The following is a 57,671-nucleotide window of genomic DNA, read 5'->3' on the forward strand; positions in this document are numbered from 1 at the left end:
TCGGCGCGATCAATGACTGCCAGCGCTGAAAAGGCTGATTAACGGCTTCGATTTCACCGTGCGGGACCACGGCAAGAATGCGTTTATTCAGCTCACGCTCGAAGCCGTTCATGGCGCTCAGGCCAATGATCAGCACCGCAACGCCGAGTGCAATGCCCACGGTGGAAATCACCGAGATCAGCGACACCATGCCGCCGCGACGACGGCCACGGCTAAAACGCAGCCCCAGTAACAGTGATAGCGACGATCCCATCAGACCGCTCCCGCCAGGATAATCTGATCGCTGAGCTGGCCGTCGCGCATTTCCATCTGACGCGTCATGCGTTTTGCCAGATGCAGATCGTGGGTGACCACCAGAAACGCCGTGCCCTGACGCACATTCAGCTCCCCCAGCAGTTCAAAAATGGCATCCGCATTGCGGGCATCCAGGTTACCGGTGGGCTCATCAGCCATGACCAGGCGGGGACGATTCACCAGCGCACGGGCAATCGCCACGCGCTGACGTTCACCACCAGACAGTTCAGACGGACGATGGGCGGCGCGGTGTTCCAGCCCGACGGCGGCCAGCATTTCCCGCGCGCGTGCCTGGGCTTCGCCTTTAGCGGTTTTGCCAATCAGCAGTGGCATCGCGACGTTTTCCAGCGCGCTAAAGTCGGGCAGCAGGTGGTGAAACTGGTAGATAAAGCCCAGTTCGCGGTTACGCAGTTCGGCCTTATCAGAAGAAGACATGCTGTTCAGCGAACGTCCGTCAAACACCACATCGCCCGCAGTGGGCGTATCCAGCCCGCCCAGCAGGTGCAGCAGGGTACTTTTTCCTGATCCTGAACTGCCGACAATCGCCATCAGTTCACCAGGTTGCACATCAAAATTCACGTTGCGCAGTACGTCGGTCTGTACGCTGCCTTCCTGATAGCGTTTGCACAGGTCGCGGCACTGCAACAAAGGAGAGTTACTCATAGCGTAAAGCCTCAGCGGGTTGTACGGCGGCAGCGCGCCATGAAGGGTAAAGCGTAGAAAGCAGCGCAATCACCATTGCGCTGAAGGCGATAGTCACCACCTGCCACAGATTAATATCCACAGGCAGCGCGGCACCGTCCAAAAACAGGCCAATGACCGGCATCAGGTTATTAAGCTGGCTGGCTAACAGGAGGCCAAGCAGCGCCCCGAGCAACGTGCCAATAATCCCGGCACTGGCACCCTGCACCATAAAAACGGCGACAATCTGACGGCGGGTTAATCCCTGGGTTTGCAGAATGGCCACTTCACCTTGCTTCTCCATGATCAGCAGGCCCAGCGAGGTGATGATATTGAAGGCCGCAACGGCAATGATCAGGCTCAGCAGCAGCCCCATCATGTTTTTCTCCATACGCACGGCCTGGAATAAATCCCCTTTGCGTTCGCGCCAGTCTTTCCAGACCATGCCCGCGGGCAGAGCCTGTTGGCTCACGCTGTCAACCTCAAGCGGCTTATCCAGCCACAGACGCCAGCCGGTAATATTGCCCGCGGGATAGCGCATAATGCGCGACGCATCCTGCTGGTTAACCAGAATCTGATAGCCATCAACTTCGCTGTTAGCCGCATACGTGCCCGCCACGGTAAACAGGCGCTGGCTCGGCACGCGCCCCATGGGCGTGAACTGGCTGACGGACGGCACCATCAGGCGGATCTGATCACCCCGTTTCACGCCCAGCTGCGAGGCCAGTTGTTCGCCCAGGATGACGTTATACTGACCGGGCTGTAACACGCTTTGCGGCGTGTTAACGAGAAAAGGCGTCAGGGGATCCTTTTCGTCCGGCTGGATCCCCAGCATCACCCCGACTGAGACGTTGTGTGCACTTTGCAGCACCACATTACCGGTGGTCAGCGGCGCGATGCGGTCAACGCCGTTGAGCTTGAGTGCAGAGGCAGGGAATTGCTGCGGATTGATGCTGCCCGTGTTGCTGGTGATCAGCGCCTGTGGCATCAGGCCCAGGATGTTGCCCTCAAGCTCGCGCTCGAAACCGTTCATCACAGACAGCACAGTAATCATGGCCAGCACGCCAAGCGTGATACCAATGGTGGAGAGCCAGGAGACAAAGCGACCGAAACGATCCGCTGCTCTTCCGCGCATGTAGCGCAGACCGATAAATAGCGCGACAGGTTGATACATGGTATCCAATGTGCAGTTGCTGGAAAATAAGTAGAGAGAATGATAAAGGAGCTGTGCACTTTATGAAACCTCTAACCCTCTGAGTCTGCTGCAAAGTTGTATCAGAATAGGTTAGCAGACGGTTTGATGCACAGGATTACGCCACAAAGATGATGTTTATCGTACGATCATTCACGCCCCACATCGGTATACTTATTCGGGTAAAGCGGTGACGGCTATGACCGTGACTCTGATGTACCCGATTCACTTTCCTGCGAGCCCTGTTCGCAAAAAAGATTTACACACAGCAACCCTTCTGCATCGCCTGCATCAGGCGAAGCGGCAGAAAAAATCTGCCGCAGAGGTGATCCCCATGGCGTATTATGGAATGATGACGCCCTGGTAAAAATGGAGCAACCTCGAGATCACATGTCCGAACCGACTCGCTATACCCTGCCCGTGAAATCAGGCGACCAACGCCTGCTCGGTCAGCTGACTGGCGCTGCGCACGCGGTTGAGTGTGCCAGCATCACTGAGCGCCATGCAGGTCCGGTGTTAATGATTACACCCGATACGCAAACCGCCCTGCGTCTGCTGGACGAGATTCGTCAGTTTACCGATTTACCTGTTACCCACCTTGCGGACTGGGAAACGCTGCCTTATGACAGCTTCTCACCCCACCAAGATATTATCTCGGCACGTCTGTCCACCCTGTATCAGTTGCCCACGCTGCAACGCGGCATGCTGATTATGCCGGTCAACACGCTGATGCAGCGTGTTTGTCCTCACAGCTACCTGCACGGTCATGCGCTGGTGATGCAGCAGGGCCAGAAACTGTCACGCGACCGCCTGCGCGACCAGCTTGAACAGGCCGGCTATCGCCATGTCGATCAGGTGATGGAGCACGGCGAGTACGCCACACGCGGCGCCCTGCTCGATCTGTTCCCGATGGGCAGTGATCAGCCCTACCGTATTGATTTTTTTGATGACGAGATCGACAGCCTGCGCCTGTTTGATGTCGACAGCCAGCGAACGCTGGAAGCCGTTCCCGCCATTAATTTGCTGCCGGCCCATGAATTTCCCAGCGATAAAACAGCCATTGAACTGTTCCGTAGCCGCTGGCGTGAAAACTTTGATGTGCGCCGTGAGGCAGAGCATATTTATCAGCAGGTGAGCAAAGGCACCCTGCCGGCCGGTATTGAATACTGGCAACCGCTGTTCTTCGACCAGCCGTTACCGTCGCTGTTTAGCTATCTGCCTGACAATACGTTGATCGTGAACTGTGGCGATCTGGAAGGCAGTGCCGAGCGCTTCTGGCAGGATGCGAATGCGCGTTACGAAAACCGCCGTGTCGATCCCATGCGCCCGCTGCTGGAGCCGACCACGCTGTGGCTGCGCCCGGATGCCTTAATGGGGGAACTCAAAGCCTGGCCGCGTATCCGTATGACCCATGAGGTGCTGCCGGCCAGGGCCGCCAATACCAACCTGGGCTATGAATCCCTGCCCGATCTGTCCGTTCAGGCGCAGGCGAAAGCGCCGCTGGATCATTTACGTCAGTTCCTGGAACAGTTTACCGGCGACGTGGTGTTTTCTGTGGAAAGCGAAGGCCGCCGTGAAAGCCTGCAGGAGTTGCTGGCGCGCATTAAAGTACGGCCGAAACCCATTCGTCATCTGCGCGAGGCCCGTGAGGCACAGTATGGTCTGATGATCGGTGCCAGCGAGCGTGGCTTTGTGGATACACAGGGGAAGCTGGCTTTCATCTGTGAAAGCGATTTGCTGGGCGAACGCATCAGCCGCCGCCGCCAGGATACGCGCCGCACCATTAATCCAGACATCCTGATTCGCAACCTGGCGGAACTGCATCCGGGCCAGCCTGTGGTGCACCTTGAACACGGCGTCGGGCGCTACATCGGCCTGACCACGCTGGAAGCCGGCGGCATTCAGGCAGAGTATTTGATGCTCTCCTATGCCAATGACGCCAAGTTGTACGTCCCGGTTTCCTCCCTGCATCTTATCAGTCGTTATGCCGGCGGTGCCGACGAAAATGCACCGCTGCATAAACTGGGCAGCGATGCCTGGTCGCGCGCGCGGCAGAAAGCGGCGGAGAAAGTGCGCGACGTGGCCGCTGAACTGCTGGATATCTATGCTCAGCGTGCCGCCAAGGCCGGGTTTGCCTTCAAACATGACCGTGAGCAGTATCAACTGTTCTGCGAAAGTTTTCCGTTTGAAACTACACCCGATCAAACCCAGGCCATCAATGCCGTGTTAAGTGACATGTGCCAGCCGCTGGCCATGGATCGTCTGGTGTGCGGTGATGTGGGCTTTGGTAAAACCGAAGTCGCCATGCGCGCGGCCTTCCTGGCGGTGGAGAACAACAAGCAGGTGGCGGTGCTGGTTCCCACCACCCTGCTGGCTCAGCAGCATTACGATAATTTCCGTGACCGCTTCGCTAACTGGCCGGTGCGCATCGAAATGCTGTCACGCTTCCGCAGCGCCAAAGAGCAGAATCAGATTTTGCAGGAGGCCAGCGAAGGCAAAATTGATGTGCTGATTGGCACTCACAAGCTGTTGATGAGCGACATTAAGTGGCACGATCTGGGCTTACTGATCGTCGATGAAGAACACCGCTTTGGCGTGCGTCACAAAGAGCGCATCAAGGCGATGCGCGCCGATGTGGATATCCTTACGCTGACCGCCACGCCGATTCCCCGTACGCTGAATATGGCCATGAGCGGGATGCGCGACCTGTCCATCATTGCCACGCCACCCGCGCGTCGTCTGGCGGTAAAAACCTTTGTACGGGAATACGACGACTTAGTGATTCGCGAAGCCATTTTGCGCGAAATTTTGCGCGGTGGTCAGGTCTATTACCTGTATAACGATGTCGAAAATATCGAGAAAGCCTCGCAGCGGCTGGCGGAACTGGTGCCGGAAGCGCGCATTGCCATTGGTCACGGACAGATGCGCGAACGCGATCTGGAACGGGTGATGAATGACTTCCATCATCAGCGTTTCAATGTTCTGGTATGTACCACCATCATCGAAACCGGCATTGATATTCCGACGGCGAATACCATCATTATCGAACGGGCCGATCACTTCGGGCTGGCACAGCTACATCAGTTGCGTGGTCGCGTGGGCCGGTCGCACCATCAGGCTTATGCCTGGCTGCTGACCCCACATCCCAAAGCCATGACGACCGACGCGCAAAAACGTCTGGAAGCCATCGCCTCCCTGGAAGATCTGGGGGCAGGCTTTGCGCTGGCTACGCACGATCTCGAAATTCGGGGTGCCGGTGAACTGCTGGGTGAAGAGCAAAGTGGTCAGATGGAAACCCTGGGCTTCTCGCTGTACATGGAACTGCTGGAAAATGCGGTCGATGCATTGAAAGCCGGTCGCGAGCCTTCGCTGGAAGATCTCACCAGTAATCAGACCGAAGTAGAACTGCGCATGCCTGCCCTGCTGCCGGAAGACTTTATTCCGGACGTGAATACCCGTTTATCGCTGTATAAACGCGTAGCCAGTGCCGAAACGGAAGAGGAGTTGCAGGAGCTGAAGGTGGAAATGATCGATCGCTTCGGTCTGTTACCCGATCCAGCGCGTAATCTGCTGGACATCGCCGTGCTGCGCATGAAAGCGCGAGCGGTGGGCGTGCGCAAAATTGAAGCCAGCGACAAAGGCGGTTATTTTGATTTTGCTCCGCAGAACAGTGTCGATCCGGCCTGGCTGATTGGTCTGCTGCAGAAAGATGCAAAGCAGTGGAAACTGGAAGGTCCGACACGGTTACGCTTTACCCGTGAGCTGACGGAACGAAAGGTGCGCATGGACTGGGTGCAGTCATTTATGAACCAGTTACTGGAAAATCAGGTCGCGTCTTAACCGTGCTCATCGTTTTGCATTCATGCAGCTGACAAGCCGCCTTACGGCGGCTTTTTATATGGTTTGCTGAGAAGTGCGTATCATGCGCCTGTTTCCGCTGCCACGCTTTTCATCAGGAGCGTGCATTCATGCCGTGGTGTCAGACAGGCTTTTTATGCGGATCACGCGGTGACTGACGTCGGCCAATCAACAGCGCGCCAAGGCAGGCACAGGACGTGACCAGCATCAGGGGCGTCAGCGCATAGGTAAAACTCCCCGTGCTGGTGCGAATTAAGCCGATTAGCCAGGTGCCCACAAACACGCCCAGATTATTAAGGGCATTGATTTGCCCGATGACCACAGCCGCCGCGCTGGCGGGGATCATCTCGGTTGCCATCGCCCAGAACGGGCCCTTAATCATCGACGCTGCGGTAATGGTCAGGCATAGCACCATCAGCATCGGCCAGAGATGGGTAACATACATGCTGGCCGCAAGACCGGTCGCTCCCAGCAATAACGGAAAAGCGGTGTGCAGACGACGCTCGCCTGTCTGGTCAGAGTGACGTCCCCACAGATACATCGCCAGGCTCGCCACCGCGAACGGAATGGCATTGACTAAGCCAATCTGAATAACGCTCAGGTTAAAGGTTTTAATGATTTGAGGTTGCCATAATGCCAGACCATTGGTAACGGCGGTTCCGCCCAGATAAATAAGCGTCAGCAGCAGCACGCGCGGACTGAACAACGTGGCGAACAGGCTGACGCGCGGGGTTGTCGGGGCGGTACTTTTCTGCTCTTCCGCCATCGTATGGCGTAACCAGCTGCTTTCCTGCGGGCTCAGCCATTTAGCCTCCAGAGGCTGCCTCGGCAACATCAGAAAAGTCAGGAATCCCAGCGCGACAGCCGGCGCACCTTCAAGGATAAATAACCAATGCCAGCCACGCAGGTTCATCAGGCCATCGAAATTAAGCAGTGCGGCGGACAGCGGTGAACCCAGCACGCTGGACACCGGCAGCGCCATCATCAGGATGGCCACCATTTGTCCACGATAACGTTTGGGAAAACAAAGCGTAAAGTAATAAATGACGCCCGGGAAAAAGCCGGCTTCCGCGATCCCCAGTAAAAACCGGAGAAGATAAAAAGATACCGGGCCCTGCGCCATTGACATGCCCGCCGCCAGCAATCCCCATGCAATCATGACGGCAGACAGCCAGCGGGTTGCGCCCACTTTTGTCATCACCATATTGCAGGGCACGGCGAAAAGGCAGTAGGCAAAGAAAAACAGCCCTGCACCCAGGCCGTATGCGGCAGCGGATAAGCCGATGTCGCCATTCATTTGTAATGCCGCAAAGCCGACGTTGACGCGGTCCAGGGACGCCAGAAAATAGCCTACCGTAAACAGCGGCATCAGCCGCCATGCCATCTTGCGCACTGTGCTGTGCTCGACTGAGGTGTTATCACGCATTGAACTGTTCCCTTTTACTTTTGCACCGAAGCAAACCGGTTTTGTTATCAACGGTTAGCCTGCTTTCTCAATGCATTTGATAAGAAAGAGTAATTAAGCGTAATGCTCTTTCCCTGACTGTGCACTTTGTTCTAAATATGTAAAAATCCAGCAAGTAATGTGTTACAAAAACTGTCCTGACGTGACTGTCTGTGAATCGCGTGAATGAAAATGTCAGCCTGACGCCGCCGCTTTAACGCAGTCATATTTACCGGGCAGCCGGGATCTGATGCATAAGGTCAGCCATGCACGGCGAGCAGCCTGGAAGAGGCTATCGTTCGGTTGCGCGCTTTAGCGTTCGGATAAGCAAAAAAAAGCGCATCCGGAGATGCGCTTATCATTTTTGTTATGTGTGCTGTGTGACCGCAGTGCGGCAAGCTTTGCCCTTAAGCCTTGTCGCCGTTCAGGATCAATTGTCCGTTACGGTCAACCGGAATACGCGTACCCGGATCGTTTTCCATACGGATTTTACCCTGCTGGTCGCCGATCTTGTAGGTTACGTCATAACCCAGCATCTTTTCTTGTTTGTCGTATACGGTTCTGCAACGCTGTTCAGACGTCGTATAGGTATCACGATCCTGCAGGCTGCCCTGAACCTGGTTACCGGCATAACCGCCTGCCAGCGCACCGGCTACCGTTGCGACATCGCGTCCGCGACCGCCGCCAAACTGATGACCCAGCACACCGCCCGCTACCGCACCCAGTACTGAACCGGCGATACGGTTTTCATCCTGAACCGGACGACGATGCGTCAGCGTCACGTTACGACATTCCTGACGCGGTTGTTTGATAGATTCTTTTATTGGTGTTGCTGACAGCACCTGTGCGTATTGAGGACCGCGGTCAAACACGTTAATGCTTGCTACGGCGGCAACACCCAGTGCCGCTGCCACGCCAATACCGATACCCGCTAACATTGATTTATTCACAGGAAGTTCCTCCTGAAAGTGTTACCGCGCATTCCTGCCGCTGGATATCCCTCACAGCACTGGCAGAACCGGCGTGCGCGACTCGCCGTTTGGTTGAGATAAGTTTTACAGATGTAAAGCTTTTGCAATATCGGAATTTGGGAAGAAAATCGCGCCAACAGTGGTACTACCACGTTTTCGGAGAGTTCTGAACAGAAATGACAGCGTAAAATCGTGCGCGGGTTTCGCCACCGGAACAGCACCGGTGGCGAAGTCAGACGAATCCGCCCCGTACTCTTAGTGCAGTTTCAGCCGGGGGCGAATCACCCGGTTCAGGCTCCCCACCACCATCATCAGGCCAGTTTTGATATAGCCATGCAGGGCGACCTGATGCATGCGGTACAGGGAGATATAGACAACACGGGCGATGCGCCCTTCAATCATCATAGAGCCGCGCATCAGGTTGCCCATCAGGCTTCCCACCGTACTAAAGCGCGACAGCGACACCAGCGAGCCGTGGTCTTTATAGACGTAGGCTTTCAACGGCTTGCCCCGGTACTGTAGCAGGATGTTATCCAGCGCACAGGACGCCATCTGATGAGCTGACTGCGCACGCGGTGGCACGAATCCGCCACCCGGCAAGGCACAGGAGGCACAGTCGCCGATAGCGTAGATATCCTCATCCAGCGTGGTTTGCAGCGTGTCTTTGACCACCAGCTGATTAATGCGATTCGTTTCCAGTCCACCGATGCCTTTCATAAAATCAGGCGCTTTGATGCCCGCTGCCCAGACCATTAAATCGGCTTCGATAAATTCGCCGCTCTTCGTGTGCAGGCCCTGCTTATCTGCGCTGGTGACCATCGTTTGTGTCAGCACGCGAACACCCAGCTTTGACAGTTCCTGATGGGCCGCAGCCGAAATACGCGGTGGTAAGGCTGGCAGGATACGTTCGCCCGCTTCCACCAGCGTTACGTTCAGCGCTTCACTGTCGAGCGCCTTATAGCCATAGCTGTGCAGTTGCTTCACGGCATTATGCAGCTCCGCCGACAGCTCAACGCCTGTTGCTCCGCCCCCGACGATGGCGATATTGACCTTCTCCAGCGCCCCTTCACTGGCCGAGAATTTCAGGAACAGGTTGAGCATTTCGTTATGGAAACGGCGAGCCTGGTGCGGGTTATCGAGAAAAATGCAGTGATCTTTGACGCCCGGCGTCCCAAAGTCGTTTGAGGTACTGCCCAGCGCCATCACCAGCGTGTCGTAGGCCAGTTCGCGCTCGGGCACTAATACGTCCCCCTGCGCATTGACCACTTCGGCCAGCTGAATCACTTTCTTTTCGCGGTTAATGTTAGTGAGCGAACCCAGCTGGAACTGGAAACCGTGATTACGGGCATGCGCCAGATAACTCAGCGCATCAATCCCTTCGTCCATCGATCCGGTAGCGACTTCATGCAGCAGCGGCTTCCACAAGTGACTGTGGTTGCGATCGACCAGAATAATCTCGGCTTTCTTTTTACGCCCCAGCTTGTGGCCCAGTTGCGTGGCCATTTCCAGCCCGCCGGCACCGCCGCCAACAATAACAATTTTCTTAACAGATGCAGTCAACAAGGACCCCCTCAAATTGTGAACCAAAAGTTAATCAATGGTTAAATTAAACCTTAATAAACATAGGGTTGGCGACATAACATCGCTATCTGAAGGCAGAATACCATGACGGCCCCGGATGGGCCTCAGAAAATTGATGTACATCAAATTTAGCAGACTGTTCCTGGCATAGAGCCCGGCATCGTGCGGTTGCCGCGTTGTGTTAAACGGTGGTTTTGAAGGCGTTGATTCGCTGGAGATGGGGCGAGAGATTCCTGAACTTATGGCTTTCGCTTTCGTCCCAGATAAGGGGGTAATAAGGCTGGAGCAGCGTCGCGGTGCGCTGGCTGTCAAGCGCCTCATCATGACGCGCTAAAATGGTCAGGCAGCGGTCACGATTACGCTCGCGAAAATCGCTGACGCACTTGGTGGCTATATCCAGGTACTCTTCAGGACGATCAATCCTGCCTTCCATGGTCTCGAAGGGAAAGAGGTTGGGGTTAAACAGGACCTGACGGATACCGCATAAAAAACCAATACGCTCGGACCAGTAGCCTCCTAAGCCGACCCCGCAGATCAGCGGACGGGGATCATCACTGAGGCCCAGCATTTTATCCGTTTCTTTCAGCAGAAATTGCATGTCATGTTTAGGATGACGGGTGCTGTAACTGATGAGTCTGACATCAGGATCGATAAACTGCAGTTGCAACACTTTTTCGTGGTTGCCCGGGCTCGTCGCGTCAAAACCGTGCAGATAAATAATCATGTTTATCCTCTATGGCTGTCGCGCCGGGCAACCTGATGGCTATAACGCGGCTTTATGTGCCAGCCAGCGCGCCTGTAGCGCACTGAGCTGCTGCGCATTGTCTTTCCAGCGGCGACTCGCTTTCAGGCTCTCCCGGCTCAGGATTCCACGATGATACAACTGCATGACAGGCTCCGCTTCGATCAGGGTCAAATTATCTATGACACTGACGGCGCCCTTGCGATCGTTACAAACCAGAACCATGTCACAACCGGCAGACAGTGACTGCTGCGCACGCTCCGCATAGCTGCCCATCACGGCGGCACCTTCCATGGAGAGATCGTCAGAGAAAATCACGCCCTTAAAGCCCAGTTCCTGGCGTAACACCGTTTTCAGCCAGTAGGGTGATCCGCTGGCAGGAAGCGGGTCCGCTTCGCTGTAGATCACATGGGCAGGCATAATGGCATCCAGCGCCTGTTCATGAATCAGCGTACGAAAAATGGCCATATCGTGCTCGCGCACCTCGGCTTCACGGCGATTGTCGCGCGGGGTTTCTTTATGGGAATCTGCGCTGACCGCACCATGACCGGGGAAATGCTTACCGGTCGTCTTCATTCCCGCCTCATGCATACCGGCAATAAAGCGGCGCGCTATCGCGAGGGCGATCTGCGGATCCGCGTGAAATGACCGGTCGCCAATGGCCGCACTGATGTGGCCGATATCCAGCACCGGCGCAAAGCTGATGTCGATATCCATCGCTATCATTTCGGCGGCCATCTGCCAGCCTGCCTGCTGGGCCAACTCCCCTGCCGTGCTCATATCGTGGAGCGCAGCAAATGACTGCATCGCCGGTAGTGTGGTGAAGCCGTCACGAAAACGCTGTACCCGACCACCTTCCTGATCGACGGCCACAACCAGACGAGTGTGCGACGCGGCGCGGATCTGACGGACGAGCTCGGCCAGTTGCGCCGGATCGTGGTAATTGCGGGCAAAAAGAATCACGCCCCCCACCAGCGGATGGCGCAGTATGTCGCGCTCTTCGGCATCCAGCTCGAAACGCTCAACGTCCAGCATGAGTGGGCCGGGAAAACGTGTTGTCATAACCTGTATCCTGTCTCTCTGCGCCTCTGCGCAAAGCCGTTAAATCTGTGACCAGCTCTGTTGAGCCAGCTGTTGTAATTGGGCATCGCCACTCTGTTCTGCGCGCAGTTGATACCAGCTGGCCACTAGCAGGTGCAGCCATGGTTGCCAGCGACGAACCTGACGCTGAAGTGAAGCCAGCGGTAACTGCATCCGCTCAGCATAGTCGGTTAGCCAACCGGTTTGCTGATCCGGCACGGCTAAACAGACGGCGGCCAGCTCCAGCGCCACATCCCCGTCCGCGGCATATTCCCAGTCGATAAGATGCAGCCCCTGCGATGACTGGATCAGGTTGGCAGGATGAACATCCATATGCAGCGGGGCAAGGCGCAACGGACGCGGCTCCCCCTGCTCTGTCAGCCGTTTTAGCTGGCGCAGCCAGCAATACTGACGCTGCTGGCACTGCTGCCAGTATTGCCACAGCAGGGGTAACAGCACGACACGATAACCGGTCAGCGGCTGGTGATGAAGCCGCTGGAGGAGCGTAATCACCTCGCACCGCTGTGCACGAAAACCCGCCTCATCCAGCACCTCACCTTCCTGCCAGGGCATAATAAGGCCATGGCGGTTACCCGCCAGCGGCGCGTTCACCAGCCCGCTGGGCTGCAACTTGCGCAACACACGGTGCTCGCGCTGGCGATTAACGAACGGTATCGCGGGATGCGGTGCCGGGCGGAGAAGATAGCGTCCCTGTGCAGTCAGGATGCGACAACTCTGCCCGGTTAAGCCCGCGAGTGAGGTCAGGTTGCCCGGCTGCTCACCCGTTGTAGCCTGAATCAGCTGTAAAAAAGCGGCATTAATTCTGGGCGACACCGTTGCCCGACCAGATAATTTCGCCCGTCTGCACCAGCATGAGCTGCATCTGGATGGTCGGCGTTTTGACGTCACCCTTCGCCGTGCTGTAAAGCACATACTGGGCGTTAACGTTACGCGCCAGGCCAATCGCTTTACTGCGTGAGTTAAGACTGTCGTCCGGCGAAAGCCCCAGCGCCTGTTTGGCCTGCGCCAGCTGCTCCGGCGACACCAGGCTGAACTTACCATTGTTGTTCAGCGCCGTCTGAATGGCACTGGTTGCCTTCTCCGACTGGAGTGAACCGTTGGTGTTGTTTTTGATACGATCCACCAACAGCACGCTGCCCGGCTGCACAGTTGCGGCACGCACCATTTGGGCGACCAGCGGCTGTACGGTGGCATCCCAGTTAATTGTCACCAGCTTTGGCGGCTGCGGAACGGGTTGAGGCTGAGGAACCGGCTGCGGCTCAGGCTGAGGAACGGGCTGAGTCTGTTCCTCGGGCTGAGTTTGCTGTTCCACGGGGGCAGGCTGCTGCTGTTTCAACACACAGCCCGAAAGAATAAGCGCCATCACCAGTGCGCCAGTACGATTAACACTGCGAATCACGTAACAGTCCTCAGAGATAGATATAGAGACGAACCTTGCTGGCCGTAAGGTTACCCAGTTGCGACACCGCAGCGACGCTGCCGTCAGGCGGCACCGTGACAATCTGCGCGGGTTCACGCGGCGTTATTTCCAGCCCTTTATCGTCGTACCAGTAATAACGATAGTGCACCACAACCGGCGTTTCACGCTGATTGTAGAGTATGCTGCTGGCACGTTTCTGACCGTCGTGGTCATCCAGCGTGGGCTCATCGGTAATAATGCCCGCTGAAAGCACGGATGATTCCATCACCAGCGACTGAGACGTATTGATCATCGGTTTATCACTACTGCAACCGGTCAGACTCAGCAAAACGGCCAGTCCTGTCAGCCATGAACGCATAGCAAGGTCCCCTTCAGGGATCAATGTGACAGCATCGGACCAAGCGGTTTACCGCCCACCAGATGCATATGAATATGGTAAACTTCCTGACCACCGTGCTGATTGCAGTTGACGATCAGGCGATAACCCTCTTTATCAATCCCTTCTTCACGCGCAATCTTCGCCGCCGCCGTGAACATCCGGCCAAGCGCCTGCTCATGTGCCGCCTCAACATCGTTGGCGGTCGGGATAAGAATGTTAGGGACAATCAGGATGTGCGTGGGGGCTTTAGGCGAGATATCGCGAAACGCCGTGACGAGTTCATCCTGATAAACCACGTCGGCGGGAATTTCGCGACGGATGATTTTACTGAAAATCGTTTCTTCAGCCATAGAGAACAGTTCCTTTAGCCTGGGTAGATAATCTCTCAGTATGCGGGAGAAATTCGTTTTCTTTCAACCTCGCGCCGCTCTTTCTTACATTAAGTGGCGGTGTTTAACGCATTTACGCCCTTGTAAGGACACGAAACGGGCCTTTCCATTTTTATCACCCCACAGTCAGTGTCGTCTCCTTTCCTGCAGCCTGCCGGGTAATGAAACGATCACGTATCTCTGGTTTTCACGCGCAGCAGCCCTGCAAACGTTGGGTCGTTGCCACAGTCTCCGCTCCCCTGCTGTCCTGGCCGGGTTGACGGATATCACCCGCTGTCTTTCCGTGCAACAACAGCCCTTTCTGCTCTACGCACTGTTGACCCCAACAGTCGGCTCATCACAGCGTGACGGGCGTTGCTTAAGTCCCTGCATTACTGAGCGGGGGCGACAGCAAAAGGTTGCAACATTTGATCATTAAAGCCCTATCATTTCTTGCCGAAACTATAAATAACGTGTCGGATTAGTTTGATCCCGAGCCCGTCGCGTTTTACACCGCTTCAGGCCGTTAAATCTTGATGCGCAATAACGTGCCTGACTGAAAACGATTACAATTAACCGTTAAACAGGATGTTAATTATGCGATTCTTACAACGCGTTAAACTGTCACACCGACTGATTTTTCTCACCGCTTTTTTTCTCATCGCCATGGTCATTATTGCCGTTATCTGTCTTCATTCCCTCAGAACACTGGCGGCATCAGAACAGCAGTTATACACATCGCGGCTTGAACCGGTTCAGATGATGAACGTGGCGGCCCGCGAAATGGCGACCCACTTTCGACGGGGCTATGCGTATGTTTTTCCGGGTGGCAACGTCACCGCGGCCGAATCCCGTCAAAATACGATAAAATTTAACCAAAAATCACAGCAGTCGGTCCAAACCGCAGTGGATTTTCTGAAACAGTCCCAGGATCCCGCGTTGGTCGCGATTACGCAAAAAGTGTTGCAGGCCTGGCCGGACTATCTGGCCTCTATGCAGCGGGTTTATGCGCTGGCGAACAATAACGACATTCCGGGCGCCCTGAAGGAAATTGCCACTCAGACCGACCGCCTGCACGTCGCTGTCAGAGATCCGCTGCTGGAGGCCGTGAAGATTTACAACGTCTCTGTGCATCAGGTCATTGATGACAATGTTTCCCACATAGACAGTACCTCGTTCACGCTCATTCTGTTAATCGGTCTGACCTTCCTCGCCGGCGGCGTACTGGGTACGCTGATTTTTATCTCCGTCATGAAGCAACTGGGGGCGGAACCGGAAGTGGCGGTCCACATGGCGGGACTGATTGCGCGCGGTGACCTTCACGGGCACAACGAAACAAAACCCGGTGATACCTCCAGCCTGATTTTTCAGTTGTCTGTGATGCGTCAGCACATCCGCGATCTGATCAGTGAAGTTCAGGACGCCGCTGAGCAGGTGGCAAAATCCTCCGCAGAAATCGCCAACGGCACGCAGGATTTGTCACGCCGTACCGAGTCTCAGGCATCTGCACTGGAAGAAACCAGCGCCTCAATGGAACAGCTCTCTTCGGCAGTACAGAGCAATGCAGATAATGCGCGGGTGGCCAATGATGTCGTCAAACACGCGTTTCAGATTGTGGCCAGCGGCGGCCAGTCCGTCTCGGATGTAGAAGAGACCATGCACGCTATCCAGGACAGCAGCAGCCGGATAGGGGAAATCATTAGCGTGATTGACGGCATTGCTTTTCAGACCAATATCCTGGCGCTTAACGCGGCGGTCGAAGCGGCCCGGGCGGGCGATCAGGGACGGGGTTTTGCTGTGGTAGCCGGTGAGGTTCGCAGTCTGGCACAACGCAGCGCCGTGGCGGCTCAGGAAATCAAAGCGTTGATTACGGAGAGCCACTCGCGGGTAGCAACCGGGGTGAATAATGTCAGCGTGGCGGGTGAGACCATGAAGGCGGTGGTGAAAGAGATTCATCGCGTTAACGATCTGGTTGCCGAAATCAGCACCGGAAGCCATGAGCAGAGCACCGGCGTGAAACAGGTCGGCATTGCCGTGGCGCAGATGGACAGCGATACGCAGCAGAATGCGGCACTGGTTGAAGAAACGGCGGCGGCCACAGCTCAGCTGCAACGGTTGTCCGATCTGCTGTTGCAGACGACCTCTAAATTTGTGACGCGTCAGGCCAGCTAAAGCCAGCCCCAAACAGGTTATCGCCGTCATGCCGTTATGTCATGCCATAAAAAAACAGCGTTGAGTCGGAACTCAACGCTGTTTATGAAAGGCAAAAACGTACGCTACGGCCTGTTACATTTTACGGATGTAGTCATCCATATCGGTTTTCAGGTTATCAGATTTGGTGCCGAAAATGGCCTGAACCCCTGAACCTGCCACGACCACACCGCGTGCACCCAGGTTTTTCAGTTCTGTTTGATCGACCTTGCTGACATCCGCCACGCTGACGCGCAGACGGGTAATACAGGCATCCAGGTTGGTAATGTTATCTTTACCGCCAAACGCCGTAACCAGTTTGCCCGCCATTTCGGTGCCGGTTGCTGATGACGACTGCTCGCTGGCGCTGTCTTCACGGCCTGGCGTTTTCAGATCCAGCTTAACGATCAGCACACGGAACACGGTGTAGTAAACCGCCGCATAAATCATCCCGATGATCGGGAACAGCCAGATTTTGCTGCTGTTACCACTCAGAACGATAAAGTCGATCAGTCCGTGAGAGAAGCTGGTACCATCACGCATGCCGAGCAGAATACAAATCGGGAACGCCAGACCGGCCAGGATCGCATGGATGACATACAGGACAGGCGCAACGAACATGAACGAGAATTCGATCGGCTCGGTAATCCCGGTCAGGAACGAGGTCAGTGCAGCCGAAATCATGATGCCGCCCACTTTCGCCCGGTTTTCTGGTTTTGCCGAATGCCAAATCGCAATGGCGGCCGCAGGCAAGCCATACATCTTAAACAGGAAGCCACCCGACAGTTTACCTGCGGTTGGGTCACCCGCCATATAGCGCGGAATATCGCCGTGGAAGACCTGACCTGCCGCATTGGTATATTCACCAATCTGCATCTGGAAAGGGACGTTCCAGATGTGGTGCAGACCAAATGGCACCAGCGCACGTTCAACCACGCCGTAAATACCAAAGGCGACCACAGGGTTCTGATAGGCTGCCCACTGTGAGAAATCCTGAATCGCTGAACCGACCGGCGGCCAGATAAATGACAGTACCAGGCCCATCGCGATAGCCGCCAGACCGGAAATAATCGGCACAAAGCGCTTGCCCGCAAAAAAGCCCAGATACTCAGGCAGCTTGATGCGATAGAAGCGGTTGAACATGTAAGCCGCGATGGAGCCGGCAATGATACCGCCCAGCACACCGGTGTCCGCCAGGTGTTTGGCCTCAATTTCTGCCGCAGGCAGATGCAGCACTAAAGGTGCCACCACGGCCATGGTTTTCACCATGATGCCATAAGCCACTACCGCCGCCAGGGCCGAAACGCCATCGTTATTGGTAAAGCCCAGCGCAACACCGATGGCAAAAATCAACGGCATATTCGCAAAGACCGAGCCGCCCGCTTCCGCCATAACATGTGAGACGACCACAGGTAACCAGCTAAAATTGGCGGAACCTACTCCTAATAAAATACCGGCGATAGGCAGAACCGACACCGGCAGCATGAGCGATTTACCAACCTTTTGTAAGTTGGCAAAAGCGTTTTTGAACATAACGTGAAACTCCTGAGTATGAGTGCGTTTTTCGCGCAGTGCGCGTGGTAAAGAGGGAGGTTCTTTACCGGTTGGCGTTATCCGCCATTTTGATTTATTACGAAGGGTAAAATAAATTACGCCTCGTTACTTTGACGGCTATCACGTTTCGCAAACCAGAGCGCTCAGACAGGTAAACATACGTGCATAACCGCCTATTTTTTCAGCGAAATCCTCTGACTCTGTTGGACAAAAACAGAGTCAGCAGCGGATATGTCGTATTTATTACAAAGCCTGAAATAAACTAACTGTCAGGCGCCGAGGCGGCTCATGGGGATATGGAAAAGCGTGGAGAAATTCTGCGTGGTGGTTGCCGCCAGCGTCTCGATATCCACGCCTTTCAGTACCGCCAGATAGTCCGCTACATCGCGTGTATAGGCCGGTTGATTTTCCTTGCCGCGATAAGGTACAGGTGCCAGATAGGGCGAATCGGTTTCAACCAGAATACGATCAAGGGGAATATAGCGTGCCGCCTCGCGGATCTGCTCAGCATTGCGGAACGTCACGATCCCTGAGAAAGAAATGTAGAACCCCATATCCAGCAGCTTCGCCGCTGTCGCCTGATCTTCCGTAAAACAGTGTAGTACACCGCCGCAGCGTTCAACCTGTTCTTCACGCAGAATCGCCAGAGTATCTTCACGCGCATCACGCGTATGCACGATGATCGGCTTGTTCAGCGCGATCCCGGTACGGATATGCTCGCGAAACGAGTGCTGCTGCTGCGCTTTGGTTTCCTGCTGGTAATAATAATCCAGTCCGGTTTCACCCAAGGCCACCACCTGTGGATCGGCGGCCAGCCGACGGAATTCGTCGACATCGTAAGGTTCCTCCTGATTCAGCGGATGTACACCGCAGGAGAGTGCGATATTTTCGCGACCGCCTACCAGCGCCTTTAACGTGCTAAAGCCAGGTAACGTTGTGGCAATCGCCAGCATAAACCTGACGTCGCGCGCTGCCGCTTTGGCGATCACGTCATCAAGATCCTGATGGGTTTTTTCATAGTCAAGGCCATCAAGATGGCAGTGGGAATCAACAATAAACATAGTTTTCTCAGTCAGCCGGGTACTGCGGGCTTCAGGTTGTCCGCCCAGCTCAGTAGCCTGTCAGTTAACAAAAGTTCACGATTCACTGCCGCAACCTCTGACAGCGTTTCGCGGCAGCGCATCCAGTCCTGAGCGCTGTTGTTCAGCGCCGTTTGCGAGAAATGCTGCGCCAGCATCGCCACCACATCCTGACGATCCACATTGGTCAGCCACTGTGCCGCACCCTGCTGCCACTTGATGGCATCCAGTATCAACGCCAGCAGCCAGCCTATGCGCGTGCCTGGGTTATCAGTATTCAGTACTGGAAGCAGTTGCAGGATGTCCTGTTGCAGGGCGCTGGCAAGGGCATCACAGAGTGCCTGCCTTGCCTGCCATGCTCGCTCATCCAGCAGCGCCAGGGCGGCACCGGGCGCGCCTGCACTCAGGCGCAGCGCAGCCAGTAAGTGTGACTCGTCATACGCTCCCTGCTTTCTGAGCCATGCGAGACTGTGGGCTTCGTCTGGCGGTGCCAGCGTTAACACCATACAGCGGCTGCGCAGCGTCGCCAGCAAACGCGAAGGTTCACGACTGCTCAGAAAGAACCAGCTGTTTGCCGGCGGTTCTTCAAGGGTTTTCAGCAAGGCGTTCGCTGCCGCATCACTGAGCTGCGACGCATCGGGTAGCCAGACGACTTTAGCCCCGCCCTGCTGTGCATGGTGGTACATTTTTTCCGTCACCTGGCGCACGGCATCAATGCCGAGCGTGGCTTTGCCTTTTTCGGCTTCCAGCCGGTACCAGTCAGGATGCGTGTTTGCCTGCATCAGTTGACAGCCATGACAGTGACCGCAGCTTTTCAGTCCGTCGCGGCGCTGACACATCAGCCAGCGGCTCATTCCCCACACCAGGGCATCATCGCCCATGCCTTCCATGGCATTCACCAGCAGCGCGTGATGCGCGCGATCCGCCTGGTGCTGTGCAATCACCTGCCGGTAAGGCTGGTTTAGCCAGGGATACCAGTTCATGCCCGCTGTTCCGCCAGCCAGGCAGACAATGTGGATTGCAGCGCGGTGGTCACCTGTTCCAGAGGCTGCGTCGCATCGATTGTCCGAATCGTCGCATCTTCCGCCGCCAGGGCCAGGTAGCGGTCACGCGTGCGTTCGAAAAAGCGCAGTGACTCCTGCTCGATGCGATCCAGCGCACCACGAGCGCGGGCACGTTGTAATCCTGTTTCCGGTGTGACATCCAGATACAACGTCAGGTCAGGACGAAAATCCCCCAGCACCGTATCACGCAATGTACGCATCAGTTCGGCATCAACCCCACGGCCGCCGCCCTGGTAAGCCTGAGAGGAGAGATCATGCCGATCGCCCACCACCCAGGCGCCGCGCGCAAGGGCCGGTTTAATCACGGTTTCGACCAGCTGGACACGGGCGGCGTACAGCATTAACAGTTCCGCTTTATCGGTCACCTGCTCGCCCTCAATGCCCTGCTTCACCAGAATACGGAGCTGTTCAGCCAGCGGCGTACCGCCGGGTTCACGGGTAAAGACGATGTCTTCAATCCCGTGTGCCTGTAACGTTGCCACAATGGCCTCACGGGCCGTGGTTTTTCCCGCGCCTTCCAGGCCCTCAATCACAATAAACTTACTGTCCATTTTTTTCCTTTAACGCAAGCCGGTAAGCCTGGACGGCCTTGTTATGGCTGGCAAGATTGGTCGTGAACGTATGTCCACCTTTGCCATCCGCCACAAAATAGAGGTAATTGGTCTTTTCCGGATGGGCGGCGGCAATCAATGAGGCCTTACTCGGCATCGCAATCGGGCCTGGCGGCAAACCACTGATGATATAGGTATTGTAAGGCGTCGCTGTTTCCAGATCTTTGCGCGTCAGCGTGCCATTGTAGGCTGCGCCCATACCGTAAATCACGGTCGGATCGGTCTGCAGGCGCATGCCCGTCCGCAGTCGGTTAATAAACACAGAGGCCACTTTCGCCCGCTCTTCGCTGACGCCCGTCTCTTTTTCAATGATCGACGCCATCGTCACCATCTCCTGCTCATTCTTGTAGGGCAGGTTGTCCATGCGGCCTTGCCAGACTTCATCAACCATCTTTTGCATTCGCTGATGCGCACGCGTCAGCAACGCAATATCCGTTGTATTGGCGGTATACAGATAGGTATCCGGACAGAAGCTCCCTTCCAGCTGATTTTCATCCAGCCTGAGCGCCTTTGCCACGGTGGCATACTTATCATCAGGCAACGTATGTTTTACATAGGGTGCCTGGCGTAATTCACTCAGCCACTCCTGCAGGCGTTGTCCTTCTACAAAGCGCAGCGGGAACTGGGCCTCTTTGCCGCTGGCCAGCAATGCCAGTAGCTCGCGCACCGTCATTGACGGTTCCAGACGATAGGTCCCGGCTTTGAATTTTGCCAGTTCAGGCTCAAACTTAAGCAACGCGCCAAACCAGATGCTGTGGGGAATAATATGCTGACTTTCCAGCTGGGCTTCTAACGCCACACGGCCCGTCCCAGCGGGCAGCGTGTAAATCGTTTCCTGGGAAAGGGGCAGACGGCTGGCAGCAAGTTGCTTCACCTGCCAGTAGCTGACGCCTGCGGCCGCCAGCAGCACTGCCAGCACACCCGCAATAATTTTTTTGCTTCGACTCATTCTGCTTCCATTATCGTTTTACAGCTTGCCTGTAGCTGGTTAAACAATGTGCGTTGATGAAAGGTCACCGCATCAAGTTGTCGAACGGGCAAGACAGGCATGAGCGTATTACAGATGACAATTTCGTCTGCGGCTAACAGCGACGCCAGCGTCGCCTGCACCACCTGACAACTCTGTCCTGCTGCACGTATTTGCGCCATCAGATTCTGCCGCATAATGCCGTCAACGCCAGCCTGATCCAGCCGGGGCGTAAAGATCGTGTTGCCGCTCCGCCAGAATAAATTGGCCGCACAGCATTCCACCACCCAACCTTCGGTGTCAAGCACCAGGGCTTCATCCGCGTCTGTCTGCTCAAGATGGGCACGAATCATCACCTGTTCAAGCCGGTTGAGATGTTTTAGCCCGGCAAACTGGGGGTTGCGTGCCAGCCGGACCGGACTGACCACCAGCCTGACACCGGTATTTTCTAACGCAGCATAGTGTCCGGGCCAGTCAGAGACCGAGACAATGCGCGTCGGCCCGCTACAGCCCGCACGACTGTAACCGCGTCCCCCACTGCCTGCGCTGATAATGACTTTAAGCACCGCGCTGTCATGGCCCGAGGCCGCCTGCAGCATTTCCCCCGCCAGAGCCTGCCAGTCAACATTCTGTAACCACAGGCGTTCGCAGCTTTGCTGTAGCCGCTGAATATGCCAGTCAAACAGCGCGATATTGCCCTTGATGATAGCGGCCGTGGTAAAGCAGCCATCGCCAAATTGTACAGCGCGATCGCGGGCCGTGAGATGGGATTGTTCGATGCCGTTAATCCACATTACCGCGTCTCCCGTATCGATATCGTGGTTGTCATGACGGTGATTTTATCGGTTTCTCTTCGTCTCTGGACAGAAAAAAGGCCCGCATAGCGGGCCTTTTAAGCAATCATAAACGCCAGGTTTAGATTTTACGGAAAATCAGTGAACCGTTAGTGCCACCGAAACCGAAAGAGTTACACAGCGTATATTCCAGTCCAGACACCTGACGTGCAGTGTGAGGAACGAAATCAAGATCGCAACCTTCGTCCGGGTTATCCAGGTTCAGGGTCGGTGGAACCGCCTGATCGCGCAGCGCCAGAATCGAATAGATCGATTCAACCGCGCCTGCCGCACCCAGTAAATGGCCGGTCATCGACTTAGTTGAGCTGACCATAACCTTGCTGGCAGCCTCACCAAACACTGATTTCACCGCCTGCGCTTCGGCTTTATCGCCTGCTGGCGTTGACGTGCCATGCGCGTTGACGTAACCGATCCTGTCAGGCGTCATCTGTGCATCACGCAGCGCATTGATCATCGCTGCGGCTGCGCCAGAGCCGTCTTCCGGTGGCGAGGTCATGTGATAGGCATCGCTGCTCATCCCAAAGCCCACGATTTCCGCGTAGATTTTAGCGCCACGCTTCTTAGCATGCTCGTACTCTTCCAGTACGATAATGCCCGCGCCGTCGCCCAGTACAAAACCATCACGGTCTTTATCCCATGGGCGGCTTGCCGCCTGCGGGTTGTCGTTACGTGTAGACAGTGCACGCGCCGCGCCAAACCCACCTACACCCAATGGTGTACTGGCTTTTTCCGCGCCACCTGCCAGCATCACGTCAGCATCGTTATAAGCGATGATACGTGCCGCATGACCAATGTTGTGAACGCCAGAAGTACAGGCGGTCGCAATGGAAATGCTGGGGCCTTTCAGGCCATACATGATGGTGAGATGTCCCGCCACCATATTGACGATTGTGGAAGGCACGAAGAAAGGGCTGATTTTACGCGGACCGCCGTTCACCAGCGAGGTATGGTTTTCTTCAATCAGACCCAAACCACCGATGCCCGAACCAATTGCCGCGCCAATCCGGCCTGCATTTTCCTCGGTCACTTCAAGACCGCTGTCCTGCATGGCCTGAATGCCTGCCACGATGCCGTACTGAATGAAGTCATCCATCTTGCGTTGATCTTTACGGGAAATAAAGTCATCGCAATTGAAATCTCTTACCAGACCTGCAAAGCGTGTTGCATAGGCGCTGGTATCAAAATGGTCGATCAGGTTAATGCCGCTCTGACCGGCAAGGAGAGCACTCCAGGTAGACTCTACGGTATTGCCGACAGGAGACAACATGCCAAGACCAGTCACAACTACACGACGCTTAGACACGTTCGTCCTCCAGGGAGGGAAAAAAATGACTATTGTGGGGCAAACATAAAACTCAGGCGGTCAATTGACCGCCTGAAGATATTCATTAGCCTTTGTGGCTATTGATATAGTCGATCGCTGCCTGAACGGTAGTGATTTTCTCAGCTTCTTCGTCTGGAATTTCAGTATCAAACTCTTCTTCCAGAGCCATTACCAGCTCAACGGTATCAAGAGAATCGGCACCCAGGTCTTCTACGAAAGATGCAGAGTTGGTCACTTCTTCCTCTTTCACACCCAGCTGCTCACTGATGATTTTCTTAACGCGTTGTTCGATATCGCTCATACTATTTAATTTCCTATCAAAACTCGCTTTCGCGATGGTTTTCGTAGTGTATAAAATGTTGAAAAAGATGCAACAAAATCCCGGCTGGTCTAACCACGATTTACGCTATTGTGCGGTTTTATACGCAAATAATGCAAATGATTTCGTGATTATCAGACCATATACATGCCGCCATTGACGTGCAGCGTCTCACCCGTGATGTAGGCTGCTTCGTCAGAGGCTAAGAATGCAACAGCATTAGCAATTTCCTGCGCTTCGCCTAAGCGACCCGCAGGCACTTCTGCCAGAATACCGGAACGTTGATCTTCGTTCAGTGCCCGCGTCATGTCGGTCTCTATGAAGCCCGGAGCCACGACGTTGACGGTAATGCCACGTGACGCGATTTCCCGCGCCAGTGATTTGCTAAAGCCAATCAAACCCGCTTTTGCTGCAGCATAGTTTGCCTGACCCGCATTACCCATGGTTCCGACAACGGAACCAATGGTGATGATACGTCCCATGCGCTTTTTCATCATGGCACGCATCACCGCCTTAGAAAGACGGAAAACTGATGTGAGGTTGGTATCAAGGATATCCTGCCACTCATCGTCTTTCATACGCATCAGTAAATTATCACGCGTAATGCCTGCATTATTGACCAAAATGTCCACTTCGCCAAATTCAGCGCGAATTTTCTCTAAAACGCTGTCGATGGAAGCGGCATCTGTCACATTTAACAGCAGGCCCAGTCCCTTATCGCCAAGGTAAGCACTGATCGCATCGGCACCACTTTGGCTGGTTGCAGTTCCCACCACTTTTGCACCACGTGCAGCCAGGGTTTCTGCAATCGCACGGCCAATGCCGCGGCTCGCGCCCGTTACCAGCGCTACTTTACCTTCAAAGCTCATGATTTTCCTCTTATTCCTGTGCAAGTGCCGCAGTCAATGACGCAGTATCGTTCACCGCTGCCGCAGACAGGCCATCTACGATACGTTTGGTCAGGCCAGTGAGCACTTTACCCGGACCCATTTCAATCAGTTGCGTCACGCCCTGCGCAGCCATCGCCTCTACGCTTTCTGTCCAGCGTACCGGGCTATAAAGCTGGCGAATCAGCGCCTGACGAATCGCGTCGGCATCCGTTTCGGCTTTCACGTCGACGTTGTTAATCACCGGCACCTGGGGTGCCTTAAAGGTGAGCGTTTCCAGCGTCAGTGCCAGTTTTTCCGCCGCAGGCTTCATCAGTGCACAATGCGAAGGTACGCTGACCGGCAACGGCAACGCGCGCTTGGCGCCCGCCGCTTTACAGGCCGCGCCTGCACGTTCTACCGCATCTTTGTTACCCGCGATAACGACCTGGCCTGGCGAATTGAAGTTCACCGGCGAAACGACTTCACCCTGCGCACTTTCTTCACAGGCTTTCGCAATGGCCGCATCATCAAGCCCGATGATCGCCTGCATGGCACCGGTGCCTTCTGGCACGGCTTCCTGCATCAGTTTACCGCGCAGTTCAACCAGTTTGATTGCGTCTGCGAAATCCAGTACGCCCGCACAGACCAGCGCAGAATATTCGCCCAGGCTGTGGCCCGCCATCAGCACAGGCTGTTTGCCCCCCTGCTGCTGCCAGACACGGTAAATCGCCACGGAAGCGGCCAGCAGCGCAGGCTGCGTCTGCCAGGTTTTGTTCAACTCTTCCGCGGGGCCCTGGCTCACTAACTGCCACAGATCATAACCGAGGGCCTCAGAGGCTTCACGGAACGTCTCTTCAACCACCGGATAAGCGGCAGCGAGTTCTGTCAACATGCCCACAGACTGTGAGCCCTGACCTGGGAAAACAAAAGCAAGTTGCGTCATTTTCAGTTCCTGTCAATCAAAAGCGAACCAGCGCAGAACCCCAAGTGAATCCACCACCAAAGGCTTCCAGCAAAATAAGTTGTCCGGGTTTGATGCGGCCATCGCGCACGGCTTCATCCAGTGCGCTGGGCACCGATGCGGCTGAGGTATTTCCATGACGATCCAGCGTGACCACCACTTTTTCCATGGTCATGCCCAGTTTTTTCGCCGTGGCGCTGATAATGCGAAGGTTTGCCTGATGCGGCACCAGCCAGTCCAGCTCTTCACGCGCAATGTTGTTCGCCTGCAAGGTCTCATCAACGATGTGCGCCAGTTCTGTCACGGCCACTTTGAAGACTTCATTACCTGCCATTGTCAGGTAAGCGGGTTGATCCTGATGCGCGCGATCCTGATAAGGCAGCGTCAGCAATTTGGCGTAACGGCCATCAGCATGCAGATGGGTAGAAATGATGCCCTGCTCTTCACTTTGACCCAGTACCACTGCGCCCGCACCGTCACCGAACAGAATGATCGTGCCACGATCTTCAGGATCGAGCGTACGCGCCAGGACATCAGAACCGATGACCAGCGCATGTTTCACTGCACCATTTTTGATGTATTGATCGGCAACGCTTAACGCATAAGTAAAGCCTGCACAGGCCGCGGCCAGGTCAAACGCGGCGCAATCTTTGATTTCAAGCATCTGCTGAATCAGGCAGGCAGAGCTGGGGAAGGCATGACTGGAAGACGTGGTCGCCACAATGATCAGGCCCACGTCATTGGCATCGACGCCCGCCATCTCCAGGGCACGTTGTGCTGCCTGGTGGCCCATACTTGCAACAGTCTCATCCGGCGCAGCAATACGGCGCTCACGGATGCCGGTACGGGTAACAATCCACTCGTCCGAGGTCTCCACCATTTTTTCCAGGTCGGCATTGGTGCGGACCTGGCTGGGCAAATAACTGCCCGTACCGATAATTTTGGTAAACATCTAGGCTTTGTCACTCCTGGCTAATACAGCGTCCAGACGGGCGGCAATGTGTTCAGGAACCTGCCGCCTCACCGCCTGCTCGGCCTGATTGATCGCCATGGCAAAGGCATGTTGATTTGCTGCGCCATGACTCTTGATCACTGTCCCGCGCAATCCTAACAGACAAGCGCCATTATACTGGTCGGGGTTGAGATGGCCGAAACGCCTGACCAAACGCTTTTTAACCCAGCGCCCCAGCAACGTCAGCCACCACGACCGCTTTTCACCTTCTCCCGATGATTTCAGCAGAGAAAGGAACATTCTTACCACGCCTTCCATTGTCTTCAGTGTGATGTTTCCAGCGAAACCATCACAAACCAGCACGTCCGTTTTGCCGGTCAGCAAATCATTACCTTCAAGGTAACCAATGTAATTAATTTGCGGTAATGCCTTCAGAATTAACGCCGCATCGCGAATGCTTTCAAGCCCTTTATGCTCTTCATGGCCAATATTGAGAAGTGCCACGCGGGGATGCGCTATGCCTAACACTTCTTCGGCCATGACCGCGCCCATCACCGCAAACTGCACCAGCATCGCACTGTCAGAATCGACGTTGGCACCTAAATCCAGAATGACCGTCTTTCCCTGATGTTGGTGGGGTAAAACGGTCATCAACGCCGGACGCTTAATGCCGTCCAGCGGCTTCAGTAATAATGTCGCCAGCCCCATCAGCGCGCCGGTATTGCCGCTGCTGACGCAGGCCTCTGCCCGCCCTTCTTTCACCAACTCTAACGCCACTCGCATTGAACTGCCGCGGCTGTTACGTATGGCTTGTGCGGGTCGCGCATCACTTGCAATAACGGATTCGGCAGGAACAACCTGCAAACGCGCCAGCAGGGCGGAATCGGCTTTGGCAAGCAATGGCGTGAGAATGTCGGGGTCTCCGACCAGAAGAAGGATAAGTTCCGAATGAGAGGCCAGTGCCTGCAATGCTGCAGGCACCGTCACGCAGGGACCGAAATCCCCGCCCATGGCATCGATAGCCAGGGTCAAACGTGTCAAGGTATCGCCTTGCTAAGCAAAGATCTTACTTAACGATAACCTTGCGACCGCGGTAGTAACCATCCGCAGTGATGTGGTGACGCAGATGAGTTTCACCAGAAACTTTATCTACTGACAGAGCAGCAGTGGTCAGCGCATCGTGCGAACGACGCATACCACGCTTAGAACGGGTGGGTTTATTCTGTTGTACGGCCATGGACCTTACTCCTATTACTTACGCTTTAAACTGGCTAATACGGCAAATGGGTTTGGTTTTTCTGCCTCTGCAGGCAATTGGCCAAAGACCATGTCCGCCTCGGACACTTCACAGTGTTCAGAATCGTGCACCGGAACCACAGGCAGCGCGAGAATAACTTCATCCTCGATAACCGCCAGCAAGTCGATCTCACCGAATTCGTTGACATCAACCGGCTCGTACGCTTCCGGCAACGCCTCGGCCTGCTCATCAGATGAAACAGGACTGAAGCAATAGCTTACGTGAACATGATGTGGAAAAACCTGGTTGCAGCGCTGACAACGAAGCGTAACCTCAACATCAGCAGTACCCGTCAGTACTGCCAGACGCTGGTTATCAACCGCGAACGACATGGCACATTCAACATCACTGTCCACACTGACGACCGACTCAGCCACACGCTCTACCTGTTGCGAGGTATAAACACCCTGGTAATCAAGGCGTTTTTGAGCGGTGCGGACGGGGTCCAGCGTCAGGGGTAATTTTACCTTTTGCATAGGGCGCGCATATTAACTTTGTAATCACATAGAGTCAAAGAAAAAGGCCGTTGGACAGCATCTTTCAACCACTATTCGCATCCAGTGCGGCGCACAGTTTAAAATGACTGCCACCAATTCGCTATCAATATTGAAAAAAAATGACAGCATCGATTCTTTTAGCATCAACCTCACCGTTTCGTCAGGCGCTGCTGAGCAAGCTTGGCCTGCCTTTTACAGTAGATTCACCCCAGACAGATGAAACCCCGTTAGAAAATGAACGCGCAGAGGATCTGGTTACGCGCCTGGCCATAGCCAAAGCTCAGGCGCTGGCTGAGCGTTATCCACATCACTGGATCATTGGTTCCGATCAGGTCTGCGTCCTTAACGGCAGGATTACCGGAAAACCCCATACGGCGCAGAACGCAGAAGCACAGCTGCGCGCTGCCAGTGGCAACCGCGTAACCTTTTACACCGGCCTCGCCCTCTACCACCCTGCCAGCCAGCGGCTGATGCAGTGCTGCGAACCTTTTACCGTGCATTTCCGCACGCTGAGTCAGGCCGACATCACCAACTATATAAAGAAAGAGCAACCGCTCCAGTGCGCCGGCAGTTTCAAAAGTGAAGGACTGGGCATCTGCTTATTTGACCGGCTTGAAGGGCGCGATCCGAATGCGTTGGTGGGACTGCCGCTTATCGCGCTCAGCGCGATGCTGCGTGAAGCGGGCATCAATCCCTTAGGAGCGTGATGCCGCCCTGCGTCAGTTTTTTTGCTGGCGCAGCTTCGTCAGGCACTGCTGTAACGTGTCATCCAGCGGCGCTTCCATACGCAGGGTCTCCCCTGTATTCGGGTGCGTAAATGTCAACGCAGCCGCGTGCAGGAACAGCCGATCCAGCCCCGTAGAGGCCAGTTTGCTGTCAAAGTCACGCTCGCCGTAACGATCGTCAAAGGCGATGGGATGACCGGCGTGCAAGGTGTGTACACGAATCTGGTGCGTACGCCCGGTTACCGGACTGGCTTTGACCAGCGTGGCAAACGCAAAACGTTCTTCCACTTTAAAGCGGGTTTCCGACGGTTTGCCGTCACTGCTGACACGCACCATACGTTCACCGCTTTGCAGGATATTTTTCAGCAGCGGCGCCTGAACCACTTTGATATGCGAGGGCCAGTTGCCCTGCACCAGCGCAAGATAATCTTTCTGCATGCCCTTCTCACGCAGCTGTTCATGCAGCGAACGCAATGCTGAGCGCTTTTTGGCCACCAGTAAAATGCCGGACGTATCGCGGTCAAGGCGATGTACCAGCTCCAGAAAGCGCGCTTCCGGACGCAGGGCGCGCAGTCCTTCAATCACACCAAAGCTTAAGCCGCTGCCGCCGTGTACGGCTGTACCGGACGGTTTGTTCATGACCAGCAAATGATCGTCTTCAAAGAGGATGGCGTTAGCCAGTGAGGCAACTTTGGCCAGTTTGGGCGAGACAGCGTCCTCATCACGCTCCGCCACACGTACTGGCGGAATGCGCACCTCATCGCCCTCTTCGAGTTTATATTCAGGCTTGATGCGTTTTTTATTCACGCGCACTTCACCTTTTCGCACGATGCGATAAATCATGCTCTTCGGCACGCCCTTTAACTGGGTGCGCAAAAAGTTATCAATACGTTGTCCGGCGTTTTCAGCCGTGATGGCGACAAACTGTACGCCGGGATTCTCTGTTTTCATGGCGGCGATTCTAAATAGTGTCCCCTGATAGCGCCACCCCTTTTTATGTGCTTAACTCTCTGCGTAGCGTCGGGATGAGCAATCAGATTGCTGGCATTTTCAACAGCCTGAATGCGCTTTCTGCCGCAGGGTTCTTAAAATGTAAAGAAAATTGATCAGTCAGTTAAAGTCACCTTGCTATATGAAGGTTAGCAGTGGAATAATGCTTAGGTTTCTTAGCTGAGGATTCAGATAAGAAAAAAAGCGAAATTAGTTATTTTGTCGGATTGAGCAGACACGCAGCAATGGCGTAAGACGTAATGCGAAATCAGGCACTTAGCGGGCTGCGGGTTGCGGCCTGGACATGAGATGGAGTGCACGGGTTTACAGAATTATCTCTCGCATTTCCACTATCTGGTGCTGTTGTTCCTTATGAAAAACAGGCCACCGACGTTATTTGCGCCCCTCGCGCGGTCGATAACCGTGAGGTTGACGACATTGCACTAAGTCACGGGGCCATCGGTTGATACTCGTCCAGGGTAACTATGCCCGCAGCTTTAATCACTCATGAAAGAATAACGAGTACGTTACGATGAAAAGAATGTTAATTAACGCAACTCAGCAGGAGGAGTTGCGCGTTGCCCTGGTTGATGGTCAACGTCTGTACGATCTGGATATCGAAAGTCCCGGACACGAACAGAAAAAAGCCAATATCTACAAAGGTAAAATCACCCGTATCGAACCCAGCCTTGAAGCGGCTTTCGTCGACTACGGTGCAGAACGTCACGGTTTCCTCCCTCTCAAAGAAATTTCTCGCGAATACTTCCCTGCTTCCTACAACGCTCACGGTCGTCCAAACATTAAGGATGTGCTGCGTGAAGGCCAGGAAGTTATTGTTCAGATCGATAAAGAAGAACGGGGTAATAAAGGCGCCGCCCTGACCACCTTTATCTCGCTGGCAGGAAGTTATCTGGTATTGATGCCGAACAACCCGCGCGCGGGCGGCATTTCTCGTCGAATTGAAGGTGACGACCGTACCGAACTGAAAGAAGCGCTTTCGGCACTGGAACTGCCTGATGGTATGGGGCTGATTGTCCGTACCGCAGGTGTAGGCAAATCAGCCGAATCGCTGCAGTGGGATCTCAGCTTCCGTCTGAAACACTGGGAAGCGATTAAGAAAGCCGCTGACAGCCGTCCTGCGCCCTTCCTGATTCATCAGGAAAGTAACGTAATCGTGCGCGCATTCCGCGATTACCTGCGCCAGGACATCGGCGAAATTCTTATCGACAACCCGAAGGTCCTGGAACTGGCGCGTCAGCATATTGCGGCTCTGGGCCGTCCGGACTTTACCAGCAAGATCAAGCTCTACACCGGCGAAATCCCGTTGTTCAGCCACTATCAAATCGAGTCGCAAATCGAGTCCGCTTTCCAGCGTGAAGTGCGCCTGCCTTCCGGTGGCTCGATTGTTATCGACAGCACCGAAGCACTGACCGCCATCGATATCAACTCGGCACGCGCTACGCGTGGTGGCGATATCGAAGAAACCGCGTTTAACACGAACCTTGAAGCAGCAGATGAAATCGCCCGCCAGTTACGCCTGCGAGACCTTGGCGGTTTGATCGTTATCGACTTTATCGATATGACGCCGGTTCGCCATCAGCGCGCGGTAGAAAACCGTCTGCGTGAGGCGGTCCGTCAGGATCGCGCCCGTATCCAGATCAGCCATATTTCACGTTTTGGCCTGCTGGAAATGTCCCGCCAGCGTCTCAGCCCGTCACTGGGTGAGTCGAGCCATCATGTCTGCCCGCGCTGTAGCGGTACCGGCACCATTCGTGATAACGAGTCACTGTCACTGTCTATTCTGCGCCTGATCGAAGAAGAAGCGCTGAAGGACAACACCAAAGAAGTGCATGCTATTGTCCCGGTGCCTGTGGCCTCTTACCTGCTGAATGAAAAACGTGAAGCGGTCAATGCTATCGAAAAACGCCAGGGCGGCGTGCGTGCGGTTATCGTACCGGACGACCGGATGGAAACGCCGCACTACTCCGTGTTGCGCGTGCGTAAAGGTGAAGAAACGCAGACGCTGAGCTATCACCTGCCTAAGCTGCACGAAGCCGAAATGGCGATGCCTTCGGAAGAAGAACATGCCGAACGTCGTCGTCCAGAACAACCGGCCCTGGCGGCGTTTGTGATGCCTGATGCGCCACCGGCACCGACGGAAGCAGCGCCGGAAACTACCAAAGCGCGAACTGCGCCGGTTGCTGAAACCGCCCCTGCAACGCCATCCAACGGAACAGGCTTTGTTGGTCGCCTGCTGGCGGGCCTGAAAAAAATGTTCGCCGGTGAGCCTGCGCCTGCTACGGCAGAGCCCGTTGCTGAAGTAACCGAACCGCAGAAAACCAGCGGTGAGGAGAACGGCAATCAGCGTGGCGATCGCCGTAACAACCGCCGTAACAATAACCGCCGTGAGCGCACGCCACGTAATGGTGACACCACCCAGCAGCGTGAATCTCGGGACAACCGCGAAACCCGTGACAATCGTGAACCGCGTGAAGACAACCGTCGTAATAAGCGTCAGGGGCAGTCTAACGAGGCGCGTGATGAACGTCCGGCGCTGAGCGATGAAGCTCGCCAGCAACGCGATGAGCAACAGCAGCAGCGTCGTGAACAGCGTGCTGAACGTCAGCGTCGTCGTCAGGAAGAGAAACGTGCCCAGCAGGAAGCGAACAGCGCGGTTGGACAGGCCGTTGAAACCGCTGAGCCCGTTGCGGCTGAAGCACAGGACGATGAGCGCGTTCAGGCTATGCCACGCCGCAAACCGCGTCAGCTGACGCAAAAAGTGCGCGTTGGTGACAACAATGATCAGCCTCAGCATGCTGCCGTCGAGTCAGCAGAATCTGTTGAAGCCCGCAAGATTCAGCCGGTTGCAGAAGCCTCACAGGACGCGGACGAAACCGAAGCGCGTGATAACGCCAACATGCCGCGTCGCTCTCGTCGTTCACCGCGTCATCTGCGCGTCAGTGGTCAGCGTCGCCGTCGTTACCGCGATGAACGCTACCCAACACAGTCTGCTATGCCATTAGAAGCCGCATCGGCCTCACCTGAAATGGCGTCAGGCAAAGTCTGGGTGCGCTATCCGGTCGCACAGACGAACGAAGAGCAGACCACACAGGATGCAGTGAAAACCGCACAGGACGACAGCCATGCAGACACAGCACCTGCTATCGCCCTGCCTGTGGCAGCGGCCGTAGACGAGGCGCCGGTTTCACAGACCGATCCAGTACAGGTTGCTGAACCCCAGGCAGACACACCGGTTACTGTGGTGAATACGGATGACACGCAGGCGATTGATGCTCCTGTGCATCAGGAACCCTCTGTGATTCCTGCGGCTGCAGAAGCCCGCGCCGACGCCGTTGCGCAGCAGGCACAACCTGCCGATGTTACGGCTGAAGACGCGCATAAGTCCGACGTGACCGCCGCGCCTGAGGTTGCCCAACACGAGCACGTTGAGCCCTCAGAGCAGGCCGGTACGGCGGTGAGCCCGACAACCGAAGCTCAGGTTGACGCGGTGTTAAATGCACCGGTTGCTGCAGAGGAAACCGTTGCACCCATCACCGAACCGCATGCGCCTGTGGCTGCGCGCGACGTTGCTGTAGAAGCCCTCCAGGCCAATGCGGAAACGCGCTGGAAGCACTTTGCGTCAGCCCCAATGACCAAAGCGCCTGCGCCAGCATGGCAACCAGAGCCTGTGCGTCACAGCGACTGGCAGCGTCCTTCCTTCAATTTTGAAGGCAAGGGTTCTGCGGGCGGCCATAGTGCTACCCACCAGGCAACGGCCCCTGCGACCAAGCCATAAGCACGGTTCGCAGACGTGATAAACCCGGCTCCGGCCGGGTTTTTTATTGTCTGTTACGGACATTTCGGGTGAGGTATGCGGGCAGAAACACCACGGAGGGATCATCCTGAGGTATGTAATCAGGGCTACATTAGCCTGATCCGTGCAGCGCGGCGTCAATCATGCAGCAAAGGTTCTCCGCACAGGTCGCCATGTTAATTGAGCAGCGAAAGAGGCATTACGCAGACAAAAAAAATCCCACCGTCCCTGTAGGGCGATGGGAAATACTAAGCGCACCCGGTTAAAGTACGCCTAAAATTTTTATGAATTTAACTGGAACAATGACATCTGAGACATATCAGTGAAGGTCTTATAAGAAGCCTGCAGCGCCTGTTGTTGCATGGTGTAGCTGGAAATCGCCTGGGTGTAATCCACATCCACCAGGCTACTCATCTGCGAGTCATAAATCACTTTGCGATCGTCACCCTGCGCATTCAACGTATCCAGCTCTTTCAGCTGTGTTCCGATTTCGGAACGTACGCTGAGCACGTTGTTAAGCGAGTTGCTCAGACCACGGTTGGTTTTATCCATTGCCGCTGAAAAAGTCGCTTTGGTGGCATCATCCGCGCCATTTTGGGGCACTTTTAGCGCACTGATAGCACCGTCCAGCATATTGAATAAATTCGTTTCACTGGTGCCACCGTTAGGTTCTTTCACCGCGTTGCTGGTGATCGACATTACGATGCTGTTGCCGGTATGACCGATCGTCATCGTACGGTCCGTATCGACTTTTTGCGTAATCGCGTCGGTTCCGCCCTGATAGGTCACGCCGCCGGCACCATCAACAAACGGTGGTGTATCGGTCTTATAGCCGGCAAAGATATAACGCCCGTTGGCGTCTTTGCTGTTGACCTGGTTCAGTAACTGCGCACGCAACCCTTCCAGCTGCGTCGCATACGAGGCGCGGTCATCGTCGCTCAATGAGCCGTTTGAGGCGGCCACAATCATCGACTGCGCGCTCATAATGCTGTTTGTCACACCGTCCAGCGTGTTTTCTTCCAGGGATAAGCCCTGGTCGGCGAAGGTACGGGCAACCGCATACTGGCTTGCCTGCGCCTGGGTTTGCGACAGCACCACGGCACGGGAAGCGGCGATAGGATCGTCAGAAGGGTTTGACACTCTGAGTCCGGTGGACAGTTGTTTGCCTGCATTTAACCAGGAGGATTGCGCATCACTTACGCCACGAACCTGCTGGTCAAAAATCATATTTGTACTGAGTCGCATGATGTCCTCGGCTCTTAGTTGATGCTAAGCAGGGCGTCAAAAACGGTGCTGGCCGCTTTTAAAACCTGCGCATTCGCCATGTAATATTGTTGGTATTTCGTCAGGTTCGCGTACTCTTCGTCCAGGTTAACGCCAGACACAGACTGCTGACGGTTTGTTAACTGCGTCACCACGTTCTGCTGCGTTGTACTGGTCGTTTTCAGGGCCTGCGTTTTGTTACCGACCGTACTCACCATCGTGCCGTAGGCCTGAGACAGGGTCGCGTTACCGTTGACAATTTTGGCATCCTGTAGCGCCAGCAAATTTTGGGCATTACGGTTATCGCTTTCCCCATCTGCCGCCGCCGCCGCCGCAATCTGCGAGCCGCTGGTAATGGCCACTGACATCCCGTTAACCACGTTTTGAACGGGTTTTACCAGGAAACTGTCTTTGGCGTTTGGTGTACCATTGACCGTCAGGCTCATCCCGTCCAGGCTGAGCGTGGTGACGCCGCCAGAAGTAGTGGGGGTGAGCGTCGTTTTGGTGTTGTCTGACAGACGCGTGGCTGACCAGTTTGTTCCGTCATAAGTCACGGTATAATTGGATGCCTGCAGCGCATTGGTATTGCTCCACGCCGCGGTTAAGGTGGCGGAAGAGGTATTTTTGCTGTTGCCCTGCGCTGTTGGACTGCCGATAGTAAAGAAGTCGACGCCCTGGTTACCGTTGCTGTCATAGCCTTGCTTGTGCACGGTATTGAAATTGGTGGTGAAGGCGGCGGCAAGCTGTCCCAGCTGGTTTTGTGCCAGGTCCAGATCCTGCGAGCGGAAGCTTAACATCCCGCCCAGTGAGCCGGTGGTTATGGAAGATTCCGGAATCTGCACATTGCCAGCCTGCGGATCAACATAGCCCACCGTGGTGCGCGTCAGATCGCTGCTGGATGGCATTGCCACCAGCTTGGTGGACTGGAAGCCACTGACCAGAGAAAGGCCGTTGGCCATGGAAACCGTGTAGCTTCCATCCTGCTGTGACACTGTCACACCGACGATATTATTCAGACCATTAACCAACTGATCACGTTGATCCAGTAAGTCATTGGGAGCGGCACCATTACCGGTTGTCAGTTTGGCAATCTGCTGGTTGAGACTGGAAATCTGGCTGGTAAAGGTATTGATCTGATCTACGTCAGAGGCCACGTTGGTATTCACGCTGTCTTGCATGTTAGTCAGGTATTGCGCCTGGGTCTGAAACTGGTTGACCAGGCCCTGTGAGTTGCTAAGCAAAGACTGACGCGCTGCAGGATCGTTGGCATTACTGACCACGTTCTGCATGTTGCTAAAGAAGCCCTGAATCGCGCTCGACAGGTTTGTCGTCGAGGTTGACATCAGATCGTCGATATTGGAGACCTGCGAATACTGCGTATTTGCCGCATTATAGGTGGCTGAAGACCCACGCAGCTGCGCTGCGATAAAACTGTCGTATTCACGCTGAACACCGGTTACGTTAACCCCGTTACCGTAATAACTTTTTCCCTGCAGGGTACTGTTGGCTTCTGCCAGAATCGTCGTCTGACGTGAATAGCCGGCAACGGTGTAATTGCTGATGTTATTACTGGTGGTGCTTAAGGCGGCCTGTGCGGCACTGAGCCCGCTCATTGCGGAGTTAATTATGCTGGACATCTCGGTTCCTTACATTCCCCGCTACACGGGTCGCTGTCATCAGTGTGGTCGCCAACGTGCGCTGGCGCGCCTGGCTCTTGCTGTTATTATCGGCATGCTTAAGTGAAACTTGAGGCACAATTCTCAGAACAATGTGCTTAAATCCTGGCTATAAGCTTTCACCACTTTTTCACCCATGCTCTTGAATTGCTGAATCATTCCCATCAGTTTTTGCGCATATTTCGGATCGGTGGCATAGCCCGCAGCCTGCAATGCCTGGGCGCCCTGCTCCGCGCTCTGTGCATTGGTGACAGCCGCATAACGTGGGTTATTTGAAAGCAGTTTGACGTAGTCGTTTAACGCTTCGAAATAAGAACTGTAAACCCGGAATGTCGCACGCACCTTTTTAGCTTCACCGTGCTCATATTCTGTGGTCATGATATCGGTCGTTTCGCCTTTCCAGTTCCCACTGGCTTTGATGCCAAAGACGTTATAGCTCGGCTTTCCATCGCGGGTCAGGATTTGACGTTGTCCCCAGCCTGACTCCAGTGCAGCCTGCGCCAGAATCAGGTGATGAGGGATACCACTCTGCTGACTGGCGGCCTGAGCGGGCTGAGTCAGTTGGGCAATAAAGTCACGACTGTCGCTCGGCAGGCCGGTGGGCGAAGGCGCGGGCAGGCGCGGCATGGCTTTGCGCACCATTTGCTCCAGCGGCGTGGCGCCGCTGGTGCTCATGATGAAGCTGTTATCCAGCTTCATCGGCACCGTACCGGCGCGCTCGTCCGGGGCTTTGGCGGGTTCCATCTGTTTAACGATGATATCCGCCAGGCCCAGGCCACGTTTACCGATGTCCTGCGCAATCTGCTGATCGTACATTGACGTGAAAAGCTTGGTCTGTTCATTGCTGAGAATGCCGTCCTGCGGTAACGCTTCACGCATACTCTTCAGCATCATCTGAACAAACATCCCTTCAACCTGCTGCGCGACCTGCAGTGCTTTCCCTTTGGGATCGGCAGTGACATCGCGTTTCAGGTCGTTCAACGAGCGGCTGTCAAAAGCCGCATTCATCAGCGATTGCGTATCGTTCATCAGATAATTTCCAGTTTTGCGCGCAGGCAACCCGCGCTCTGCATTGACTGCAAAATAGACATCAGTTCGATAGGCGACGCACCCAGCGCATTCAGCGCACGCACCACGCTGTTCAGGTTGGCGCTGGAGTTAACCCGTTGCAACGCACCGCCGCTCTGACGCAGATCGATCTGCGTATTGGTGGTAGCGACAGTCTGTCCACCCGCCAGCGGCGTGTTCGGCTGACTCACGTTTTGCTGCTGATTGACCGTGACAGACAGGTTGCCCTGAGCGACCGCGCAGGTGTTCAGTTTCACTTCACGATTCATCACAACAGAGCCGGTGCGTGAGTTAATGATGACTTTGGCATCCTCAACCGGCACGGAGACATCAATGTTTTGAATCTCTGCCAGTAAACGAACCTGCGCACCATTATTCGGGGACACGCGGACCTGGACCGTACGGGCGTCCAGCGGCTGGGCCGAACCGTATCCGCCACGGGCGTTGATCGCATCAGCAATTCGTTGCGCCATGGAGAAATCTTCGGTATTCAGCTGCAGGTTAATCGTGTTCTGCGAACCAAAGTTGCTCTGCAGTTCACGTTCAACCGTTGCCCCATCGGTAATCCGTCCACCGTTAAGCTGGTTGACCTGAACGCTGCTGCCGCCTGCTGCGGCGCCCGCGCCGCCGACCAGAATGTTACCCTGGGCCAGCGCATAAACCTGATTATCCACGCCTTTCAGTGGCGTCATTAACAGCGTGCCACCGCGCAGGCTTTTCGCGTTACCCATCGACGACACCACGACATCCAGCGTCTGGCCCTGGCGGGCAAACGAAGGCAGCCTGGCGGTAACCATCACGGCGGCGACGTTTTTGAGCTGCATGTTGGTGCCCGGCGGCACGGTAATGCCCAGTTGGGACAGCATGTTGCTGACGGTTTGGGTCGTAAACGGCGTCTGCGTTGTCTGATCGCCTGTACCGTCCAGACCCACGACAAGGCCATAACCCAGCAGTTGGTTATCACGCACACCCTGTACGGTGGTTAAGTCGCGGATCAGATCGGCACGCGCCATCAGGCTTACGCCTAACAGTAATCCCAGACCGACACGCCATAATGTTAGCTTTTTCATTGCAACCTCTTAGAACGGCGAGATATTCAGGAAGAAGCGCTGCAACCAGCCCATATTTTGCGCTTCATTGATATAACCATTTCCGACGTACTCAATACGTGCATCGGCCACGGCTGTAGACAACACGGCGTTACTCGCACTGATGGTGCGTGGGTTAACCACGCCCGAGAAACGAATAAACTCGGTGCCCTGGTTGATCTCAATTTGTTTTTCTCCGACCACGTGCAGGTTGCCGTTCGACAGAACCTGATCCACCGTGACGGTGATGGTGCCGGTAAAGGTGTTGTTGGCAGATGCCCCACCTTTGCCTGCGAAATCATTTTTGCCACCCGCCGCAAAGTTGGCTTTTTCGCCCGTTGCGCCGGCTAAACCTTCTAAACCGGTAGGCACTGCAGTGATACCCAGACTGCCGCTGCCGTTACGGCTGGCATTCGAGGTCGAACTTTTGCTGGCACTGACGTTTTCCTGCAAGGTGATAGTCAGCGTATCGCCGATATTACGTGGGCGGCGATCTTCAAACAGCGGCTGATAGCCGTAGTTGAGCGGCGCAACACCCTGAAAAATGGACCCATTTACCACAGGTGGCGCAGAGGGCAACGGCTGAGCCGTGGTCGCTCCTTGCACCAGTGGCGTGCGTGGCACCAACGCACAACCGTTAAGCGTCAGCAGTGCGGTGACTACTAACCAATGTCCAGGCTTAAGAATATGTTGCATCGCCACGGAGTTACGACCTTATTCATGACTAGTCTTCAGGCCAGCCTTAGCTGGCCCTGTTCGTGTTACAGCTGTGTCAACTTCGCCAGCATTTGATCGGAGGTGCTGATCGCTTTGCTGTTAATTTCGTAAGCACGCTGCGTCTGGATCATCGTAACCAGTTCTTCCGCGACGTTTACGTTAGAGGTTTCGGTATAACCCTGATACAGCAAACCGGCACCGTTCTGGCCAGGCGTACTGTCCGTCGGCGCACCTGATGCCTGCGTTTCCTTGTAGAGGTTTTCACCCACGCTATCGAGACCCGCATTGTTCATGAAGGTGCTCAGCGTTAACTGTCCGACCTGGGCGGCCTGCGTCTGCCCCTGCTGGGTTACGCTCACCACACCATCACGCGACACGGTGATACTTGTGGCGTTGGCTGGAATAGTAATACCAGGCTGCACAGGGAAACCCGCGTTGGTCACCAGTTGGCCGTTCTGGTCAACCTGAAATGAACCATCACGTGTATACGCAGAAGTTCCATCTGGCATCTGGATTTGGAAAAAACCCTGGCCGTTAATGGCGATATCTTTTGAGTTGTTGGTTTGCGACAGGTTGCCCTGCGTATGCAAACGCTCGGTCGTCACCGGACGTACACCAGTACCGATTTGCAAACCTGACGGCAGCGTCGTCTGCTCAGATGACTGCGTGCCCGGCTGACGCATGGTCTGGTACATCAGATCTTCAAACACGGCACGTGAGCGCTTAAACCCGTTAGTACTGACGTTGGCCAGGTTGTTGGCGATCACGTCCATGTTCATCTGCTGTGCATCAAGACCGGTTTTGGCGATCCATAAAGAACGAATCATGTATTTATCCTCGCGCCTTAGCTGCCGATGCTGAGCAACTGGTTGGCTTTCTGTTCGTTTTGGTCAACGTTGTTAATGACCTTCATCTGCATCTCGAAACGGCGGGCATTGGCGATCATATCGACCATCGTTTCCACCGGCTTCACGTTACTGCCCTCAAGCACACCCGGCATGACCTGCATAGTCGGATCGGCCTGCAGGGCTGCGCCACGTGTCGCCTGCGTCGCGGCGGTGGGACGGAACATGCCATCGTCCCCACGCTCTAACTCTTTACCGGTTGCCTGGACGAGCTTCAGACGGCCCAGTTGTACAGTCGCATTAGGTGAGTCGCCAGCGTTCAGCCCGGTAATAGAGCCATCAGCCGCGATGGTGATCTCAGAACCTTGAGGGATCACAATCGGACCACCTTCGCCCATTACGGGATTGCCCTGCACCGTCAGCGTACCGTCCGAACGAATTTGCATGTTGCCGTTGCGGGTATAGGCTTCGCTGCCGTCGGCGGTGCGTACTGCCAGCCAGCCATCCTGCTGCATTGCCACGTCCAGTGGGCGCTGGGTGTAATCCATTGCCCCCTGACTCATGTCGGCACCCGGCGTAGATGCCGTGACCAACGTGCGCGTGGGCAGTGACCAACCAGTGACCGGTACAGCACGCAACGCGTTCAGCTGCGCCCGGAAACCGGGCGTTGAGGCGTTGGCGAGGTTGCTGGCGGTAACCGCCTGCTGATCCAGTGTCTGACTGGCCGCGCCCATCGCGGTATATATCGCGTGATCCATAGAGCAATCCCGTTAGCGAATTAACGTAAGTTGACCAGAGTGTTAAGGATCTGATCCTGCGTTTTGATGGTCTGCGCGTTCGCCTGGTAGTTGCGTTGCGCGACGATCATATTGACCAGCTCTTTACTCATATCGACGTTCGAGGACTCCAGCGCGCCCGCGGTCAGTGACCCAAAGGTGCCGGTGTTTGCCAGGCCAACCGCTGCCTGACCAGACGCATTGGTTTCCGCCCAGACGTTATCGCCCTGCGATTTCAGGCCTTCGGGGTTAGAGAAACTGGCCAGGACGATCTGTCCCAGTAACTGCGTGCGTTGGTTTGAGTAACTGCCGGTGATGGTGCCGTCGTTGTTGATGGCATAGCTGGTCAAATCGCCAGGCGCATAACCGTTTTGCGTGGCGTTACCAAAGGTGGTCGCCCCGGTATTTTGCTGCAGACTGCCCACAAAGTTTAACGCGACAGTCGTGCCGTTCGCGCCATTTACGCCAGGAATCGTGACGGTCGCGGTGCTGGCTGTTGTTGAGCCTGCCACCACGTTGCCGTTTGCATCCAGTGAAGATACGCCAGTCAGCTGACCGTTGGCGTTATAGCTCATCTGGTAATTCCCTACGTTTGAACCCGCAGTGGAGTCAATGCCGTGAATTTTCCAGGTGTTGTCTGCGGTCTTAACGAAATACAGGTCAAGCGAGTGCGCATTACCCTGCGTATCGTACATAGTGATAGTGTTCTTCGCGCTGTACGTCGTCGGATCGGTGGCAGAAAACTTGGTGTCGTCTAATACCGCTGAAGTCGAGTTCAGTTTCGCCACCTGGTTTGCCGTGGTAGTGGCATTAGCAGGCATCTGCGTGGTAGGAATTTTCAGCGCAACCGGGTTCGCACCCGTCTGGATAGTCGGAGGCACGCCTGAAGCCGGGTAACCGGTTACGTTCAGGCCCTGGGTATTCACCAGGTTACGGTTCTGGTCCAGAGTGAACTGGCCATTACGTGAATAGGACACCGCACCCGCCGAGTTGGTCAAACGGAAAAAACCGTTACCGCTCAGTGCCACATCCAGCCCACGGCTGGTGGTGGTGGTAGAACCATCGTTGAAGTTCTGGATCACGGCAGCGACTTTAGTTCCCAGACCCACGTTTGAACCGGCAAACATGTCGGCAAACGCGATGGTGCTGGACTTAAAGCCCGCTGTGGCGGAGTTAGCGATGTTGTTACCGATAACGTCCAGGTTACTTGAGGCAGCGCCGAGACCGCTGACCGCTTGTGAAAATGACATTTAAATCTCTCCTGTCTACAGGTGAATCAGAGAATCTGACGTACGTCGTCAAGGGTGGCGGAGCCCATGGTGCCGAGATCCAGTTTTGCGGTATTACCCGCTGTGCTTACGCCATTGACGTAGGCATAGTTAAGTGGCTGAGCCACCTGTTGACCGCTGCTGTTACTGGCAGCAATCGCAACTTTGTATTTTCCATCTGGCGCGACGCTGCCATCCGGTAATTTGCCGTCCCACGAGAACGTGTGAACGCCGGCGGTCAGTGCGCCCAGGTCCTGGGTGCTGACCACATTGCCCTGTGCATCGGTAATCGTCGCCGTGGCGGTGGTGGCTGCGTTAGTCAGCTCCACGCCAAACGGCGTTGTCGTGCCTTTACCGACCAGAATCTGTGAACCATTCACCATCACGCCATGACCAATCAGCGTCGAACTTTGCAGTGACTGGCTGGTGCTGATCTGACCCGAAATCGATCCCAGTGTGGTGTTCAGTTTTTCAATACCGCTCAGGGTGTTGATCTGGGCCAGCTGTGTTGTCAGCTGACTGTTATCCATCGGATTGGTGGGATCCTGGTTTTGCAGCTGCGTCACCAGCATGGTCAAAAACTGGTTTTGCAGATCCTGGGCGCTGTTACTTGTGCCGGTGCTGGATGAGCTAAGGACCGTGGGGTCCAGCTTTTCATTAACGCCTACCGCGATAGTCATTATTTTTCTCCGTTACTGACCCAGGGTCAGCGTTTTCATCATCATCGACTTCACGGTATTCAGCACCTCGACGTTCGCCTGGTAGCTGCGTGATGCCGACATGGTGTTGACCGTTTCCGCTACCACATCCACGTTAGGCATCTTCACGTAGCCTTTGGCATCCGCCATCGGGTTACCCGGGTCATACACCAGTTTCGCGGGCGTAGGATCATCAACAACCTGCGCCACTTTTACGCCACCGGTGGCCGCACCCGGCGCAGCATCGGTCTGAAAAACGACCTGCTTTGCCACATAAGGCTGCCCGTCCGGGCCGGTCACGCTGTCGGCGTTTGCCAGGTTACTGGCACTGACGTTTAATCGCTGTGATTGCGCGGTCATCGCTGAGCCGGCAATGTCAAAAATATTCAGCAATGCCATGATTATTGCCCTTGTAACACGCTCATCATGCCTTTGATTTGGCTACTGATAAGTGTGAGATCGGTTTGATATTTCAGGCTGTTATCCGCGAACTGAGTACGTTCGCGGTCCATATCAACGGTGTTACCGTCCGCAGATGGCTGATCCGGAATGCGATACAGCAAATCCATCGACGGTGCCGTGTTCGTCTGCGCTTCGATGTGACGCGACGAGGTAACTTTGAGCGCCAGGCTACTGCCTTCAGCACGTCCATTCGCCATTGCCCGATTCAGCTCGCTGGCAAAGTCGATATCCCTGGCCTGATAGCCTGGGGTGTCGGCGTTGGCAATGTTGGATGCCAGAATCTCCTGACGTTGAGCTCGCAGGTTGAGGGCTTCGGTACCGAAATGTAGCGCCGCATCGAGTTTGTCGAGCATGCTTCCTCCGCAAATGAGAATTTCGAGCTGGCAGCATAATTGGGAAAAAGCAAGAGCCATCGTCTGAATAACGCCTCAAATCGTCGCTATTTTAACTCTTGAGTTTTTTTTCAAACGCGTACACTCATTGCCATCATCAGTGAGGAAAAGCACATGCGTGGATATCCAGCCCTGTTAGCCAGCCTGCTGGCCCTGTTTGCCTTACCCGTTATGGCAGGCGATTTCAGCGCCCAACTGAACCAGTTTTTTAAAGCCCGTGATCCTGAGCATGCCACGGGCATGAACGTCGTCATTCGCACGCCACAGGCACAGTGGCCCTTATGTGATACGCCGCAATTTACGCTGCCCGGCAACAGCCGCCCGTGGGGCAATATGAGCGTGGCAGCCAACTGCGGAGAAAATCGACGTTATATTCAGGTCCAGGTTCAGGTCACTGGCCGTTATCTGGTGGCGAAAAATTTAATCGCCCGCGGCGCAACCGTGAGCAAAGACGACTTCCGTATCGAAGAGGGACGTCTGGATACGCTGCCGCCGCGCACCCTGCTTAACGATGAGACCGTCGCCGATTCTGTGGTGCTGCGTGACATTCAGCCGGGACAGCCGGTGAGTCAGTCGATGCTGCGCCAGCCGTGGCGTGTAAAAGCAGGTCAGGATGTCATGGTGGTTGCCAGTGGCGACGGATTTGATGCCAGCGGCGAGGGGAAAGCCTTAAGCAATGGCACTATCGCGCAATGGGTTCGTGTACGTATGGGGAACGGTCAGGTTGTGAGCGGTCGGGTCAGTGATGATGGGAAAATTCTTATAACACTATAAAACATTAAAGAAGCCTGTTTATTTGCCGATAGAAGAATCAGCAAAGCGATTACGCTATTATGATTCAGGTGGCAGACCCCCTGACCCTACAGGAGCCCGAATATGAGCATCGAAAGAACACAACCGTTAAAGCCCGCCAGCACCGTGCAAACACGTGACAGCAGCGAGCCGCAAACTGCGCGTGTGCGCCAGAGTGACAGCGCAACAGCGACCACGCCAGCCGCCGCTCAGGTGAGCCTGAGCAGCGCCCAGGCGCAGCTGATGAAGCCAGGCAGCCAGGACATTAACGTCCAACGCGTTGAACAATTGAAAACCGCTATTCGTAATGGCGAGTTGAAGATGGATACCGGCAAGATCGCCGATGCGCTGATTGCCGACACTAAGGCGTATTTAGAGGGTAAATAATCCCCATGAGTAATTTGCTGACCACATTAGATAAGATGCAGGAAGTGCTGGTGTCTCTGGCGACCGTTCTGGATGAAGAAGAACAACAGTTGTCGTCCGGAATGATTGACAGCAACAATTTGCAGCGCATTACCGAAGATAAAAGCGCGCTGCTGACGACGCTGAACTATCTGGATGAGATGCGCCGTAGCAACGAGAAAAGTCTGGGGACATCTGCACCTTATCGTGGTCAGAGTGACATGGCGCGCCGCTGGGAAGGTATTCAGCAGCATACACGCCGGTTACACCGTGCCAACACGCACAACGGCATCCTGTTACAGCACCAGATTACCTTCACGCATGATGCGTTAGACGTGCTTAAGCCGCATCAGACGCAAGCGTTCTACGGACCGGATGGAAAAGGTCAGGGCCAGGCGACGCTGAGCCGTAAAATCTGATAACGTCAGTCTGGTGATCACGCTGTCCATTTTTGAAGAATCCGTCATCACGCGTGGATGACGGATTTTTTCATGCTGTCGTCACAGGGCGGCGGGTCTGTTATGCAGAATATCTGCCCCCTCCGCCCAACAGATGCAGTGTCCAACGCGCTATACATCCTGCACCTCCGGCATCCCGGATAACGTCTCTGCTCCAGCGCATCCCTGCGCATACTGCCTGTTCTGATAAGAAGCGGACGCCGATTTAGCCTGCCACGATCTGGCAGGCATTCGTCTTAAAACGCTTCCCAGTTGTCGTGACCTTTCTTCGGTGCCGCTGCTGCAAAAGCAGGAACGGCGGGAGCAACGACTACAGTGGGGGCGTCAGACGGTGTTAACGGGGCTCGTTCAAGTTTAAAGACGGCCACGGCTTTCGTCAGTTTATCCGCCTGATCCTCAAGGGAGGCCGCAGCGGCTGAAGCCTCTTCAACCAGTGACGCATTTTGCTGGGTTACTGCATCCATTTCTGTGATCGCGTGGCTGACCTGCTGAATGCCTCGTTTCTGCTCGTCTGAAGAGACGGCAATTTCAGAAATGATGTCATTCACACGCTGGAATGCGTCTACCGTTTTCATCATGGTGGTACCGGCATCGCTAACCAGTTCCGTGCCGTTGTTAACCAGTCCGACAGAAGTGGCGATAAGCCCTTCGATTTCTTTTGCAGCCTGCGCGCTGCGCTGAGCAAGGCTGCGCACTTCGCTGGCGACCACCGCAAATCCGCGTCCCTGCTCCCCTGCCCGCGCGGCTTCGACCGCGGCATTCAATGCCAGAATATTCGTCTGAAAGGCGATGCTGTTAATGACGCTGGTAATTTCAGCGATCTTTTTCGAACTGCCGGAGATATCGTCCATGGTTTTGACGACGCGATTAACAATCTCTCCACCCGACTGGGCTTTTTCGGACGCATCGGACGCCAGCTGGCAGGCGTGATGCGCATTGTCGGCATTCTGTTTAACCGTCGCGGTCAGTTGTTCCATACTGGCAGCCGTCTGTTCCAGCGACGCGGCCTGCTGTTCCGTTCGGGAGGAAAGATCGGTGTTGCCGGAGGCAATTTCCCCCGCGCTCTGAAAGATAGCAATGGCCCCATCGCGGACAGCGCCGACAGTTTGGGCAAGCGATGACTGCATACGTTGCAGGTTCGACAGTAACATACCCGGCTCGTTACGACCGCAGGCCGAGGGTGGTACGGTCAAATCGCCGTGGGCAATCAGATCGATACGGTGAAGTGACTGTCTTAAAGGCTTAATTACCACTTTTCTCAGCAGAGCAAAAGCCAGTAGCACAATCACTACGGATGCGATAAAGGCCACTAACATCGTGGTATAGCCTGTTTTAACCTGTTCAACCGCCTGCTGTTTAATGTCCATCGAGCGCTGATTGCGCATCTGAATGGCTTTCATCAACACGTCTTTATACGCTTTGTCGAGTTTGTCAGCCGCCGTTTCATCCGCAATGATCTCTTCAAAACTGTTCTGTTTGGCTGCCTCAATCATCGGCATCAACCCTTTTTGCAGGTAATCCTTAAATCGCGCCTGCAGTTGTTTATCGAGTTCGATGCCGACTGGCGTCCTGACCGGACGGTTAAGGTAAATATTCAGCCCATTTTCTGCCTTTTTAATGCTGCCCTCTGTGGCGCTGAGGAAAGCGGCGTAGTTATCCGTGTCGGCAATACGTGCCGCTGCGCCGGCCTGAATAATATTGAGCCTGGCAGAGCGCATATGCGTTGAGCTGTCGAGTAATCCCTGCCTTACCGAAATTTCATCCGTTGACACGTCAAGGGAATGTTGCCCCTGCGTCAGAAACCAGGCGGATATCGTGCTACTGCACACGAACAGAAATAAGATGCCGCCAAAAATCAGGCTGAATAAGGGAATAAGATTGAGGTTGTACCAGAAACCTGGCATCGCGTTTTCATGAGCGCGGGTATGCATTTTGATCTTCCTCTCAATGATGGACTAAAGGTACTCATCGGCAGGAAGAAGACAGGATTTACGCCAAAACGGACTTTTGAATCAGTTTCTTACAACATTATGGGCTTACCGCCCGAAGCGATGTCAGACGCTAAATAGCAATGAAAAAAACATGAATTTTTTATGACAATACGCTGTAAACAGGCTTTTCGACGCGCCGTATTAACGTCTTGCGCCTGATGAGTCAGTAACGGCGTGCCCCCATCCATTATCGGGTATCGTCTCTTTGGCAACCCGCTGAGCGGATTATTCACCTGAAGATGCCTACAGGTCTGCTGCGATAGCTGTTCCAGGCCAGCAAAAGGGATGACAGAGGTTCGTGGCATCGCCGGGCGTGATGAAATGACTGGTCTGGCACAGAATCCCTTGTTAGTCCGGCCTGCACTGCGCAGGTTTATGACAAAAAGGCCGTAATGTTATCCATTACGGCCTGGATTACGGCATTAACCGTTGGAGGGTTTCATGGTCAGACGGCGGTACGGCGGGCATAATCCCGCAGTCGGAAGCCCATCATGCCCAGGGCCAGGAAATAAGCGCCGCCGCCTACCGCACAGACGAGAGCCAGCCGCAACAGGCGCCATAGCATGTTGCCCTGCTCCCAGTCAGGCATCCAGTACAGCATGCCTGACAGCGCGGCCGCCATGACGATTACCGCCACCAGTAAGCGAATCAGAAAACCGGCCCAGCCAGGCTGAGGTTGAAAGATTTTCTTTTTACGCAGTTGCCAGTAGAGCAACCCAGCATTGAGGCAGGCACCCAGACCAATGGAGAGTGACAGTCCGGCGTGCTTCAGCGGGCCAATAAAGGCCAGATTCATTAGCTGGGTCGCGATCAGCGTAATAATCGCAATTTTTACCGGCGTTTTAATGTCCTGACGGGAATAAAAGCCCGGCGCCAGGACTTTCACGACGATCAGGCCCATCAATCCCACCGAGTAGGCAATCAGCGCACGCTGCGTCATAGCGGCATCAAAGGCAGTAAATTTTCCGTACTGGAACAACGCGACAGTCAGCGGACCGGACAACATACCCAGCGCCACCGCACTGGGCAACGCCAGTAAAAAGCACAAACGCAGGCCCCAGTCCATTAAGCGCGAATACTCTTCATGGTGGCCACTGGCGAAACTTTTTGCCAGAGAAGGCAATAAAATCGTGCCCAGCGCCACGCCTAACACGCCGGACGGAAACTCCATCAGGCGGTCAGCGTAATACATCCATGAGACAGAGCCCGAGACCAGGAACGAGGCAAAAATCGTATTGATGATCAGTGAGATCTGACTCACTGAAACCCCAAGAATTGCCGGCCCCATCTGGCGCATCACGCGCCAGACGCCAGCATCACGCAGGTTGATCCGCGGCAGGACCAGCATGCCCAGCTTTTTCAGATGCGGTAACTGATAGCCCAGTTGCAGCAGTCCGCCGACCACCACCGCCCACGCCAGCGCCATGATGGGCGGATGGAAGTGCGGTGCGGCGAACAGCGCAAAGCCGATCATGCTGATATTCAGCAGCGTGGGGGCAAACGCCGGCACCGAAAAACGGTTCCAGGTGTTTAATATGGCCCCAGCCAGCGAAGCCAGCGAAATCAGGAGAATATAGGGGAAAGTGACGCGCAGCAGCGCGCTGGTCAGGGCAAACTTATCGGCTGTATCGGCGAACCCCGGCGCCGTCACCAGGATGACCCAGGGTGCGGCAACCATGCCTGCGACGGTCACGAGCGCCAGCGCCAGGGTCAGCAGACCGGAAACGTAGGACACGAAAAGCCGCGTAGCTTCTTCGCCCTGCTTACTTTTATACTCGGCCAGAATAGGAACAAATGCCTGCGAGAAGGCCCCTTCAGCAAAAATACGCCGCAGAAGATTGGGTAGTTTAAACGCAACAAAGAACGCATCGGTCGCCATGCCGGCACCAAACACCCGTGCCACAATGGCATCCCGGGCAAAACCCAGCACGCGGGAAAACAGGGTCATTGAACTGACCGCTGCCAGCGATTTCAACAAATTCATAATTGACGGGGCATCCTGAAAAGAATCGGCAAAATGAGTGACTTAGCACGGGTCCTGTCACACGTCGGGCGATAGTCTACTGCGATCGCGTGAAATGACCAGCACTGAGTGTTACAAGGCGTTATTCCCGTTCCGCGTCACGCCACATGGATTCGACGATACGTTGCGCCAGTAGCGCCTGCTCACCACTCGTTTCCGGCTTTGTCTGATTTTCGATGCAGTGAACAAAATGTTCTGCCACGCCCACAAATCCGCGCTGAGCCAGGTGGCTCTGCCAGGCAGCAGGCGGCGTGATCACTACGCCTGCACCGCACTCTTCCTGCCAGTCGCGCATGTCATGAATATCAATGCATTTGCCATCACAGATGGCGCTGATACGTTCGCGCTGGCTGCCTGCCCGACGGTGCATACTGGTGGTTACCTGCAATCCACCCGCATTGAAATGGTGCTCGGCGTAAAGCATCTGTCCCTGTTCATTGGTCGCAATATGGCCCTGACGGGGCAGCGCACGGCCTCCTGCCAGCCACAGAGCCGTATCAACGACATGCAGGTAATCATCTAACAGTGTAAAGCGCAGATCCTGTGGACCCACGCTGTCGCTGCGGTGTTTTTCGATACGCAGCGCAGCGGCGGAGTGCATTTGTGTTTTCAGTTGCTGATAGCAGGGCGCGAAACGCCGGTTAAACGCCACCATTAGCTTTCGTTGTTTCTTTTCGGCCAGCGCGACCAGCGCCTCTGCCTGATTCAGGGTTTCTGCCAGCGGTTTGTCGACACAGACATCCTTGCCAGCCTGAAGCAGTGCTTTGACCACGTCGTAATGGCTGGCCGTACTGCTGTGCACAAATACGGCGTCACAGGCGGCAGCCAGATCGGTCAGTGAAGGGAAGCAGGTGATACGGTAGCGGTCACAGACGATGCGGGCGTTGGCCTGATTCGGCGAAAATGCGCCGACTAACTGCCAGTTATTTGCCTGCGATAACACAGGCAACCAGGCCTTTTGCGCAATACCGCCTAACCCAACAACACCAATGCGAATCGTCATTTATTGTTCTCTTTCCAGTAATTGCGCCAGTTGTGCCTGAAGATCGGCAACCTGTTGCTCAAGCGCCTCAACCCGATCCCGCAGCGCGGCATCGTCCGCCGTGGCTGGGTGTTGCTCCAGCGCCCCGAGTTCGACCTCATCAGCAAACATGTGCATAAAACGGCTTTCACGTTTACCCGGCTCCCGCGCCAGTCGCATGACCATGGGCCCCTCAGCGCGCGACATCAACGTGTCCAGCGTCTGTTCAACGTCGCTGACGTCGGCAAACTCATGCAAACGCCCACTCCGGGTCCGCAGTTCACCAGGGGTTTGTGCGCCACGCAGGAACAGCAATGTGAGAACGGCAACTTCTGCGCTACTGAGCTGTAAATTACCGAAGGCGGAATTGCAGAAGCGTTGCTCGTATTTCACCACGCGCTGGCCGAACCCGCTGTTGGCGGTCACCAGATGCTTTTTAATCAGGAGATCGAGCTGATCCTGCACGTCGCTTTCGCTCAGCGTCATCACGGGCTCGCGATTAGATTTTTGATTACAGGCGGTAAGCACGCCATTTAATGAAAGAGGATACTGTTCCGGTGTGGTGATTTGCTTTTCCAGCAGGCAACCCAGCACGCGCAACGCCTGCGCCGACAAGGTCATCTTCATTGCGAACTCCTCATTTTACCCACGACGATTGGGTGTCCATTCCTTGCTGGTCAGCGCAGTCAGGACATGATCCTGCCACTGACCGTTAATCATCAGGTAGTTTTTAGCATAGCCCTCTTTTTCGAATCCCAGGCGGGCCAGCAGGTCACCACTGCGCTGGTTATGCGGCATGTAGTTTGCCATGATGCGGTGGATATATTGCTGGCGCTGCATATAGCGAATCGCCGACTGCAGCGCTTCAAACATCAGGCCCTGCCCTTGCCACTTCTCGCCAAGCGAATAGCCAAGATAGCAGGCATGAAAGGCACCGCGCAGGACATTGCTAAAATTCGCCACGCCACGCACTTCCGTTTCATTGCTGTCCATTAAAATAAAATAGAACGCCGAGCCCTGTTTATGCATATCAGCGATCAGGCCCAGCCGGGCTTGCCAGCCAGAGGGATAACAGTGGCTGTCATCACGCACCGGCTCCCAGGGTTTAAGGAAGTCACGGTTTTCCGCGTAATAGTCGGCTAAACGCCATGCATCGCGTTCATGAACCAGTCTTACCACCAGCCGCTCGGTCGTGAGTCGCACCCTTGGTGCGGCAGAACGATAGCCAAACATCATCTCTCCTGAAGTCCATGGCGGGAAGGAAATGCCAGTCATTGATAACTTTCACTATAACCGCCGCCAGGTCTGCGGTAAAACGTTACGCATACCACAACAGCCAGGTCGCTGAATTATCGTCCGGCCCACCGTGCAGCGCAGACGCGTCAAAAGATCTGTTCATATCTCCGATCCAGAAAACTGGTTCGGTAACCACATCGGTTTCTTAACCCTGTGCGCTGCCACTGCCCCGCCGCGTAAGAAGTCGTAGGTGCCGCAAGCCGCCCGTTTTAACAGCGGCAGATCGGGACACTTTCTTCCGGAAGGCATTTTCGGCAAATCCATATCATCCCATTCCTGATGACAGACGGTTTGCATTCAGGCAGGCTATGCCACGAGCGAGTTTTACAGTTAAACGAGGGAAGTATGAAGACGGTTTTTCACGGGCTGGTTGCCCTGTTTTTAGCGGTTTTACTGAGTGGCTGTAATCAGTTAACGCAATACACAATTAGCGAACAGGAAGTCAATCAGGCCCTGCAAAAACATAATAACTTCGAAAAAGACATTGGCGTATCAGGTCTGGTCAATGCCCATATTGTGTTAACTAACCTGAATAGCCAGATTGGTCGGGACGTGCCAGGCAAAGTCACCTTATCGGGCGATGCCAAAATTAATGTCTCCTCACTCTTTGGTCCGCAACAGGCCGATATGCAGCTCAAAATGCGTGCGCAGCCAGTGTTTGATCAGCAGCAAGGAGCCATATATTTGCGCGATATGGAAATCGTCGATGCGCAGGTTCAGCCCGAGAAAATGGCCTCTATTATGAAAACCCTGACGCCTTATCTGAATCAGTCGTTAAAAAGCTACTTTGATCAGCACCCGGCCTACGTGCTGAGCGCCGATCGCAGTAAAGCGGAATCGCTGGCGAAAAAATTCGCGAAAGGGCTGGAAGTGAAGCCTGGTGAACTGGTCATCCCCTTCACCGACTAACCGCCTGACAGGCAGCTTTACCGTCATCTTATCCGCGCCTTCAGGCGCGGATTTTTTTTAAAAAAGAAAAACAGGTGCAAACGGTTGCCTGAGTCCTTATGCTTATAACCCGGCCTAAACACGCCTTTCGTTTATTCTACTTGCCGGAGCCGCATTCATGACCGCACACCCTCAGCAACTTACTATCCGCCGTCCAGATGACTGGCATATCCATCTTCGTGATGATGATATGCTCAACACTGTGCTGCCCTATACCAGCGCAGTCAATGGTCGTGCTATCGTCATGCCCAATCTGGTTCCGCCGGTAGTCAGCGTCGCGGCGGGCGAAGCTTATCGCAATCGCATTCTGGCTGCCTTACCTGATGGGCACGCTTTTACCCCCCTGATGACCTGCTACCTGACCGACTCGTTAGAGGCCGATGAGCTGGCCCGCGGTTTTCAGTCGGGATTGTTCACGGCCGCCAAACTGTATCCCGCTCATGCCACGACCAATTCAAGCCATGGTGTCACCAATATTGCTTCGATTGCTTCAGTGCTGGAGCGGATGCAAACGCTGGGAATGCCGCTGCTGGTGCATGGTGAAGTGACGGACTCGCACATCGATATTTTTGACCGCGAAGCCCGCTTTATTGAAACGGTGATGGAACCGCTACGCAAACAGTTCCCCGCGCTGAAAGTGGTGATGGAACACATCACGACCAAAGATGCAGCTGACTATGTGGAAAGCGCCAATGAAAACCTGGCGGCAACGATTACGCCGCAGCATCTGATGTTCAACCGCAACCATATGCTGGTCGGGGGTATCCGCCCTCACCTGTACTGTCTGCCGATCCTGAAACGCAATACGCATCAGCAGGCGCTGCGCAGGATTGTCGCCTCCGGTCATCCCCGTTTCTTTCTGGGTACCGACACCGCGCCTCATTTGCGCCATCTGAAAGAGAGCAGCTGCGGCTGTGCGGGTGTGTTCAACGCCCCTACCTCCCTGCCCGCGTACGCCACCGTATTTGAAGAGCTCAATGCCCTGCAGCATTTTGAGGCATTTTGTTCTGAAAATGGTCCGCGTTTCTATGGCCTGCCGCTGAACGAAGGCACCCTTACGCTGGTGCGTGAGCCATGGACGGTAGAAGAAAGTATCGCAATGGGCTCTCATACGCTGGTGCCTTTCCTGGCCGGGGAAACCCTCAACTGGCGTATAAAATAATTTCGCTTGCCTCCGCTATATTTATACTGTAATTATATACAGTATCTTATACGGAGGCTTTTATGCGTGTTGAAATTACCGTTGCCAAAACCCAACCTCTTCCCGCTGGTGCGATGGAAGCCCTGAGCCAGGAGCTGTCGCGCCGGATCGATGAACAATTTCCGCAATTCACCAATCAGGTCAAAGTGCGTTACGCCACGGCGAATCAGCTGAGCGTAATGGGCGGTGACAAAGACACGCGTGAACAAATCAGTGAAATCCTGCAGCAAACGTGGGAAAGCGCTGACGACTGGTTCATTACCGATTAACCGCCACTGTGCTGTTTTTACCGGGTTTCGCCACCCGGTTTTTTTATCTTCATTTATGCCTGACTAACCGCTTGCCCATCTGGACTCCGAATGACCAATGCCCTATGCTGGCGCTGATCATGCATAAAAGGAGTTTCATCCCATGACTACAGATAAACCCGAAGAAGCCATGACCTTTGGCGAGCTGCTGACGCTCATCGGTGAACAGCAACGCCGCTTGACGGTGCTGGAAAACGCCTTTTCCAGCCTGATTTTCTGTCTTGATGACCGGGCCAGTCAGTTGCTGGTGCATAATCTTTCGCTTGAAGCGCAAAATCAAAACCATGATGAGCAATTGCAGCAGCAGTTTGCGCGCCTTGCAGAGACATTACAAAAACGTAGCGGTTCAGCAGGCGTTGAAACTTCCCCTCTTTAACCCTGTTTAACGACCTTAATAAGCCTTTTTTATTGTTCAATTAGGACAATTGCACGCCCGGTATTCAGGTATTATATCTTCTCAGCCTGACTGTTTTAGAGATAATCATTCTGCATTCAGGCTTTCCATGATACGTTTTAATCAGTGAATCGCCATTTTGCTGTTATAATTGTTTCGCAGTGGAAATTAAAAGCCGCATTGAACCTCATCATGCACTTCGTTTAACGAGTAATAAGGAGGTTATAATGGACAGTCGGAAAGATGTAATTCAGACCCATCCTCTGGTGGGCTGGGATATCAGTACTGTTGACAGCTATGATGCGATGATGATCCGTCTGCACTCCCTTTCGTCGCAGGATCAAACTGAAGAAGACGCGGACGTCGGCCCGACCTACTGGCTGACGACAGATGTAGCCAGGCAATTTATCTCTATTCTCGAAGCGGGTATCGCTAAGATTGAATCTGCCGAGCAAGTAGAACGACTACGAAAGAAGCATTAATACTGCTGCATCAGCGAGGCACCCACCCGGGTGCCTTTTTTCATGGACTTTCTGTTATGCTATTGATTATGTAACCCTTTCAGGAGTTCCATTTTCATGATTTACGATCTCATTGTAGTCGGTAGCGGTTCAGTGGGTGCAGCGGCTGGCTATTATGCGACCCAGGCTGGCCTTTCCGTGCTGATGATTGACAGCGCACATCCTCCCCATCATCAGGGTGCTCATCACGGAGAAAGCCGTTTGATTCGTCATGCCTATGGCGAGGGCGAACGCTATGTACCGCTGGTATTGCGTGCGCAAACGTTGTGGGATGAACTGGAACAGCAGGCGGGCGAGCGCATTATGCATCGTTGCGGTGTCCTGAATCTTGCGCCTGTCCAGTCTGAATTTATTCAAAACGTCGTAAGCAGCGCCCAAACCTGGCAGCTCCCTGTCGAGGTGCTGCAGGCGGCTGACGTGCGCAAGCGCTGGCCACAGCTGGCGGTTCCTGACGAATATCTGGGCGTTTTCGAACCAAACTCTGGCTTTTTAAAAAGTGAACAGGCGGTTCGAAGCTGGATACAGCTGGCAGAAAAACAGGGCTGCGCGCAGTTGTTTAACTGCCCGGTTACTCAGATCCGGCGTGACGGCGAATTGCAACAGGTTACCACGCTCGATGGCCTTTACCGCGGGCGCAAACTGTTGGTCAGTGCGGGCACCTGGGTGAGTAAACTGGTCCCCGATTTGCCCATCGCCCCTACGCGTAAAGTGTTTGCCTGGTATCAGGCTGATGGCCGCTACAGTGAAAACAATGCGTTTCCTGGCTTCACCTGCGAAATGCCGGATGGCAGTCAGTATTATGGTTTCCCGGCGGACAACAATGCCTTAAAAGTCGGTCGTCATGATGGTGGTCAGCTAATGACAACACCTGAAGACCGCAAGCCGTTCGGCAGCCTTTCCGCCGATGGCAGTGAAGCCTTCCGGTTTCTCCGTCAGTTTTTACCGGGCGTTGGGGTTTGCCTGCACGGTGAAGCCTGTAGCTATGACGTGAGTCCTGATGAGGATTTCATCATTGATACGCTTCCGGGCGAACCGAATCGTCTGATCATCACCGGTTTAAGCGGACATGGCTTTAAATTTGCCAGCGTGTTGGGTGAACTCGCCAGTCAGTTTGCACAGAATAAACCGTTCAGTTTCGATCTTACTCCTTTCCGTTTATCGCGTTTTCACGCCTGACCGTACGGCGCGCGTGCAGTGCACCGCGCCGCATTGACACAGATTTACACGCCAGCCCGTTTTACCGCTTTTTCTTCTGCCAGCCAGGTGTTTCAGAGATGTTTTCTCCATCAGTCACGTCATGCCGCCGCCAGATAAGTGCGTTTATTCAATAATCCTGCGCATAGTCAAATCGGTTCACCAAACCCATTGCACCAGCACCAATAAATTTATAGAAAAGTAAGCATCATTGATTTTGTGTTTCATTCTGTAGATTCTTGTTTCCACGTATTCCTTTGATGCTGCAGCACAATGTCGCTGACAAATTCCTCCACCCGTTACGGTTTACTCACGATTTTTCTGCACTGGTCAATGGCCGTGGTTATTTACGCCATGTTCGCGCTGGGCCTGTGGATGGTTGGCCTGAGTTATTACGACAGCTGGTACCATAACGCGCCTGACATTCATAAAAGCATCGGCGTGTTATTAATGCTGGCGCTGGTCATCCGACTGGTATGGCGTGTGCTTTCGCCGCCCCCTGAACCGTTGCGTAGCTATTCTCCTGCGGTGCGCTTCGCGGCAGTGTTCGTGCACTGGCTGCTTTACAGCCTGCTTATTGCCCTTCTGTTAAGTGGCTATCTGATCTCGACTGCGGATGGCAAACCCGTGTCTGTTTTCGGTTGGTTCTCGTTACCGGCATTATTCAGTGGCGCGGGTGAACAGGCGGATTTAGCAGGAAATATTCATCTGTGGCTGGCGTGGAGCATCGTGGTGCTGTCGGTGTTGCATGGTCTTGCCGCGTTAAAA

General features: G+C 54.7%; 57 protein-coding genes (2 of these 57 running past the window's edge). 14 read left to right on the forward strand and 43 right to left on the reverse strand.

Annotated elements, in window-relative coordinates; translation table 11 throughout:
- The 3 genes in view from lolE to lolC are tightly spaced (each overlapping or abutting the next) and all read right to left on the reverse strand, a layout consistent with a single transcriptional unit that may run on beyond the window.
- A protein-coding gene (gene lolE, locus C1N59_RS12800; protein WP_033737541.1) for a lipoprotein-releasing ABC transporter permease subunit LolE crosses the window boundary here: on the reverse strand, window positions 1–253 show its 5' end (the start). It extends 992 nt beyond the left edge of the window; 253 of the gene's 1,245 nt are visible here — the first part of the coding sequence; its start codon is at window positions 251–253; its stop codon lies off the left edge, out of view.
- A complete protein-coding gene (gene lolD / locus C1N59_RS12805; RefSeq protein WP_033737542.1) occupies window positions 253–957 on the reverse strand; it encodes a lipoprotein-releasing ABC transporter ATP-binding protein LolD in 705 nt (234 codons plus the stop codon). The genes lolE and lolD overlap by 1 nt, the downstream gene beginning before the upstream one ends.
- Entirely contained in the window at window positions 950–2,149 is a 1,200-nt protein-coding gene (gene lolC / locus C1N59_RS12810) for a lipoprotein-releasing ABC transporter permease subunit LolC (RefSeq protein ID WP_394550854.1), read from the reverse strand. The genes lolD and lolC overlap by 8 nt, the downstream gene beginning before the upstream one ends.
- Window positions 2,150–2,557: 408 nt before the next feature.
- Between lolC and mfd the strand changes: the two genes are divergently transcribed.
- A complete protein-coding gene (gene mfd, locus C1N59_RS12815) occupies window positions 2,558–6,007 on the forward strand; it encodes a transcription-repair coupling factor (RefSeq protein ID WP_058701382.1) in 3,450 nt (1,149 codons plus the stop codon).
- 139 nt (window positions 6,008–6,146) lie between these two features.
- On the opposite strand, the gene C1N59_RS12820 is transcribed toward mfd, so the two are convergent.
- From C1N59_RS12820 to hinT, 9 genes are all read right to left on the reverse strand, one after another.
- Entirely contained in the window at window positions 6,147–7,451 is a 1,305-nt protein-coding gene (locus C1N59_RS12820; RefSeq protein WP_058708492.1) for an MFS transporter, read from the reverse strand.
- A gap of 425 nt (window positions 7,452–7,876) precedes the next feature.
- The gene (locus C1N59_RS12825) at window positions 7,877–8,419 is read right to left on the reverse strand and encodes a glycine zipper 2TM domain-containing protein (RefSeq protein ID WP_394549675.1); all 543 of its coding nucleotides are present in this window, start codon (window positions 8,417–8,419) and stop codon (window positions 7,877–7,879) included.
- A 276-nt stretch (window positions 8,420–8,695) separates the two neighbouring features.
- Window positions 8,696–10,000, reverse strand: coding sequence for an NAD(P)/FAD-dependent oxidoreductase (locus C1N59_RS12830; RefSeq protein ID WP_033737546.1), 1,305 nt, complete (start codon window positions 9,998–10,000; stop codon window positions 8,696–8,698).
- A gap of 202 nt (window positions 10,001–10,202) precedes the next feature.
- Window positions 10,203–10,745: an alpha/beta hydrolase YcfP gene (ycfP, locus tag C1N59_RS12835; RefSeq protein ID WP_006118847.1), complete on the reverse strand. Its 543-nt coding sequence runs from the start codon at window positions 10,743–10,745 to the stop codon at window positions 10,203–10,205.
- A 39-nt stretch (window positions 10,746–10,784) separates the two neighbouring features.
- A complete protein-coding gene (nagZ, locus tag C1N59_RS12840) occupies window positions 10,785–11,825 on the reverse strand; it encodes a beta-N-acetylhexosaminidase (protein WP_394549677.1) in 1,041 nt (346 codons plus the stop codon).
- Between the two features lie 39 nt (window positions 11,826–11,864).
- Window positions 11,865–12,677 carry a thiamine kinase gene (thiK, locus tag C1N59_RS12845; RefSeq protein WP_394549678.1) on the reverse strand — a complete coding sequence of 271 codons (813 nt, stop codon included), beginning with the start codon at window positions 12,675–12,677 and terminating at the stop codon, window positions 11,865–11,867.
- Complete coding sequence (gene lpoB / locus C1N59_RS12850; protein WP_394549680.1) at window positions 12,661–13,263, reverse strand: penicillin-binding protein activator LpoB; 603 nt, start codon at window positions 13,261–13,263, stop codon at window positions 12,661–12,663. The genes thiK and lpoB overlap by 17 nt, the downstream gene beginning before the upstream one ends.
- A 10-nt stretch (window positions 13,264–13,273) precedes the next feature.
- Window positions 13,274–13,642 (reverse strand): YcfL family protein, encoded by a 369-nt coding sequence (locus C1N59_RS12855; protein ID WP_033737550.1) that lies wholly within the window; start codon window positions 13,640–13,642, stop codon window positions 13,274–13,276.
- A 20-nt stretch (window positions 13,643–13,662) separates the two neighbouring features.
- Window positions 13,663–14,013 carry a purine nucleoside phosphoramidase gene (gene hinT, locus C1N59_RS12860; protein ID WP_006118842.1) on the reverse strand — a complete coding sequence of 117 codons (351 nt, stop codon included), beginning with the start codon at window positions 14,011–14,013 and terminating at the stop codon, window positions 13,663–13,665.
- Between the two features lie 615 nt (window positions 14,014–14,628).
- Between hinT and C1N59_RS12865 the strand changes: the two genes are divergently transcribed.
- The gene (locus C1N59_RS12865; protein ID WP_394549682.1) at window positions 14,629–16,203 is read left to right on the forward strand and encodes a methyl-accepting chemotaxis protein; all 1,575 of its coding nucleotides are present in this window, start codon (window positions 14,629–14,631) and stop codon (window positions 16,201–16,203) included.
- 114 nt (window positions 16,204–16,317) lie between these two features.
- Here C1N59_RS12865 and ptsG read toward each other — a convergent pair whose 3' ends face one another.
- The 14 genes from ptsG to yceD form a co-directional block, all read right to left on the reverse strand.
- Window positions 16,318–17,754 (reverse strand): PTS glucose transporter subunit IIBC, encoded by a 1,437-nt coding sequence (ptsG, locus tag C1N59_RS12870; protein ID WP_006118840.1) that lies wholly within the window; start codon window positions 17,752–17,754, stop codon window positions 16,318–16,320.
- 290 nt (window positions 17,755–18,044) lie between these two features.
- Window positions 18,045–18,836 carry a metal-dependent hydrolase gene (locus C1N59_RS12875; protein WP_394549683.1) on the reverse strand — a complete coding sequence of 264 codons (792 nt, stop codon included), beginning with the start codon at window positions 18,834–18,836 and terminating at the stop codon, window positions 18,045–18,047.
- An 11-nt stretch (window positions 18,837–18,847) separates the two neighbouring features.
- Entirely contained in the window at window positions 18,848–19,837 is a 990-nt protein-coding gene (gene holB / locus C1N59_RS12880) for a DNA polymerase III subunit delta' (protein WP_033737552.1), read from the reverse strand.
- Window positions 19,834–20,469: a dTMP kinase gene (gene tmk / locus C1N59_RS12885; RefSeq protein WP_164483135.1), complete on the reverse strand. Its 636-nt coding sequence runs from the start codon at window positions 20,467–20,469 to the stop codon at window positions 19,834–19,836. The genes holB and tmk overlap by 4 nt, the downstream gene beginning before the upstream one ends.
- Window positions 20,459–21,478, reverse strand: a complete 1,020-nt coding sequence (yceG, locus tag C1N59_RS12890) for a cell division protein YceG (protein ID WP_394549684.1) — start codon at window positions 21,476–21,478, stop codon at window positions 20,459–20,461. Before yceG ends, tmk begins: the two co-directional genes overlap by 11 nt.
- The gene (pabC, locus tag C1N59_RS12895; RefSeq protein WP_394549686.1) at window positions 21,475–22,290 is read right to left on the reverse strand and encodes an aminodeoxychorismate lyase; all 816 of its coding nucleotides are present in this window, start codon (window positions 22,288–22,290) and stop codon (window positions 21,475–21,477) included. The genes yceG and pabC overlap by 4 nt, the downstream gene beginning before the upstream one ends.
- A 121-nt stretch (window positions 22,291–22,411) precedes the next feature.
- Window positions 22,412–23,653: a beta-ketoacyl-ACP synthase II gene (fabF, locus tag C1N59_RS12900; protein WP_033737555.1), complete on the reverse strand. Its 1,242-nt coding sequence runs from the start codon at window positions 23,651–23,653 to the stop codon at window positions 22,412–22,414.
- 85 nt (window positions 23,654–23,738) lie between these two features.
- Entirely contained in the window at window positions 23,739–23,975 is a 237-nt protein-coding gene (gene acpP / locus C1N59_RS12905) for an acyl carrier protein (RefSeq protein ID WP_003849865.1), read from the reverse strand.
- 152 nt (window positions 23,976–24,127) lie between these two features.
- Window positions 24,128–24,862, reverse strand: a complete 735-nt coding sequence (fabG, locus tag C1N59_RS12910; protein ID WP_006118833.1) for a 3-oxoacyl-ACP reductase FabG — start codon at window positions 24,860–24,862, stop codon at window positions 24,128–24,130.
- A gap of 10 nt (window positions 24,863–24,872) precedes the next feature.
- Complete coding sequence (gene fabD, locus C1N59_RS12915) at window positions 24,873–25,805, reverse strand: ACP S-malonyltransferase (protein WP_006118832.1); 933 nt, start codon at window positions 25,803–25,805, stop codon at window positions 24,873–24,875.
- Between the two features lie 16 nt (window positions 25,806–25,821).
- Window positions 25,822–26,775: a beta-ketoacyl-ACP synthase III gene (locus tag C1N59_RS12920; RefSeq protein WP_006118831.1), complete on the reverse strand. Its 954-nt coding sequence runs from the start codon at window positions 26,773–26,775 to the stop codon at window positions 25,822–25,824.
- Complete coding sequence (gene plsX, locus C1N59_RS12925) at window positions 26,776–27,816, reverse strand: phosphate acyltransferase PlsX (protein ID WP_283787263.1); 1,041 nt, start codon at window positions 27,814–27,816, stop codon at window positions 26,776–26,778. It lies immediately after the preceding gene.
- Window positions 27,817–27,841: 25 nt separating this feature from the next.
- The gene (gene rpmF, locus C1N59_RS12930; RefSeq protein WP_003849870.1) at window positions 27,842–28,012 is read right to left on the reverse strand and encodes a 50S ribosomal protein L32; all 171 of its coding nucleotides are present in this window, start codon (window positions 28,010–28,012) and stop codon (window positions 27,842–27,844) included.
- Window positions 28,013–28,026: 14 nt separating this feature from the next.
- Window positions 28,027–28,548 (reverse strand): 23S rRNA accumulation protein YceD, encoded by a 522-nt coding sequence (yceD, locus tag C1N59_RS12935; RefSeq protein WP_006118829.1) that lies wholly within the window; start codon window positions 28,546–28,548, stop codon window positions 28,027–28,029.
- A gap of 140 nt (window positions 28,549–28,688) precedes the next feature.
- On the opposite strand from yceD, the gene C1N59_RS12940 reads away from it, so the two are divergent.
- Entirely contained in the window at window positions 28,689–29,276 is a 588-nt protein-coding gene (locus C1N59_RS12940; RefSeq protein ID WP_006118828.1) for a Maf family protein, read from the forward strand.
- 12 nt (window positions 29,277–29,288) lie between these two features.
- Here the strand turns inward: C1N59_RS12940 and rluC are convergent, their stop codons facing one another.
- A complete protein-coding gene (rluC, locus tag C1N59_RS12945; protein ID WP_039341117.1) occupies window positions 29,289–30,245 on the reverse strand; it encodes a 23S rRNA pseudouridine(955/2504/2580) synthase RluC in 957 nt (318 codons plus the stop codon).
- Between the two features lie 571 nt (window positions 30,246–30,816).
- Here rluC and rne point away from each other — a divergent pair.
- Window positions 30,817–34,080, forward strand: coding sequence for a ribonuclease E (rne, locus tag C1N59_RS12950; protein ID WP_394549687.1), 3,264 nt, complete (start codon window positions 30,817–30,819; stop codon window positions 34,078–34,080).
- Between the two features lie 300 nt (window positions 34,081–34,380).
- On the opposite strand, the gene flgL is transcribed toward rne, so the two are convergent.
- The 11 genes from flgL to flgB all read right to left on the reverse strand — a co-directional run bounded on the left by flgL (window position 34,381) and on the right by flgB (window position 44,312).
- On the reverse strand, window positions 34,381–35,343 hold the full coding sequence (gene flgL / locus C1N59_RS12955) for a flagellar hook-associated protein FlgL (RefSeq protein WP_054634181.1): 963 nt from the start codon (window positions 35,341–35,343) through the stop codon (window positions 34,381–34,383).
- 14 nt (window positions 35,344–35,357) lie between these two features.
- Window positions 35,358–36,998, reverse strand: coding sequence for a flagellar hook-associated protein FlgK (flgK, locus tag C1N59_RS12960; RefSeq protein ID WP_054634182.1), 1,641 nt, complete (start codon window positions 36,996–36,998; stop codon window positions 35,358–35,360).
- 123 nt (window positions 36,999–37,121) lie between these two features.
- Window positions 37,122–38,066, reverse strand: coding sequence for a flagellar assembly peptidoglycan hydrolase FlgJ (gene flgJ, locus C1N59_RS12965; RefSeq protein WP_054634183.1), 945 nt, complete (start codon window positions 38,064–38,066; stop codon window positions 37,122–37,124).
- On the reverse strand, window positions 38,066–39,175 hold the full coding sequence (locus C1N59_RS12970) for a flagellar basal body P-ring protein FlgI (protein WP_006118822.1): 1,110 nt from the start codon (window positions 39,173–39,175) through the stop codon (window positions 38,066–38,068). The genes flgJ and C1N59_RS12970 overlap by 1 nt, the downstream gene beginning before the upstream one ends.
- A 9-nt stretch (window positions 39,176–39,184) precedes the next feature.
- A complete protein-coding gene (locus tag C1N59_RS12975; protein ID WP_170317968.1) occupies window positions 39,185–39,889 on the reverse strand; it encodes a flagellar basal body L-ring protein FlgH in 705 nt (234 codons plus the stop codon).
- A gap of 65 nt (window positions 39,890–39,954) precedes the next feature.
- A complete protein-coding gene (flgG, locus tag C1N59_RS12980) occupies window positions 39,955–40,737 on the reverse strand; it encodes a flagellar basal-body rod protein FlgG (protein ID WP_006118820.1) in 783 nt (260 codons plus the stop codon).
- Window positions 40,738–40,754: 17 nt separating this feature from the next.
- A complete protein-coding gene (locus C1N59_RS12985; protein WP_033737560.1) occupies window positions 40,755–41,513 on the reverse strand; it encodes a flagellar basal body rod protein FlgF in 759 nt (252 codons plus the stop codon).
- Window positions 41,514–41,533: 20 nt separating this feature from the next.
- Complete coding sequence (gene flgE, locus C1N59_RS12990; protein WP_039341129.1) at window positions 41,534–42,781, reverse strand: flagellar hook protein FlgE; 1,248 nt, start codon at window positions 42,779–42,781, stop codon at window positions 41,534–41,536.
- A gap of 26 nt (window positions 42,782–42,807) precedes the next feature.
- Window positions 42,808–43,479 (reverse strand): flagellar hook assembly protein FlgD, encoded by a 672-nt coding sequence (flgD, locus tag C1N59_RS12995; protein WP_006118817.1) that lies wholly within the window; start codon window positions 43,477–43,479, stop codon window positions 42,808–42,810.
- Between the two features lie 12 nt (window positions 43,480–43,491).
- Window positions 43,492–43,896 carry a flagellar basal body rod protein FlgC gene (gene flgC, locus C1N59_RS13000; RefSeq protein WP_006118816.1) on the reverse strand — a complete coding sequence of 135 codons (405 nt, stop codon included), beginning with the start codon at window positions 43,894–43,896 and terminating at the stop codon, window positions 43,492–43,494.
- 2 nt (window positions 43,897–43,898) lie between these two features.
- Complete coding sequence (gene flgB, locus C1N59_RS13005) at window positions 43,899–44,312, reverse strand: flagellar basal body rod protein FlgB (RefSeq protein ID WP_006118815.1); 414 nt, start codon at window positions 44,310–44,312, stop codon at window positions 43,899–43,901.
- A 153-nt stretch (window positions 44,313–44,465) separates the two neighbouring features.
- On the opposite strand from flgB, the gene flgA reads away from it, so the two are divergent.
- The 3 genes from flgA (at window position 44,466) to C1N59_RS13020 (ending at window position 45,967) form a co-directional block, all read left to right on the forward strand.
- Window positions 44,466–45,125, forward strand: a complete 660-nt coding sequence (flgA, locus tag C1N59_RS13010; protein WP_033737561.1) for a flagellar basal body P-ring formation chaperone FlgA — start codon at window positions 44,466–44,468, stop codon at window positions 45,123–45,125.
- Between the two features lie 102 nt (window positions 45,126–45,227).
- Window positions 45,228–45,530 (forward strand): flagellar biosynthesis anti-sigma factor FlgM, encoded by a 303-nt coding sequence (flgM, locus tag C1N59_RS13015; RefSeq protein WP_006118814.1) that lies wholly within the window; start codon window positions 45,228–45,230, stop codon window positions 45,528–45,530.
- A 5-nt stretch (window positions 45,531–45,535) separates the two neighbouring features.
- Window positions 45,536–45,967: a flagella synthesis protein FlgN gene (locus C1N59_RS13020; RefSeq protein ID WP_006118813.1), complete on the forward strand. Its 432-nt coding sequence runs from the start codon at window positions 45,536–45,538 to the stop codon at window positions 45,965–45,967.
- A gap of 275 nt (window positions 45,968–46,242) precedes the next feature.
- Here the strand turns inward: C1N59_RS13020 and C1N59_RS13025 are convergent, their stop codons facing one another.
- The 5 genes from C1N59_RS13025 to rimJ all read right to left on the reverse strand — a co-directional run bounded on the left by C1N59_RS13025 (window position 46,243) and on the right by rimJ (window position 52,274).
- Window positions 46,243–47,937: a methyl-accepting chemotaxis protein gene (locus tag C1N59_RS13025; protein WP_205956305.1), complete on the reverse strand. Its 1,695-nt coding sequence runs from the start codon at window positions 47,935–47,937 to the stop codon at window positions 46,243–46,245.
- Between the two features lie 505 nt (window positions 47,938–48,442).
- The gene (murJ, locus tag C1N59_RS13030; protein ID WP_006118811.1) at window positions 48,443–49,981 is read right to left on the reverse strand and encodes a murein biosynthesis integral membrane protein MurJ; all 1,539 of its coding nucleotides are present in this window, start codon (window positions 49,979–49,981) and stop codon (window positions 48,443–48,445) included.
- Window positions 49,982–50,102: 121 nt separating this feature from the next.
- A complete protein-coding gene (locus C1N59_RS13035) occupies window positions 50,103–51,023 on the reverse strand; it encodes a Gfo/Idh/MocA family protein (protein WP_164483129.1) in 921 nt (306 codons plus the stop codon).
- Window positions 51,024–51,668, reverse strand: a complete 645-nt coding sequence (locus C1N59_RS13040; protein ID WP_394549688.1) for a YceH family protein — start codon at window positions 51,666–51,668, stop codon at window positions 51,024–51,026.
- Between the two features lie 15 nt (window positions 51,669–51,683).
- Window positions 51,684–52,274: a ribosomal protein S5-alanine N-acetyltransferase gene (rimJ, locus tag C1N59_RS13045; RefSeq protein ID WP_033737566.1), complete on the reverse strand. Its 591-nt coding sequence runs from the start codon at window positions 52,272–52,274 to the stop codon at window positions 51,684–51,686.
- A gap of 408 nt (window positions 52,275–52,682) precedes the next feature.
- Here rimJ and C1N59_RS13050 point away from each other — a divergent pair, with 408 nt between their 5' ends.
- The 7 genes from C1N59_RS13050 to C1N59_RS13080 form a co-directional block, all read left to right on the forward strand.
- On the forward strand, window positions 52,683–53,246 hold the full coding sequence (locus C1N59_RS13050; protein ID WP_006118807.1) for a lipoprotein: 564 nt from the start codon (window positions 52,683–52,685) through the stop codon (window positions 53,244–53,246).
- Window positions 53,247–53,403: 157 nt separating this feature from the next.
- Entirely contained in the window at window positions 53,404–54,447 is a 1,044-nt protein-coding gene (pyrC, locus tag C1N59_RS13055; RefSeq protein ID WP_006118806.1) for a dihydroorotase, read from the forward strand.
- A 62-nt stretch (window positions 54,448–54,509) separates the two neighbouring features.
- Entirely contained in the window at window positions 54,510–54,755 is a 246-nt protein-coding gene (gene dinI, locus C1N59_RS13060) for a DNA damage-inducible protein I (RefSeq protein ID WP_006118805.1), read from the forward strand.
- Window positions 54,756–54,897: 142 nt separating this feature from the next.
- Window positions 54,898–55,170 (forward strand): hypothetical protein, encoded by a 273-nt coding sequence (locus C1N59_RS13065; RefSeq protein ID WP_006118803.1) that lies wholly within the window; start codon window positions 54,898–54,900, stop codon window positions 55,168–55,170.
- A gap of 245 nt (window positions 55,171–55,415) precedes the next feature.
- Window positions 55,416–55,670, forward strand: coding sequence for a biofilm formation regulator BssS (bssS, locus tag C1N59_RS13070; RefSeq protein WP_006118802.1), 255 nt, complete (start codon window positions 55,416–55,418; stop codon window positions 55,668–55,670).
- 96 nt (window positions 55,671–55,766) lie between these two features.
- On the forward strand, window positions 55,767–56,885 hold the full coding sequence (solA, locus tag C1N59_RS13075) for an N-methyl-L-tryptophan oxidase (RefSeq protein ID WP_039341144.1): 1,119 nt from the start codon (window positions 55,767–55,769) through the stop codon (window positions 56,883–56,885).
- 291 nt (window positions 56,886–57,176) lie between these two features.
- On the forward strand, window positions 57,177–57,671 hold the 5' portion of the coding sequence (locus C1N59_RS13080) for a cytochrome b (protein ID WP_394549690.1). Its footprint extends 81 nt past the window's final position; the window shows 495 of its 576 coding nt (coding positions 1–495); its start codon is at window positions 57,177–57,179; the stop codon falls past the right edge of the window.

The sequence above is a fragment of the Pantoea sp. SGAir0183 genome (assembly GCF_043545505.1).

Coding starts and splice junctions, on each gene's coding strand:
- C1N59_RS12855 (WP_033737550.1), bottom strand. CDS start 13,642: ATGCGTTCATGGCTGACAGGACTGGCCGTTTTGCTGAGTCTGACCGGT.
- C1N59_RS13065 (WP_006118803.1), top strand. CDS start 54,898: ATGACTACAGATAAACCCGAAGAAGCCATGACCTTTGGCGAGCTGCTG.
- C1N59_RS12975 (WP_170317968.1), bottom strand. CDS start 39,889: ATGCAACATATTCTTAAGCCTGGACATTGGTTAGTAGTCACCGCACTG.
- tmk (WP_164483135.1), bottom strand. CDS start 20,469: ATGGACAGTAAGTTTATTGTGATTGAGGGCCTGGAAGGCGCGGGAAAA.
- yceG (WP_394549684.1), bottom strand. CDS start 21,478: ATGAGTCGAAGCAAAAAAATTATTGCGGGTGTGCTGGCAGTGCTGCTG.
- yceD (WP_006118829.1), bottom strand. CDS start 28,548: ATGCAAAAGGTAAAATTACCCCTGACGCTGGACCCCGTCCGCACCGCT.
- rne (WP_394549687.1), top strand. CDS start 30,817: ATGAAAAGAATGTTAATTAACGCAACTCAGCAGGAGGAGTTGCGCGTT.
- fabG (WP_006118833.1), bottom strand. CDS start 24,862: ATGAGCTTTGAAGGTAAAGTAGCGCTGGTAACGGGCGCGAGCCGCGGC.
- C1N59_RS12875 (WP_394549683.1), bottom strand. CDS start 18,836: ATGTTTATTGTTGATTCCCACTGCCATCTTGATGGCCTTGACTATGAA.
- fabD (WP_006118832.1), bottom strand. CDS start 25,805: ATGACGCAACTTGCTTTTGTTTTCCCAGGTCAGGGCTCACAGTCTGTG.
- ycfP (WP_006118847.1), bottom strand. CDS start 10,745: ATGATTATTTATCTGCACGGTTTTGACGCGACGAGCCCGGGCAACCAC.
- rimJ (WP_033737566.1), bottom strand. CDS start 52,274: ATGTTTGGCTATCGTTCTGCCGCACCAAGGGTGCGACTCACGACCGAG.
- pabC (WP_394549686.1), bottom strand. CDS start 22,290: ATGTGGATTAACGGCATCGAACAATCCCATCTCACGGCCCGCGATCGC.
- C1N59_RS13035 (WP_164483129.1), bottom strand. CDS start 51,023: ATGACGATTCGCATTGGTGTTGTTGGGTTAGGCGGTATTGCGCAAAAG.
- lolC (WP_394550854.1), bottom strand. CDS start 2,149: ATGTATCAACCTGTCGCGCTATTTATCGGTCTGCGCTACATGCGCGGA.
- flgC (WP_006118816.1), bottom strand. CDS start 43,896: ATGGCATTGCTGAATATTTTTGACATTGCCGGCTCAGCGATGACCGCG.
- dinI (WP_006118805.1), top strand. CDS start 54,510: ATGCGTGTTGAAATTACCGTTGCCAAAACCCAACCTCTTCCCGCTGGT.
- flgA (WP_033737561.1), top strand. CDS start 44,466: ATGCGTGGATATCCAGCCCTGTTAGCCAGCCTGCTGGCCCTGTTTGCC.
- solA (WP_039341144.1), top strand. CDS start 55,767: ATGATTTACGATCTCATTGTAGTCGGTAGCGGTTCAGTGGGTGCAGCG.
- acpP (WP_003849865.1), bottom strand. CDS start 23,975: ATGAGCGATATCGAACAACGCGTTAAGAAAATCATCAGTGAGCAGCTG.
- ptsG (WP_006118840.1), bottom strand. CDS start 17,754: ATGTTCAAAAACGCTTTTGCCAACTTACAAAAGGTTGGTAAATCGCTC.
- hinT (WP_006118842.1), bottom strand. CDS start 14,013: ATGGCTGAAGAAACGATTTTCAGTAAAATCATCCGTCGCGAAATTCCC.
- flgK (WP_054634182.1), bottom strand. CDS start 36,998: ATGTCCAGCATAATTAACTCCGCAATGAGCGGGCTCAGTGCCGCACAG.
- holB (WP_033737552.1), bottom strand. CDS start 19,837: ATGAACTGGTATCCCTGGCTAAACCAGCCTTACCGGCAGGTGATTGCA.
- murJ (WP_006118811.1), bottom strand. CDS start 49,981: ATGAATTTGTTGAAATCGCTGGCAGCGGTCAGTTCAATGACCCTGTTT.
- flgJ (WP_054634183.1), bottom strand. CDS start 38,066: ATGAACGATACGCAATCGCTGATGAATGCGGCTTTTGACAGCCGCTCG.
- C1N59_RS13020 (WP_006118813.1), top strand. CDS start 45,536: ATGAGTAATTTGCTGACCACATTAGATAAGATGCAGGAAGTGCTGGTG.
- flgG (WP_006118820.1), bottom strand. CDS start 40,737: ATGATTCGTTCTTTATGGATCGCCAAAACCGGTCTTGATGCACAGCAG.
- mfd (WP_058701382.1), top strand. CDS start 2,558: ATGTCCGAACCGACTCGCTATACCCTGCCCGTGAAATCAGGCGACCAA.
- flgB (WP_006118815.1), bottom strand. CDS start 44,312: ATGCTCGACAAACTCGATGCGGCGCTACATTTCGGTACCGAAGCCCTC.
- rluC (WP_039341117.1), bottom strand. CDS start 30,245: ATGAAAACAGAGAATCCCGGCGTACAGTTTGTCGCCATCACGGCTGAA.
- nagZ (WP_394549677.1), bottom strand. CDS start 11,825: ATGACAACACGTTTTCCCGGCCCACTCATGCTGGACGTTGAGCGTTTC.
- C1N59_RS12920 (WP_006118831.1), bottom strand. CDS start 26,775: ATGTTTACCAAAATTATCGGTACGGGCAGTTATTTGCCCAGCCAGGTC.
- bssS (WP_006118802.1), top strand. CDS start 55,416: ATGGACAGTCGGAAAGATGTAATTCAGACCCATCCTCTGGTGGGCTGG.
- C1N59_RS12940 (WP_006118828.1), top strand. CDS start 28,689: ATGACAGCATCGATTCTTTTAGCATCAACCTCACCGTTTCGTCAGGCG.
- C1N59_RS13050 (WP_006118807.1), top strand. CDS start 52,683: ATGAAGACGGTTTTTCACGGGCTGGTTGCCCTGTTTTTAGCGGTTTTA.
- C1N59_RS12970 (WP_006118822.1), bottom strand. CDS start 39,175: ATGAAAAAGCTAACATTATGGCGTGTCGGTCTGGGATTACTGTTAGGC.
- flgD (WP_006118817.1), bottom strand. CDS start 43,479: ATGACTATCGCGGTAGGCGTTAATGAAAAGCTGGACCCCACGGTCCTT.
- C1N59_RS12820 (WP_058708492.1), bottom strand. CDS start 7,451: ATGCGTGATAACACCTCAGTCGAGCACAGCACAGTGCGCAAGATGGCA.
- lolD (WP_033737542.1), bottom strand. CDS start 957: ATGAGTAACTCTCCTTTGTTGCAGTGCCGCGACCTGTGCAAACGCTAT.
- flgL (WP_054634181.1), bottom strand. CDS start 35,343: ATGCGACTCAGTACAAATATGATTTTTGACCAGCAGGTTCGTGGCGTA.
- pyrC (WP_006118806.1), top strand. CDS start 53,404: ATGACCGCACACCCTCAGCAACTTACTATCCGCCGTCCAGATGACTGG.
- flgM (WP_006118814.1), top strand. CDS start 45,228: ATGAGCATCGAAAGAACACAACCGTTAAAGCCCGCCAGCACCGTGCAA.
- C1N59_RS13025 (WP_205956305.1), bottom strand. CDS start 47,937: ATGCATACCCGCGCTCATGAAAACGCGATGCCAGGTTTCTGGTACAAC.
- C1N59_RS13040 (WP_394549688.1), bottom strand. CDS start 51,668: ATGAAGATGACCTTGTCGGCGCAGGCGTTGCGCGTGCTGGGTTGCCTG.
- rpmF (WP_003849870.1), bottom strand. CDS start 28,012: ATGGCCGTACAACAGAATAAACCCACCCGTTCTAAGCGTGGTATGCGT.
- C1N59_RS12865 (WP_394549682.1), top strand. CDS start 14,629: ATGCGATTCTTACAACGCGTTAAACTGTCACACCGACTGATTTTTCTC.
- C1N59_RS12985 (WP_033737560.1), bottom strand. CDS start 41,513: ATGGATCACGCGATATATACCGCGATGGGCGCGGCCAGTCAGACACTG.
- flgE (WP_039341129.1), bottom strand. CDS start 42,781: ATGTCATTTTCACAAGCGGTCAGCGGTCTCGGCGCTGCCTCAAGTAAC.